This is a genomic window from Mesorhizobium sp. WSM4844 (assembly GCF_055811775.1).
Window position 1 is genome coordinate 28,262 of record NZ_JBVVQB010000008.1, and the last position, 54,699, is coordinate 82,960.

Below are 54,699 nucleotides of genomic sequence, written 5' to 3' on the forward strand. Positions count from 1 at the left end.
AACTCCCCTCAATATTTTAAACCCCCCCCTCGTTCCCCGGGGGGGTTCCATGGGGGCCCTTTATACCCCTCCCTCTTTTCGGGGGCCCCCCCCCCTCTTTTACCGGGGGCGCCCCCCCCCCCGCGGCGAAGAATTGTGACATTCCCGGGAGGCCAAAACGGGGAACTGGAGAGCCTAGATATCACCTTACCCGGTGAGGTCCTCGATGCTGAGGACGAGGAAGAGACGGTCGTTTATTTCTGGAAAGAGGCCGTACAGGTGGCTCTAGAGGTCTGGGATAAGGTAAAGGACGTTGTGCCTGGCGGAAGCGGAAGCCCCGGAAGCGGAAGTGGGAGTGGAAGCGGGAGTGGCGGCACTAAGACCAAGGTGAAGGTGGAAGTAAAAGTCGAAATCGAGACGGGACCTGCGTAGAGCGTCTAATGGCGTGGGGACAGCTCAGACCCAAGTGTCGGGACCGATTTCCGTCGGTACGCGGCAGTGAGCTTGGCTAATCCCCAATAGAGATTGTCGAAAGTACGGCAACTGCTAGTTATTCCCGCCTATTAAAGCTGGGCAGCAGATTGCCGCGCGAGAACGTTGCGCACGTTCGACACCTGCCATTGGCCATTGCGCGCTGTGCGAACGCCGCGGTTGTTTAGAGCGACTGCCAGTCCACGTAGGCTGGTGATGCCCGACCGCTGAATGGAAGCGATGATTGGCAGCACGGTCTGAGCAAACCGGTCGGCTTCTTCGATCGACATCTTCCGATCTTTCGCCGCAGCTTCGGCGGTGTTGGTCGGATTGCCGAGCTTTATGCTCGTCCTGCGTGAGGCGAGGGCGGCTTTGGTGCGCTCCGAGATCAATCGACGCTCCTTCTCGGCCAAAGCGGCGTTTGGGATTCGGCTCGGTTGCCGCTACGTTCCCGGAATTTGGCGGAGGGCGGGGTCTTGGAGGAACGTGCGCAGCCGCATCCTTACGGCTCTCGCCGTTCGTCAGGGCCCTGCATGACGACCTGATACATATGAGGAACAAGCTCTTCGCCCACAGCGACGGCGTCGAGTACGCGCTGCCCGTAGTGATGCATGACAGGGACACGAAGGACAGGTCCTTTACAACCCTGTTCCCCCCGCGGTTCAGGGAAGGCACGCTGATGGACGAGGCAGGGTTCGAGCAGGTCAGCGTCCTAGTTGAGTGCGCAACGCTGTCATGCACATGCTCCAAGCCATGCACGTGAACTTCGCCGACCGCTATCCATCGACCGATTTCGAGACGCTTTGAAGAAGTCGTGTCTCAAGTTTTGCCGCTTGCTAGCTCCAAACTGAACATCCTTCCGAAATGGCGCTCTCCGATAGATTCGTCCGGACTGCGGACGGTCAGCTTCCGGCCCAACCCGGTCATCGGCTGCGTTACCAATCACGGGAGCTATTGGGCATAGCAATAACTGTCATCGATTGCGTTAGATCAAATCCGCAGGGGAGGGAGGCTCAGTGTGAAAACCCAATTTCACACTGAGACCGTTTCTCTCCCGATCGAACTGATCGTGTTTGAACAGGGACCTCGTCAAAGTGGGTCTGCTACCATCTGTGATTTCAAAGCAACGCAAATCCGGACAATAGATTTCCGAACATGGTTTCCGGACACCGAAGGCCTCGGCCTCGCAGCTAAACTGCAACCTTTGACGGGTTGTCCAGAAACGGTCGATTTTCGGACATGGACGGCGACCGCTTCTGACCTTGGTTGTATAGGGGCGAGCGGTACCATTGGCTGAAGTCTTCAATGGGACAGATACAGATATTGCGTTGCTCGCTCTGGGCTTCGCACGCAGCGAGCTCGGGGCTCTGGCGGTTCCCTATGCAACGAGACCGGACCCCTTATGTGGCAGTTTCGGGTGAACGTTGCTCGCGCTTCGCCAAAATAGGGCCATGTTGCTGAAAGTGTTTATACAGATCTTTCTTTTTGCTCGTGATAAAATATCTGAAGCGCTGCGGCAGTCTTCAACGCTTCTCTAATCAACTCATCACTCATGCTTACAAAATCAGAGGGCGGCCTTGAAAGAGGAACCGTAATCACCCTGGTCGCCCCAAAAGTCCGCAACAGCGGCTTTCCGGACGCTAGTCCCGTTTCAAGGATCGCTAAGTCGATCGCGTCTTGTGGCGTAGTTAAAGCTCCTGGCCAGAAAGAAAGATCCACCGTCGCCTTTTTTATTTTCCAATCGATTGTGACCTTCGGCGGAAGACTCCCCTTGAAAATCACCCAGCTTGAATTGCTGCCTTTGTCATTCGGCCGCTTCATCTCCAGCGTTGGATACTCACTGCTCGCGATCTGGTAGATGCGCTGCCAAAGCGAAGTGACGGCGGGAGCTTCAACAAGCACGTAGGAACGGCGTGCTTGATCGACAGCGCGGCGCAGGAGAGTCGCACGATGGCGAGAGCGGGGTTCCTCCTGAGCCTCTATCGCAGCGGCAAGTTCCTCATATGGGACAATCGCATCAAACTGTGCAAAGTCAGCGTGCTCCTCACGAATGTAATTTTTCGGCGCAACCAATGCGCAGAAGGCGATCTCGCAGGATTCGCCGAAAGTCACTAGGTTTGCTGTCCTTTCACGATATCGCTCCGGCTGCCGAGGCTGGAACGAGGCATCGATTTTATTCTCGACAAGAAGGGCGCCCCGGCGGGATCCAAGGGAGATGGTCGCAAGAACGTCAGTTTCGCCTGACGCGTCAACCACAGAAAGCCGGCAGGCCAGAACCTGAAAAGTTTCGTCGAGCTTCAGCGCGGTCGAAAAGAGTCGCCTAACGCCCTCATTGAAGATGAGTTCCTCCTGCAACAGGACGTCAATGTCCCGCTCGTAAAGGCGAGGAAGCAAGTTGGAAGGTTCGAACTCATCCATTTCGTCATCCGAGTCGGTTGAGCATTGTGCATTACACCTGCCTAAAACTTTAGCCTGCCTAACCTCTTGGCCACCGTGACCATCTGGCCGTCGTCGCTCATTACAAGATAGGTGTTCAGCCGATCAGCAAGCTGCGCGTATTGTCTTCCAAGATCCTCCCGAGCGCGAGCGCGAGACCGGCTGTCCATAAAGTAAACATCTGCGCCATGCCGACGCTGGCGCCGGCCGTGGTCACCTCTCTCACCGGTCAAAATCGTCGATTCCTATGACCTTTACGGTGGGGCGACTTTCACGGGCGGTACGCGTTTGGCCGGAACTGTGCGGTTTAGCGTCCCACTCAGCCAGGGCACTCTCGAGCCAGTATCGTCGGCGGTGAATGTAAAGGGGGGAGGGGAAACCAAGCTCCGTATCCTGGAGCCATCGCCATAGGGTCATCGAGCTAACGCCATAGCGTACGCAGACCGTCTTGGCGGTTAGATACTTTGTCTCGGGGGATTTCATGTAGCACCTCGTTCGCAATTGATGACGAGGTATTAGCTCCGCTGAGAGCAGTTCGGATGGGGAAAACGGGGGAAACCGGGGAAAACTACTCTTCGATCAGGCGTCGATATTCCGTAAGAAACTCCGTAATGAAACGACGAACCTCCCGTTCGTCGGGCGCAATTTTCCCACCTCTTTCGAGGAGCGAGGTGAGCCCCTCTTTCGATGGCGCAGAGCCCAAAGCAACGTGGAAAGCCGCAATGTAAGCAGCAGCCGCCACCCAATCGTGTTTCGTCGGGCGCCCACCTTGATCCTTTACGATCTGAGCGGAGCTGTTTCGAGGTGCGGTGGCTGAGATCGCACGGGTCCGTGGAAACTCCTTAAAAACATCGACAACGGCCAGACGGACCTCGTATGCTTTGTACGATTTTGGAGTGTCATCGAGAATTTGGTCGATTTTTTCATCCAAATCCGGTTCACGGGAAGGTGGCAATGACGAGCGATCGTCAACAACGGCATCGTGCCAAACCATCCTTCCGTCGATAGGTTTGAACTCGCCAAGCGGTGCATGATCCACCTCGAAATCAACTTCATCCCGGTCAAAAATGGGTCTGGCATTCCTCCAAAGGGCTGCCTCAAGTGAGTAATCAGTTCGGTCCTCGTCGCTACCCTCCAGGTAGTTCATTCGCAGGATTCCAGCGACCGCGCGGATTCTGGCTTCGGCCAAGGCCGTGAGCAGCCTAGATCTTGCGACATGCCTATCTTTGAGCGCCTTTGAGATTTGCCGAAATGCCGTTCCAAGGCCGACCCATTCACCATCAGTCAAGTTGCTGCCTCCCGAGAGCCCGATTGAACATCCATGGCAGAGGGCAGGGACACTCGGCAATGCTCCGCCCTATTAAAGCTGCCGTCAGTTATACCCCCAGAATTACCCCGCACGGCTAGGCATGGGAGTTTGGCAGTCCTGAGGTGCATTAAGCAGTTGATTTAATTGGTGCCCCCGGACGGAATCGAACCGCCGACCTTCGGTTTACAAAACCGCTGCTCTACCAGCTGAGCTACAAGGGCACGGCGCTCCGGTTAGCATATTTGGTGCGCCAGTAAAGACAAAACTCTGTTTTCGGCTGCCCAGAGAGCGCCGGAGCTGCCGGCGTGGCCATCCTGAAAACGGCTAATTCGCTTCCTATTATGGCCGAAACTGCAATCGCATAGGCGGAGGGTGTCGCATGGTCAGACTTGTCGTCATTGCCCGGTCGTCGTCGTGGCCAGAGCGGACCGTAAACCCTCTTCACCGCGAGGATTCCTGTCATGGCTAGAGAAGGGTCTCTGAGAAGATCGACATCGGTGTTGACTAGGGCTCGGCGGCTCGGACGAAAGATCCTGCGCTGGCTGGAGGGAGACAGCCGATCCCAACAGCTCAGGGACGAAGTTCTGTTTTGGAGACACTGGTTCTCCACTCAGGGATCATTCTGGCCAGAGGACTACAAGGAACGTCTTGACCCCAATTTACCAATTCAGGATCACGTTGGGCGATATGTCGACAGGTTGACGACCAACCCAGTTTACATACTCGATGTGGGCGCTGGCCCGTTGACGAAGCTCGGCAAAGTGCATGCTTCGAAAGAGATCAGGATTACTGCAACTGACCTGCTGGCATCGGAATATGATCAAGTTATGAGAGATTTTGGGATCCAACCTCTTGTGCGAACAGTCTTTGGTGACGCCGAAAATCTTAGAGCGCAATTTGACGATTACAGTTTCGACATCGTGCATGGACAGAATTGTATAGATCACACCGCTAGTCCGCTCAAGGCATACAACAGATGCTCTCCGTCACGAAGCCCGATGGTTACGTCGTGCTTTATCATGCTGAAAACGAAGGCAAGACGGAATCCTACAAGCAGCTGCACAAATGGGACTTCACATGTGAGAAAGGACATTTCGTCATCAGAGGGCCTGGACCGGGTGGGGATTCGGTGGATGCCACTGATGCGCTGGCCGCGGTAGGGTCTGTTGAATGTAGCTTGGATGACGGCGCGGTGCTTGCTGCAATCCGAAAGCATCCGCAAAGACGTCAGTGATATCTGGCGAACCGCTGCTCTACCAGCTGAGCTACAAGGGCACGGCGCTCCGGTTAGCATATTTGTTGCGCCAGTAAAGATGAACTCTGTTTTGCCTACAAGCGCGCCGGAGCTGCCGGCGCGGGCATCCTGAAAACGGCCAATTGGCTTCCTATATCGTTCGAAAGGTGCAATCGCATAGGCGAGGGTGTCGCATGATCAGACTTGTCGTCATTGCCCTGATCGTCGTCGTGGCCTGGTTTCTCCTGGTGAAGCTCATCAAGGTTTTGAAGAGCGCCAATGTCGACTGGACCGGCGTCACCACCATCATCGGCTTCATCGCGCTCGCCTTCTGGCTGCGCCACATCACCGGCATGGGCTGAGGCCTCCCGCCGCCGGACTGCCAACCGGCGCTCTTCGCCGGTCGTCATTGCGCCTGGCGCAAACCCAGTTCAGAAAAATCGAAAAAAACGTCGAACCTTTTTCCTTGCTGCCACGACAGATGGTTAAGAGGCGGATGGATCGCCTCTCCAGCAAGGAGATCGTCATGTTCAAGCGCACCATCGTTTCCGGCCTCATCGCGACCACTGTCGCCGCCGCCATGCTGGCCGGCACCGTTCAGCCTTCGGCCGCCCATCACAAGCACCATCACAACAAGCACCTTGGCATCGGCATCGCCGCCGGCGTCGGTGGCTTCCTGCTCGGCACCGCGCTCGCCCAGCCGCGCACCGTCTACATCGAGGAAAATGGCGGCTCATGGCACGTCCGGCGCTGCCTCAACCGCTATCAGAGCTACGATCCGTACTCCGATACCTATGTCGGCTACGACGGCTACCGTCATCGCTGCCGGCTTTGAGGGGAGGTGAACCGTTTCAGGCAAGGCAAAAAGGGGCACCCACTGCCCCTTTTTCAGCTGTCTGGGTTGCAAAATTGAACCGGCACCGCAACCGGTTCCAGCGAGGGATGTACATGGATTTTTCGACAGCTTAGTCTGGCGGTGAAGGCACCAGAGGGAGAGGGACGCTTGGACGAGCACGAACCCAAGGAAGAGCAGATTGAGACGGATTTCCGCAACGGAACGATCACCACCGTCGGCATTCTACTGGCTTTCTCGCTGGGCTTCATCACGCATTGGGCCGCCAACCCGCTCCCTTGGGAAATCTATCACCTGGCAGCCGTCGTGCCGATTTTGATAGGCATTGCATTGCAGATACGAGCGCTGCGGTTGCTGCTCGACACAACGTCTCTACAGCGACGCGTCCATGAACGTGCCACCCGCATCTTCATCGCCGGCCTGATCTTCACCGCCTGCGGAGTTGGGCTGGCGATGCTGCTTGATTTCTACGACCTATCGACCAAGAGCGCGGTGCCCGGGGCCTAGCTCATCCTGACAAATGTCGCACCATTCGGCGCCGGTCAGCGCTGCCATGCGCTCGACGCCTATTTTCACCGCTGCATTGGTTGCGCCGGCCGCTGGCACGACCTGATCGTAGGCGCGCAGCGATACGTCGCAATAGACCGGCAACGGCGAGGCGAGGCCGAAGGGGCAGACGCCGCCAATCGGATGGCCAGTGATTTCGGCCACCTGCTCGGCATCGAGCATGCGCGGCTTGCCGCCGAATGCATCGCGCGATTTGCGATTGTCGATGCGCGCGTCGCCGCGGGCGACGACCAGCATGACCCGGTCACCGACGCGCAGGCAGATGGTCTTGGCGATCTGCCCCGGCTCGACGCCGTGCGCCTCGGCCGCGAGCGCGACGGTCGCCGAGCTTGTCGGCGTTTCGATCACCTCGATGTCGGGGGCATATTCGGCGAAGAAGGCTTTGACGGATTGGAGGCTCATGCGTCTTTCGGGCGTCGGCTGGCGGAAGGTGGACGCAAACTTGGCCGTAGCCGGGCGGCTGTCAAGGTGAGCGCGTAGCGCCAATCTCGAAGAGTGAACCCGGTTCGGCGGCGCGGCTTGGTGAAGAAGGGGGCGGCAGACCACCAATCATCCTGGTTATTTCCGTTGCGGCTTCGCGCACCAGGGGGCCGATCTCGACCAGCCGCTCCGGCGTCACCCGCACCGTCGGTCCCGAAACCGAAACCCCGCCGATCGGCTCGCCGAACTCGTTGAAGATCGCGGCGGCGACGCAGCGCATGCCGGGATGCCGCTCCTCGTCGTCGACCGACCAGCCGCGCAGCTTGATCGTCACCAGATCACGGGCCAGCGCCGAGACGTCGGAAAGCGTCTTTTCGGTGAAGCGCTCCAGCCCGGTCCGGCGCAGGACGGCGCCGACGCGCTGCGGCTCGAGATGCGCCAGCACCGCCTTGCCGATGCCCGATGCATGGAAGGAACTGCGCGTGCCCGGCCGGAAGAAGGCGCGGATCGCCTGATGCGTCTCGACCTGGCTGACGAAGACGACGCAATCGTCCTCGGCGACGCCGAGATTGGCGGTCTCGCCGGTCTTCTCCATCAATTCCTGCATGACAATGCGGGCGCGGTCGACCAGCTTGCGGCGGCGCAGGAACGCCGCGCCCATGCGATAGGTCTCGACGCCGATCGACCACAGCTGGTCGGTGCTGTCGAACTCGACCATGCCGTGGTTTTCCAGCGTCGTCAGCATGCGGTAGGCGGTGGAGGCGGGGAGGCCGCTCTGCGCGGCGATCTCGCTCAGCGACAGGCCGCTGCCGTCGGCGACGATGGCCAGGATGCGCAGCGCCCGGTCGAGCGACTGCACCGAAGCCGCCTCGGCCGGACCGTGGAAGGCGCGCGGCCGTCCGCGCTGGCGTTTTTCGGCGGTTTCCATAGTGGCATTCTTGCCGATTTCGCCAAAGGCGCAATGAAAAAGTTTTCCACAAATATGCTATGCGACTTCGTGGAAAACAGAAAACCCAATGAAATCAGTAAATAGCCGCAGTTTCTTAGAAATGAAAAAATATTCTGAAAAAATTGAAAAATAACAGGAGCGCTGGCATTCTCGGCCATCAACAATTCCGTGGAGGCTGACATGGCCAGGATGCGCGCAGTCGACGCAGCGGTTCTCGTTTTGGAAAAAGAAGGCACCTCCTGCGCCTTTGGCGTGCCGGGTGCTGCCATCAACCCGTTCTATTCGGCGCTGAAGGCGAGGGGTACGATCCGCCATATCCTGGCGCGCCATGTCGAGGCGGCCTCGCACATGGCCGAAGGTTATACCCGCGCCAGATCAGGCAATATCGGCCTGTGCATCGGCACTTCGGGTCCGGCCGGCACCGACATGATCACCGGCCTCTATTCGGCCGCGGCCGATTCCATCCCGATCCTCTGCATCACCGGCCAGGCGCCGCGGGCGCGTCTCAATAAGGAGGATTTCCAGGCCGTCGACATCGCAGCCATCGCAGCACCCGTCGCCAAATGGGCAGTCACCGTCATGGAGCCCTATCTCGTGCCGATGGCGCTGCAGAAGGCGTTTTACCTGATGCGCTCGTCGCGGCCGGGGCCGGTCCTCATCGACCTGCCGGTCGACGTGCAACTGGCCGAGATCGAGTTCGACATCGACGCCTATGAGCCGCTGGTGCCGTTCAAGCCGGCAATGTCGCGCGGCCAGGCCGAGAAAGCACTGAAAATGCTCAACGCGGCCGAAAAGCCTGTCATCGTTGCCGGCGGCGGCATCATCAACGCCGATGCCTCGGATCTGCTGATCGAGTTCGCCGAAGTCACCGGCGTGCCGGTGATCCCGACGCTGATGGGCTGGGGCGCGATCCCCGACGACCACCGGCTGATGGCCGGCATGTGCGGGCTGCAGACTTCGCATCGCTACGGCAACGCGACGATGCTCGAAGCCGATTTCGTCTTCGGCATCGGCAACCGCTGGGCCAACCGCCACACCGGCTCCGTCGACGTCTACACCAAGGGCAAAAAATTCATCCATGTCGACATCGAGCCGACCCAGATCGGCCGTGTCTTCGCGCCGGATCTCGGTGTCGTCTCGGACGCCGGTGCAGCGCTCAAAATGCTGCTCGACGTCGCCACCGAATGGAAGACGGCTGGAAAACTGCGCGACTGGTCGGGTTGGGCCAGGGAATGCCAGGACCGCAAGAAGACGATGAAGCGCAAGACGCATTTCGACCAGGTGCCGCTGAAGCCGCAGCGCGTCTACGAGGAGATGAACAAGGCATTCGGCCGCGACACCACCTATGTCACCACGATCGGCCTTTCGCAGATCGCCGGCGCGCAGTTCCTGCATGTCTACAAGCCGCGCAACTGGATCAATTGCGGCCAGGCCGGCCCGCTCGGCTGGACGCTGCCGGCCGCACTTGGGGTTCGCGCCGCCGATCCGCAACGCAATATCGTGGCGCTGTCCGGCGACTATGATTTCCAGTTCATGATCGAGGAACTGGCGGTCGGCGCGCAGCACAAATTGCCCTATATCCATGTCGTCGTGAACAATGCCTATCTCGGCCTGATCCGCCAGGCGCAGCGCGGCTTTTCGATGGATTTCGAGGTCAGCCTTGCCTTCGAGAACGTCAACCGGAAGGATGATCCCGAGGCTGGCTATGGCGTCGACCACGTCGCGGTTGCCGAGGCCATGGGCTGCAAGGCGGTCCGGGTGCGCCGGCCGGAGGAATTCGCCGGCGCCTTCAAACAGGCGCAACAACTGATGAAGGAGCACCAGGTTCCGGTGGTGCTCGAATTCATCCTTGAGCGCGTCACCAATGTTTCGATGGGCACCGAGATCGACAAGATCACCGAATTCGAGGAGCTTGCCGAACATCACGAAGACGCGCCGACGGCGATCGTCATGCTGGATTAAGCTGTGCTGATATTCAGGTGATGCCGGCCTGCAAACGGCGGTTTCCTGCGCTTCCGGTGCCCACGTACCAAAAGTACGCTCCGCTCCGGTTCTCGGAACCCACCATTTTCGGCTCGGCCTGACCTGAATCTCACCACAGCTTGGGCCGGGCGAAAACAAGGAGAAAAAGAATGCCACGGTTTTCAGCCAATCTTTCGATGCTCTTTGGCGAGCACGATTTCCTCGACCGCTTCGATGCCGCCGCCCGCGCCGGTTTCAGGGGCGTGGAATATATCGGCCCTTATGACCATGCGCCCGATGTCGTTGCGGCGAGGCTGAAGAAAAACGGTCTGACGCAGGTGCTGTTCAACCTGCCGGCCGGCGACTGGGGCAAGGGCGAGCGCGGCATTGCGGTGTTGCCGGATCGTGTACCCGAGTTCCGACAAGGCATCGCCAAGGCGATCACCTATGCGCATGCGCTGGGCTGCGAACAGGTCAACTGCCTCGCCGGCATCGCACCGCAAGGCGTCGAGCGTTCGGTGCTGGAAGATGTCTTCGCCGAAAACCTGGCTTTCGCGGCCGAGAAGCTGGAGCAGGCCGGAATCAGGCTGCTGATCGAGCCGATCAACTCCCGCGACATTCCCGGCTTCTTCCTCAGCTATTCGGACCAGGCCCTGGCGCTCATCGACCGCGTCGGCTCAAAAAACCTATTCCTGCAATACGACATCTATCACATGCAGATCATGGAGGGCGATCTCGCCCGCACCATCGAGGCAAACCTCGACCGCATTGCGCATATCCAGCTGGCGGACAATCCCGGCCGGCATGAGCCGGGGACGGGCGAGATCAATTTTCCTTTTCTGTACAGTCACATCGACCGTATCGGCTATACCGGCTGGATCGGGGCGGAATACAAGCCGAAGGGCGGGACGGAAGCCGGGCTGGGCTGGTTCCGGGAGTTTGCCGGGCAGGGGAACGCTGCGGCTTAGCGGTTTGAACTCGCGTTCCGTCGCGCCCCCCCTCTGGCCTGCCGGCCATCTCCCCCACGGGTGGGGAGATTGGATGTCACCGCCGCTTTCGCCAATTTTCGAGGTTGGAAAAGTAAAAGCCGGCGCCGAAACTGCCGATCTCCCCACCCGTGGGGGAGATGGCCGGCAGGCCAGAGGGGGGCGCCACGGAACGCGGCATCGACAAGGAAAATACCAGGGAGAACATCAATGGAAACCATCGGCTTCATCGGCCTCGGCATCATGGGCGCGCCGATGGCGGGGCATCTGCTCGACGCCGGCTATCAAGTCGTCGCCAGCGACCATCGCTCGAAACCGCCGGCCGATCTCGTCGCCAAGGGTCTAAAAACCGTCTCCGGCCATCACGCCGTGGCACGTGCCGCCGACATCATCCTCACCATGGTTCCCGACACGCCTCAGGTGGCCGACGTGCTGTTCGGCGACAGCGGCGTCGCCTCGGGTTTGACCGCGGGCAAGCTGGTCATCGACATGAGCTCGATCTCGCCGATCGAGACCAAGGAATTCGCCACAAAAGTCAATGCGCTCGGCTGCGACTATCTCGATGCGCCGGTGTCGGGTGGCGAGGTCGGCGCCAAGGCCGCGTCGCTGACCATCATGGTCGGCGGCGAGGAAAAGGCCTTTGAGCGCGCCAGGCCGGTGTTCGAGAAAATGGGCAAGAACATCACGCTGGTCGGCCCCAACGGCGTCGGCCAGACCACCAAGGTCGCCAACCAGATCGTCGTCGCGCTGACCATTGAAGCAGTCGCCGAAGCGCTTGTTTTTGCATCGAAAGCCGGCGCCGATCCGGCCAAGGTGCGGCAATCGCTGATGGGCGGGCTGGCCGCCTCGCGCATCCTCGAAGTGCATGGCGAGCGCATGATCAAGCGCAGCTTCGCGCCGGGCTTTCGCATCGAACTGCACCAGAAGGACCTTAATCTCGCTCTCGAAGGGGCGAAAGCGCTCGGCGTCGCGCTGCCCAACACCTCGACGACGCAACAATTGTTCAACTCCTGCGCGGCCAATGGCGGCGCCAAGGAGGATCATTCGGCGCTGGTCAAGGCGCTGGAGCGAATGGCCGGGCATGAGGTGGAGTGAGATCGGTCGCTTGGTTGTACTGCAGCACCGATGGAGGCATCAGTACGACGGGTTGGCCCGCCATTTCGCAACAAGATAGAGAAGCAAGATGCCAAGCATCATAATTGCTACAGACAAGAACGGCAGTGCCGCAAAGATCGACATAAGAAGCAGGCCAACGACCCCGACAATCAGCGTTTGTGTCACAAATATATTTCTGTAGAGGAGGAAAAGACAGAGTATGGCTCCTACCATTGTGAAATAAATTTGGTTTTGCTCAATTCCGAATTGTTCTCTCACGGCGCTGGGGGTCTTGGAAAACAAAATCAGTATTAAAATTAGTATGCTCGATAGCAACATCGCGAGGAAAAGGCGACGAAGCACAAGTTCTTTTGTTTTGAACTCGTTCAAACTGAGAACGAGCTTGAGGTCACGAAGCTCGGCCCTGCGCGCCTCACTCTGGCACTCGTGGAGACGCTTCCACGACAGCGATACGCGGTTGGGCAGGTACTGAAGTAAAAACAGCTTCTCGAAGTCGTCGACGATCTGCTCTCTGATCGTCATGTCTGGGCGCCACGAATGGCGGTTAAGCCACACCCAATTCTGGTCGTCATTCGCCATTTCGGATACTCTTGAGGTGCGCGTGCGCCGCATAAAGGCTCACCGCGGCGGCATTCGACACGTTGAGTGAACGGATGGCGCCGGGCATGTCGAGCCGGGCCAGCGTCGTCACCGTTTCGCGCGTCTTCTGGCGCAGGCCCTTGCCCTCGGCGCCCAGCACAAGCGCGATCTTTTCTCCCGAAAAGCTCTTTTCGAGTTCCGCCGGTCCGTCCGAATCGAGGCCGATGGTCTGGAACCCGGCCTCGTGCAATTGGCCGAGCGCGTCGGCGAGGTTCTTCACCTCGATCTGGTCGATATGCTCCAGCGCCCCGGAGGCCGACTTTGCCAGCACGCCGGATTCATGCGGACTGTGGCGCGCCGTGGTGATCAGCGCGCCGGCGCCGAAGGCGACCGCCGAGCGCAGGATCGCGCCGACATTGTGCGGATCGGTGACCTGGTCGAGGACCAGCACCAGCGTGGTATCGCCGAGCGCATCGAGGCGCTTGGGTTTTAGCGGCTCGGCTTCGATCAGCACGCCCTGATGCACGGCGTCAGAGCCGGTGACCTTGTCGATGTCTTTCGGCTCGACCATCTCTGTCTCAAAGGGCAGGGCGGTGAGGTCGGCGATCGCCAGCCGCTCGGCGGCGTTGCGCGTCACCAGCATCTTCTTGATCCGCCGGCGCGGATTGTCGAGTGCTGCTCGCACCGTGTGCAGGCCGTACAGCCGCACCAGCCCATCCGCGACGGTCTCTCCTGGTGGTACCGGCTGGCGCGGCCTGAACGCCGGCGCGCCGCCGCTCTTCTCGTCGCGATGCGCGCGGCGCAGCTTGGCGTAGTGGGTGTCTTTCGGGGTCTTGGGCTTGTTGTCGTTGCTCATGGCCGGTTCTATAGCCGTGTCGTTCGCCTATGGATACAGCCGCAAAACCCTGCTCGTCGGGTCGTCAACAAATTCAGCGCGTTTTGCCGGGATGTTGCGGTTGACAGTTTTGGGCGCTGCCGCCATAAGGCGCTTCGCGACGGGCTGCTCCTGCGGCCGCGACGCGTCGATGCCTCGTTGCATGGCTCCGGCGGCAGACTGGAGAGGTGCCCGAGTGGTTAAAGGGGACGGACTGTAAATCCGTTGGCTATGCCTACGTTGGTTCAAATCCAACCCTCTCCACCACTGCCGGCCCGGAAGCCCTGAAACGCAAGCCTCGGACCGAAAAGTGCATAGCGGTTTTCGGGTGAAATGCGCGGGTATAGCTCAGTGGTAGAGCAGCAGCCTTCCAAGCTGAATATGCGGGTTCGATTCCCGCTACCCGCTCCAAGCATGCTGTTGAAATCATTATCGAAAATAACTTCCTTGAAAATGCGCCGCGTCACTGCGTGTGCCTGAGCGGCAATGCCGTCAGCCACATCGCCAGGTCTTCAGTCGGCGCCCCCGGCGGCATGCTCTTCATATTGAGGCAGGTCGTCGGCGATCGTGAACCACTTCGCCTTGGAGCCGACAAAGATGTGCTGCGTTGGACGGATGGCCGGCTCGTCGACGAGGGTTCCCATGGTGACGTGGACGAAGGCGCCGTCGCGGACGACCGAATAGAGCAATGAGCCGCAGGTCTTGCAGTGCACGTTGTGGCCGGTCTCATCGCCAAAGATCAGCAGGTTGTCCTCGCCCTTGGTCAGGCTCAGTCTCTCACGCTCGATGCCGGCAAACGGCTTGAAGGCCGAACCGGTGGTGCGCCGGCAGTCCGAGCAGTGGCAGTTGGCGGCGTAGATGAACTCGTCGGCCACCGCGTATTGCACGGCGCCGCACAGGCATTTTCCGGCAAGCATGCGGTTGCCGACGTTCTCCTGGCTTGTCACTGGTTTCTCCATTTTTTGCGGGCAGCGGCCAAGTTGAAATTTGTGGTGTAACCGTTGTTTTGGTCACCACCGCCCAGTTTATGCGACGACGGTCAGTCGGCGCCTACGCTCGTCGAGCGACACGATGGTCAGCCCGCTGGCCACCACCAGCAGGATACCGCCGATCGCCAGTGCGTTCGGCAATTGCTGGAACACCACCAGGCCGGAAATGACCGCCCAGACGGTGAAGCAGTAGTAGAACGGCGCCACGACGCCGGTTGGCCCGGCGCGATAGGCCATGAAGATGAAGAAGTGGCCGAAGATCAGGAACAATCCGGCCCCGGCCATCAGCAGCAAATGATGCGTCTCGGGCGCCACCCACCGCTCCGACATCAGATGCGCGACGCCTGATCCGACCAGCACCACCACCACCGCGGAAATTGCGACGATCATTCCGGGCACGTCGGCGGCGACCCGGCGCCCGGCGAGATCGCGCGCGGCGGCGAATGCCGCGTTGCCGAGCGCCAGCAAGGCGTAGACCGAGATTCCCTGCATCGTCGGCTGCGCCACCATCACCGCGCCGATGAAGCCGAGCCCGATCAGCGCCATGCGCAAGCCGCCGATCCGCTCGCCGAACAGGACAGAGGAGCCAATCAGCATGAGCAGGGGTGTGATCTGTCCCAGGGCGGTCGAATCGGCGATCTGCATGTTGGCAAGCGCCACCACGTAGCAAAGGATTGCTGCCAGCTCGAGCAGGTTTCTTTGCAACACTCTCCTGTCGAGGATCAGCGGGATCTGCCTGGCGTAGCCCAGCGCAAACAGCAACGGGATTCCCCACAGCGTTGCCGCCGTCCCGCGCAAAAACAGCACTTCATAGGGCGGCAGACCAACCGTCGCGAGCTTCAACATGGTGTCGTTGGCGACATAGGACCCGGTCGACAGGATCATGAACAGCGGGCCGCGGATGGCGATCGGAATGAAATGCATCGGATCAGGAAATCAGACCGGCGTCACACCGGCAATGGGCCAGATCCGGCAGTAAATCCGGCAAGGCGGCCAGGCGGAAGCGGCAATATCCGTCGGCTGAATGCCGGCAGCCGCGGAACCTATGTCAGGCCATTCCATTTCTTCTTGCTCGTTCCTATATCCGCGCCACATCCCCGAAAACCGGATCATGGGTTCAGACCGGGTGAGAAAGCCCCCGGCCACAAGGCACTTGTGTTTTTCGGCCGCAGTCGCTAATCGCCCCGCATTCGACTGAACTAAAGGTCCAGGCCGTCCAAGGAAAGAGACTATGGCAAAAGGTAAATTCGAGCGTACAAAGCCTCATGTGAACATCGGCACGATTGGCCATGTCGATCATGGCAAGACGTCGCTGACGGCGGCGATCACCAAGTATTTTGGCGAATACAAGCGCTACGACCAGATCGATGCGGCGCCCGAAGAGAAGGCGCGCGGCATCACCATCTCGACGGCGCATGTCGAATACGAGACGGCCAACCGCCACTACGCCCATGTCGACTGCCCCGGCCACGCCGACTATGTCAAGAACATGATCACCGGTGCTGCGCAGATGGACGGCGCGATCCTGGTCGTGTCGGCCGCCGACGGCCCGATGCCGCAGACCCGCGAGCACATCCTGCTGGCCCGCCAGGTCGGCGTGCCGTCGATCGTGGTGTTCTTGAACAAGGTCGACCAGGTCGACGACGCCGAGCTGCTCGAGCTGGTCGAGCTCGAGGTGCGTGAGCTGTTGACCAAGAACGAGTTCCCCGGCGACGACATTCCGATCGTCAAGGGTTCGGCGCTTGCGGCTTTGGAAGATTCCGACAAGAAGATCGGCGAGGATTCGATCCGCGAATTGATGGCTGCGGTCGACGACTACATCCCGACGCCGGTTCGCCCGCTCGACAAGCCGTTCCTGATGCCGATCGAGGACGTGTTCTCGATCTCTGGTCGTGGCACGGTTGTGACCGGCCGCGTCGAGCGCGGCGTGGTCAAGGTCGGCGAGGAGCTTGAGATCGTCGGCATCCGTCCGACCACCAAGACGACCTGCACCGGCGTCGAGATGTTCCGCAAGCTGCTCGACCAGGGCCAGGCCGGCGACAACATCGGCGCGCTGCTGCGCGGTGTCGACCGCGAAGGTGTCGAGCGCGGCCAGGTTCTGGCCAAGCCGGGCACGGTCAAGCCGCACAAGAAGTTCGTCGCCGAGGCCTACATCCTGACCAAGGACGAGGGTGGCCGTCACACGCCGTTCTTCACCAACTACCGGCCGCAGTTCTACTTCCGCACGACCGACGTGACCGGCATCGTGTCGCTGCCGGAAGGCACCGAGATGGTGATGCCTGGCGACAACATCACCGTCGATGTCGAGCTGATCGTGCCGATCGCCATGGAAGAGAAGCTGCGCTTCGCCATCCGTGAAGGCGGCCGCACCGTCGGTGCCGGCATCGTCGTCACCATCAAAGAGTAACCGGCATTTGTCGGATCGACAGGGAAGGGCGGTCTTCGGGCCGCCCTTTCTTCGTTTACTGGCTCCACGCAGGACAATTTTGCGCGGTCGTTTCAAAGCTATTGCAAGCACCACCGCCGCCACTATTATAGGTTGCATCGAGGGGGCTTTTGCCAAGCGTGGTTTGGGGACGCCGTTTAAGCAGTATGGCCGGGTGGTGGCGCGGGCTGGTTCGCCTGGCGCCGGTAGTCGCAATGGCGATGGCTGCCTTTGCCGCGAAAGCCGAGGATGTCTTCCCGAAATGGTCCGATCCGGAGGCTTGGACCGATGGTTTCTCCGAGATGCGGTTCATCGTCGTGCGCAGCAGCGCCACCGGCTGCGAGCCAAACTGTCCGGAATGGATTTCTGCCGAAGGCGCAATCGAGGCAGGTACGCCAGCTAAACTCAAGCGTATATTGAAGACACTCGGCCGCCGCCAACTGCCGATCATCGTCAATTCCCCCGGCGGCAATGTCGGCGCGGCGCTCCAACTCGGCCGAATAATCCGAAAGAATAAGCTCGATATCGCAATTGGCACGACCAGTTTTACAGAATGCTGGCCAGGCGCAGTGGGATGCCCGGCCGACGACGGCAAGGGCGCTGCACATTTCGGCGTCGCTTCTGACGGCGGCGCCATGTGTAATTCCGCCTGTCCACTGATGTTCGCTGGAGGCGTCCGCCGGGTGGCCGGTGGCTGGGCCTATCTGGGTGTTCATCAGATCACCACCACCTATTTCCCCAGCACAAAGCACTATCGAACCACCTATCGCGTAGTGCGGGGCAAAAAATACCGGGTCACTACAGAAACCGTCACTCAAGGCGAAAGCCACAAGACCTATGAAATGAGCAAGGCGCTCGCGAGGAAGCTATCGGCCTATCTCCGGGAGATGGGAGTGGGACAGGGCGTTCTTGACGTAATGAAAGCCACGCCTGCCAGTGATATGCGGCAGATCGTCCTCAATGATATGATGGCGATGAAATTGGTCACCAGCATGGACACTGTAGATCTGCTGACCAGCTCAAGCATGTGCTCGCTCGACAAGTTGGCACCGACTTGCCGCCAACTACCGGCGAATGCCAAGCCGGCCGAGGTGGCAGCAATCGAGCCGAAGGCCGGACCTTCTCAACCGGCTCAAGTGCCACTTTCTCAGCCCGCCAAGGCGGCTCCTCAGCCGATTGAGGCAGCGCCAGGGAACGAGGCGCCGGACAAGGGCTTCATACTCGTTCGCGGCAGCAATCCGATGTGCGAGCCGCACTGTCCGGAATGGATGTGGGTTCTGCCGCTCGGGGCAGTGCCAGGGAACGGGGCACCCGAGATGAGCTTCGTCGTGGTTCGTGGCAGCAATTCGTCCTGCAATCCCGACTGTCCGGAATGGATATCGGCCCAAGGCGTAATCACGAGCCAGACCCCGCAGAAGCTGCGCCATTTCCTCGCCACGCTTGGCAACCGGCGGCTGCCCATAGTGGTTAGCTCGCGAGGTGGCGACTTATTTGGCGCCTTGGCGGCCGGGAGGATTATCCACGAGAGGAGGCTCGACGTCGCCGTTGCTCGCACCGTTTTCGTTGGCTGCGACCCGGGAGAGTGGAGTTGCCTGGCCAAAGACGGTGCATATGCCGGAGTGGCCAGCGATGCGAAAGGCGACTGCGATTCGGCCTGCGCGCTGATGCTGGCGGGCGGCGTCAGGCGGCTTGTCGGTTCATGGGCGCTGCTCAGCCTGGGCCTGATGGGACAAAACCAGCTGATCAAGACTTACCTTGACGAGATGGCAATCAACCCTGATCTGTTCATGGCGCTTCAGCGCATTCCGGTCGAGCACCAACTCGAACCTGACACGATGCTGAAGCTTGGCCTGACGACGGGTCCTCAATCCGTGGACGAACTGACCGGCGCCACCATTTGCAAGTCGCTGCCGAAGCCCGACAATTGCAGGGTCACGCCGTCAACCAACGCCGAAGCCGCGGCGCCCCCGAGGCTGTAGCTTCGCGTCGGCCAATAATCGGCGTCGGCGTTGCCGGCCGATATCCGATGCGAAGGGCGGTCCTCGGGCTGCCCTTTTTGCTTATTCGCGTACACCCGGCTTGCCTTTTTAGGTACGGCCGGCGCTTGCGCCATCGTCGCAAAACGCTGTTGCAAGCCGGCAAAGCTGAACTACTATAGGTCGCATTGCGGGGGGCTTCCCGAATGGTTTCGTGGCACCGTCTGAATGGCCAGGCATGGTGGATGGTGATCTGCCTGGCGTCGTTCCTGGTCATGGGACACGCTGCCTTTGCGGCGAATACCAAAAAATCCGCGCCGGATCTTGGTCCGACGATGCGGTTTGTCGTCGTCCGCAGCAGCGCGCCTGGTTGCGAACCGACCTGTCCGGAATGGATATCGGCTGAAGGCTCGATAATGGCCGGCACGCCGGCCCTGTTTAAACGCACGCTCAAGGCACTCGGCGGCCGAAAACTGCCCGTTGTCGTGGATTCTCCCGGCGGCAACGTCGAAGCGGCGCTGGCGCTTGGCCGGCTGCTCCGCAAGAACAAGCTCGATATCGCGGTCGGCAAAACCCGGTTCACCGGTTGCCAGCCCGATGCCAGGGACTGCAAGGAAAACGACGGCAAGGGCGCTCGCTATTTCGGCAATGCCTTTGCCGACGGCGCCATCTGCAATTCCGCCTGTCCGCTGATGTTTGCCGGCGGCATCAGGCGCGTCGTCGGGCAATGGGCCTTTCTCGGCGTCCATCAGATCACCACGACTTACATCAAGACGAAATTGCAGTACCGGACCACTTATCGCGTGGTCGGAGGCAAGAAGAAGATCCTCAGCAAGAAGATCGTCGGCCGCAAGAACGCCGGCAGCTACAAGACCTACGAGATGAGCAAGTCGGTGGAGAAAAGACTGGCTGCCTATCTGAACGAAATGGGCGTCGGCCAGGCCGTGCTCGAGACGATGAAGAACACGCCGGCCAGCAGCATCCAGCAGCTGGCTCCCTACGACATGCTGCAGGCGAAGCTGGTGACCAGCCTGGATGCCGTCGACCTGCTGACCGCGCCAACCCTGTGCAACACCGATCCGGTGGCCGCGAACTGCAGGGAAATACCGGCGCCGGCCGGCGACGTGGTGGCGTACGCCAAGCCCGCTCCCGCCGCGCCGGTCGAACCTGAAACCGGGCAGCGGGCCGATGTTGGCGATATGCGCTTCGTCCTGGTTCGCGGCAGAAGTTTTCTCTGCGATCCCAATTGTCCCGAATGGATCTCGGCGGAAGGCACGATCAGCGCTCAAACGCCGGAACGGCTGCGCCAACTGCTGGACACGATCGGTGATCGGCGACTGCCCGTGGTGATCAACTCGCCGGGAGGCGACGTGCTCGGCGCTCTGGCCGCCGGAAGGTTGATCCGAGAACGCAAGCTCGACGTGGCGGTTGCGCGGACGGACTTCATTGGATGCGAGCCGGACAAGGCGGATTGCACCGCCGAAGACGGCGTCCATGTCGGGCTGACGATCGATGCGAGCGGCGCGTGTGGCGCGGCCTGCCCGATTATGCTTGCCGGCGGTGTCAGACGCCTTGTCGGTCCTCGCGCGCAGTTGACCGTGCACCCGATCGGGTTGGAGCAGCGGGTCAAAACCTATCTCAGGGATATGGCGGTCGGATCCGGTCTGCTGGTGGCGATGCGGTCGGTGCCGGCCTCGCGCCATCGGCAGCTCGAACCCGAGACGATGCTGAAAGTCGGGCTGACGACCGGGCTCGAATCGGCCGATGAATTTACCGGTCCGACCATCTGCAAGTCGCAGCCAATGCCACAGAATTGCCGCGTCGTGTCGACGTCCGAGGTTCAGGCCGCCGCGCCGGTCAAGCTGTAAGGCGCAGTCACGCCCCAGCCCAGCGCGATAGTGCGCGGCGCGGTAGTCCTTCCTGAATGCGCCACAATCCGCCACGACGTTCGACCGATTCGGCAATGAACAAGGTTTGGCGATGCTGATCGCTCATCTTCCGGCTGGCTACATACTCGGTACTTTCGTGGGAAATCGTTGGCCCGGCAGATCGGGGATCACGGCGGCGGCAATGCTCGGCAGCGTCGTCCCGGACCTCGACATGGTCTATTTCCATTTTGTCGATGGCGGACGAACCCATCACCACGCCTACGTCACGCACTGGCCGCTCTTCTGGGCAGCGGTTGGCCTTGTGGCACTGTCGGTCGCGAAATGGCGGGATCCGCGATATCTGGCCCCGGTCGGCGCCTTCTTTGCCGCCGCAATGATACACATGATCCTGGACTCAGTGGCGTCGCCTATCATGTGGCTAATGCCATTCGACCGGCGCGCGCTCGAACTCGTCACGGTTCCGGCGATGTATCGCAACTGGGTCATGAGCTTCATGTTGCATTGGACTTTTGCCCTCGAACTTCTGATATGCGCCTGGGCGCTGGCCCTCGGATTTCGACGATTGCAGCCCGGCGCGGCCACGCCTGAAAACTCGACTTGAGTTCTTGTCCGCTTTATGAAATAGCAGCGCGCGATACGGGCATAGCTCAGTTGGTAGAGCGGCGGTCTCCAAAACCGCAGGTCGTAGGTTCGAGCCCTGCTGCCCGTGCCATTTTTCGAAATGGTCAATTCAAGAAAAAAGTCTGATCTTCCGCGCATCGACCTTTTGAAAATCGCGCGGTGGCTTGCCATATAGGCAGTCTTGAGGCATAAGAGCGCCATAGCCGGAACGGGACGACTGGATGGTTCCGAGGCGGCGTTTGGCATAAAGCGGACACTTGCCACTTGCGTGGATCAAGAATCGGTTTTATGTAGACGAAACAGACACGCGACGCGTGGAGCTGGGAAGCCGGCTTTACGCGTCCGATTTGCATGGGCGAAATGATTGCGCTGATTCGGCGCGGACACAGGCTCAGGCGGCACATCCCGGCCAGCGGGATCATCCAGGAGATCCGGTCAACGGGTCTTGCAGACAGAGCGGCACATGGCTTCGAAAACCACAAATCCATTCGTCTTTCTCCAGCAGGTTCGCGCGGAGACCGCCAAGGTGACTTGGCCGTCGCGTCGCGAAACGATGATCTCGACGGTGATGGTTCTGGCGTTCGCTGTGATCGCGATGATCTTTTTCTTTACTGCCGATCAGCTCATGGGCCTCGCGGTCGAGCAGATTCTGGGCATTGGACGCTGAGTCCGGCGATTACGGAGAAGCCTTGAAATGACTGCGCGGTGGTACATCGTCCACGCCTATTCGAACTTTGAAAAAAAGGTCGCTGAGGACATCGAGAACAAGGCCAAGCAGAAAGGCCTGTCCGCTGACATCGAGCAGATCGTGGTGCCTACCGAGAAGGTCGTCGAGATACGCCGCGGCCGCAAGGTCGATGCCGAGCGCAAGTTCTTCCCGGGCTACGTGCTGCTGAAGGCCAACCTGACCGACGCAGTGTTCTCGCTCGTGAAGAACACGCCGAAGGTCACCGGCTTCCTGGGTGACTCGAAGCCGGTGCCGATCACCGAGGCCGAGGCCCAGCGCATCCTGAACCAGGTGCAGGAAGGCGTCGAGCGGCCGAAGCCGTCGGTCACTTTCGAGATCGGCGAGGCGATCCGCGTCTCCGACGGTCCGTTCGCCTCGTTCAACGGTTTCGTCCAGGAAGTGGACGAGGAGCGGGCGCGGCTCAAGGTGGAAGTTTCGATCTTCGGGCGCGCCGTGCCGGTCGATCTCGAATTCGGACAGGTCGAAAAGGGCTGATCCGAAATCCTTGTCGCCAATTCGGCGGTGAGGGAGGCGGCGTGGAAATCGCCGCCAAAACGGGTGGGAGGCGAATGCGGCTTTAGCCCGCTGCAGGAACCGCACCACCAGACTGCAACCGCCGGTGTTGCCCAGATTTGGGGCCGGCATGAGATAAAGGCAGGAAGAGATGGCTAAGAAAATTGCAGGCCAGCTCAAGCTCCAGGTTTCCGCGGGCTCGGCGACGCCGTCGCCCCCGATCGGACCGGCGCTTGGTCAGCGCGGCATCAACATCATGGAGTTCTGCAAGGCATTCAACGCGCAGACCCAGGAAATGGAGAAGGGATCGCCGGTTCCGGTCGTGATCACCTACTACCAGGACAAGTCGTTCACCTTCGTCATGAAGACGCCGCCGGTGAGCTACTTCCTGAAGAAGGCCGCAAACCTGAAGTCGGGCTCGAAGGAGCCGGGCAAGGTCAAGGCCGGCACGATCGGCCGCGACAAGGTGCGCGCCATCGCCGAGCAGAAGATGAAGGATCTGAACGCGACCGATATCGAGGGGGCCATGCGCATGGTCGAGGGCTCCGCCCGCTCGATGGGTCTGGAAGTGGTGGGCTGAGATCATGGCAAAGATTGCAAAGCGTGTATCGAAGACCCGCGAAGGCATCGATCCCAACAAGGCCTATGCCTTGGGTGATGCGCTGAAGCTGCTCAAGGACCGGTCCTCGGTGAAGTTCGACGAGACCGTTGAAATCGCGATGAACCTGGGTGTCGACCCGCGCCATGCCGACCAGATGGTCCGTGGCGTGGTCAATCTGCCGAACGGCACCGGCCGTACCGTCCGCGTCGCGGTTTTCGCGCGTGGCGACAAGGCCGAGGAAGCCAAGGCGGCCGGCGCCGATATCGTTGGCGCCGAGGATCTGGTCGACATCGTCCAGAAGGGCACGATCGACTTCGATCGCTGCATCGCCACGCCGGACATGATGCCGCTGGTCGGCCGTCTGGGCAAGGTGCTCGGCCCGCGTGGCATGATGCCGAACCCGAAGGTCGGCACTGTCACCACCGACGTTACCGCCGCCGTCAAGGCGTCGAAGGGTGGCGCGGTCGAGTTCCGCGTCGAGAAGGCCGGCATCGTTCATGGCGGCGTCGGCAAGATCTCGTTCGACGTCAAAGCGCTGGAAGAGAACGTCCGCGCCTTCGCTGACGCCGTGACCAAGGCGAAGCCGGCTGGCGCCAAGGGCAACTACGTCAAGAAGGTGTCGGTCACCTCGACGATGGGCCCTGGTCTCAAGCTCGACGTCTCGACGCTGGCAGCGTCCTGATACGAACCATTCGGATCTGCCGCTAAAGGGCTGATCCGCAAGCAGAATTCCGGGCCTCCGATTTATCTTGGCGGCCCGGTACCGGAAGTCGGAAGGCTTCCGGACATCCTGTCCGAGATTGCGGGCGGCCCCAGGCCTTGGTTCAAGGGGGGCCTTAATTCATGTGGGCCTGCATGAGACGGGTGAAGACCGGACAACGGAGCGACTGCTCCAATGAAAGGTTCGAACCGTGTTTGCCTTTTGTCTGCGCACCATTCGGCTTGCCGGCTGGTGTGGCGAAAGGGGGCAGGATCCTCGAGCGTCGTTCGGGAGATCCGTTACTGGATGGCCCGGCCGGCAAAAGGCAACCCGACGCCTGTCCTCGTAATGGGAATGTTCCCGTTAACAGGATTGGGGTCAACTGGAGATAGGCAGTGGACAGAGCGGAAAAACGCGAACTCGTCACGGGCCTGAATGAAGCGTTTTCGGGCGCTGGTTCAGTCGTCGTGGCCCACTACGCCGGTATCACCGTCGCGCAAATGAACGACCTTCGGTCGAAAATGCGTGTCGCCGGTGGCACCGTCAAAGTCGCGAAGAACCGTCTCGCCAAAATCGCTCTTCAGGGCACGGACTCCGCATCGATCATCGACCTGTTCAAGGGACAGACGCTGATCGCCTATTCGGAGGATCCGATTGCGGCGCCGAAGGTCGCGTCCGATTTCGCCAAGGGAAATGACAAGCTCGTCATTCTCGGCGGCGCAATGGGCACCACCTCGCTCAACGCCGACGGTGTGAAGGCACTCGCCACACTTCCGTCGCTCGATGAGCTGCGCGCCAGGCTGGTTGGCATGATCGCCACGCCGGCAACCCGGATCGCCCAGATCGTCAATGCGCCTGCGGCTTCGGTCGCGCGTGTCATCGGCGCTTACGCCCGGAAGGACGAGGCGGCATGAGGCCGTTCCTCGCTATCACAAACACACGTTCGAACCTTATGAAGGAATATTGCAATGGCTGATCTGGCAAAGATCGTAGACGACCTTTCGAAGCTGACCGTCCTCGAGGCGGCCGAGCTGTCGAAGCTTCTGGAAGAAAAGTGGGGCGTTTCCGCTGCTGCTCCGGTGGCGGTTGCTGCCGCCGGCGGTGCTGCGGCTGCTGCTGCTCCGGTCGAGGAAAAGACGGAATTCGACGTCGTCCTCACCGAGGCGGGTGCTCAGAAGATCAACGTCATCAAGGAAGTTCGCGCCATCACCGGTCTTGGCCTCAAGGAAGCCAAGGACCTGGTCGAGGCGGCTCCGAAGCCGGTCAAGGAAGCTGTTTCCAAGGCCGACGCGGACAAGTTCAAGGCCCAGCTGGAAGCAGCCGGCGCCAAGGTCGAACTGAAGTAAGCGTTTGATATCGGCGGGCGGCTTCGCGCCGTCCGCCGCTCCCTTGGCGCGAAGGGAGGCTGCGTAACGCGAAGAGTACGAAAACCTCTTTCCTGAGGGCCGTAAGCCGGCCTTCAGGAAACGGGTTTTCTCCCGTTTTGGCCGGCCACCGACAGGTGGCGGGTGAACAAATAAAGGCCGCCGCCGAAGGTGGCCGAGAATGCAAGGCGAGCCGCGGCGAGGCTCGCCCCGAGAATCGAGCTAAGGAGCGACGATGGCCCAGACACAAACTTTCAATGGCCGCAGACGCGTACGCAAATTCTTCGGAAAGATTCCGGAAGTTGCGGAGATGCCGAACCTGATCGAGGTTCAGAAGGCATCCTATGACCAGTTCCTGATGGTCGAGGAGCCCAAGGGCGGGCGTCCTGACGAGGGGCTGCAGGCGGTTTTCAAATCGGTGTTCCCGATTTCCGACTTTTCCGGCTCCTCGATGCTGGAATTCGTGAAGTACGAGTTCGAAGCACCGAAATTCGACGTTGACGAATGCCGTCAGCGCGACCTGACCTATGCCGCGCCACTCAAGGTGACGCTGCGCCTCATCGTGTTCGATATCGACGAGGATACCGGCGCCAAGTCGATCAAGGACATCAAGGAGCAGGACGTCTATATGGGCGACATGCCGCTCATGACCTTGAACGGCACCTTCATCGTCAATGGCACCGAGCGCGTCATCGTCTCGCAGATGCACCGTTCGCCGGGCGTCTTCTTCGACCATGACAAGGGCAAGTCGCACTCGTCGGGCAAGCTGCTGTTTGCCGCGCGCGTCATCCCCTATCGCGGATCGTGGCTCGACATCGAGTTCGACTCGAAGGACGTCGTGCACGCCCGCATCGACCGCCGCCGCAAGATTCCGGTGACGTCGCTGCTGATGGCGCTCGGCATGGACGCCGAGGAGATCCTGTCGACCTTCTACAACAAGATCACCTACAAGCGCGCCGGCGACCACTGGCGCATCCCGTTCAACGTCGAGCGTTTCCGCGGCCTCAAGGCTGTCGGCGACCTGGTCGATGCGGACACCAACGAGGTCGTCGTCGAGGCCGGCAAGAAGATCACCGCACGCCAGGCCCGTCAGCTCGGCGAAAAAGGTCTCAAGGCGATCAAGGCGACCGACGAGGATCTGCTCGGCAACTACCTTGCCGAGGACATCGTCAACTATGCGACCGGCGAGATTTTCCTCGAAGCCGGCGACGAGATCGACGAAAAGACGCTAAAAGTGCTTCTCGCCGCCGGCGACGACGAGATCAAGGTTCTCGACATCGACCACGTCAATGTCGGCGCCTATATCCGCAACACGCTCAACGTCGACAAGAACGAGAGCCGCCAGGACGCGCTGTTCGACATCTACCGGGTCATGCGCCCCGGCGAGCCGCCGACGCTGGAAACCGCCGAAGCCATGTTCAACTCGCTGTTCTTCGACAGCGAGCGCTATGATCTGTCGGCCGTCGGCCGTGTCAAGATGAACATGCGTCTCGAGCTCAAGGCCGAGGACACCGTGCGCGTGCTGCGCAAGGACGACATCCTGGCCGTGGTCAAGACGCTGGTCGAACTGCGTGATGGCAAGGGCGAGATCGACGACATCGACAATCTCGGCAATCGCCGCGTGCGCTCGGTCGGCGAGCTGATGGAGAACCAGTACCGCGTCGGCCTCTTGCGCATGGAGCGCGCGATCAAGGAACGCATGTCCTCGATCGAGATCGATACGGTGATGCCGCAGGACCTGATCAACGCCAAGCCGGCGGCTGCCGCCGTGCGCGAGTTCTTCGGTTCCTCGCAGCTGTCGCAGTTCATGGACCAGACCAACCCGCTATCGGAGATCACCCACAAGCGCCGTCTCTCGGCGCTTGGACCGGGTGGTCTGACCCGCGAGCGCGCCGGCTTCGAGGTGCGCGACGTGCATCCGACGCATTACGGCCGCATCTGCCCGATCGAGACGCCGGAAGGCCCGAACATCGGTCTGATCAACTCGCTGGCCACATTTGCGCGCGTCAACAAGTATGGCTTCATCGAGAGCCCGTACCGCAAGATCGTCAACGGCAAGCTGACCAATGAGGTCGTCTATCTCTCCGCGATGGAAGAGGCCAAGCACCACGTCGCGCAGGCCAATGCCGAGCTCGACAAGAATGGTGGTTTCGTCGACGAATTCGTCATTTGCCGCAATGCCGGCGAAGTGATGATGGCGCCGCGCGAAAACGTCGATCTGATGGACGTGTCGCCGAAGCAGATGGTGTCGGTGGCCGCGGCGCTGATCCCGTTCCTCGAGAACGACGACGCCAACCGCGCGCTGATGGGCTCGAACATGCAGCGTCAGGCCGTGCCGCTGGTGCGCGCCGAAGCGCCGTTCGTCGGCACCGGCATGGAGCCGATCGTCGCCCGTGACTCCGGCGCCGCCATCGGCGCCCGCCGGGGCGGCATCGTCGACCAGGTCGACGCGACGCGTATCGTCATCCGCGCCACCGAAGATCTCGATCCCGGCAAGTCGGGCGTCGACATCTACCGGCTGATGAAGTTCCAGCGTTCGAACCAGAACACCTGCATCAACCAGCGTCCGCTGGTGCGCATGGGCGACCTGGTCAACAAGGGCGACATCATCGCCGACGGCCCGTCGACCGAGCTCGGCGATCTGGCGCTCGGCCGCAACGTGCTGGTCGCGTTCATGCCGTGGAACGGCTACAACTACGAGGACTCGATCCTCTTGTCCGAGCGCATCGTCGCCGACGACGTCTTCACCTCGATCCACATCGAGGAGTTCGAGGTCATGGCGCGCGATACCAAGCTCGGGCCGGAGGAAATCACCCGCGACATCCCCAACGTCTCGGAAGAAGCGCTGAAGAACCTCGACGAGGCTGGCATCGTCTATATCGGTGCCGAAGTGCAGCCGGGCGACATCCTGGTCGGCAAGATCACGCCGAAGGGCGAAAGCCCGATGACGCCGGAAGAAAAGCTTCTGCGCGCCATTTTTGGCGAAAAGGCATCGGACGTGCGTGACACCTCCATGCGCATGCCGCCCGGGACCTTCGGCACCGTCGTCGAAGTGCGCGTCTTCAACCGCCACGGCGTGGAGAAGGACGAGCGCGCCATGGCGATCGAGCGCGAGGAGATCGAACGCCTCGCCAAGGACCGCGACGACGAGCAGGCGATCCTCGACCGCAACGTCTATTCGCGCCTGTCCGACGTTCTCGTCGGCAAGGATGCGATTGCCGGGCCGAAGGGTTTCAAGAAGGGCTCGAAGCTGTCGAAGGATACGCTCGACGAGTATCCGCGTTCGCAGTGGTGGCAGTTTGCGGTGGAGAACGAAAAGCTCCAGAGCGAACTGGAAGCCCTGCGCGGCCAGTACGACGATTCCAAGAAGGCGCTCGAACAGCGCTTCATGGACAAGGTCGAGAAGGTGCAGCGCGGCGACGAGATGCCTCCCGGCGTCATGAAGATGGTCAAGGTCTTCGTGGCCGTGAAGCGCAAGATGCAGCCCGGCGACAAGATGGCCGGTCGGCACGGCAACAAGGGTGTCGTGTCGCGGATCGTTCCGGTCGAGGACATGCCGTTCCTCGAGGACGGCACGCATGCCGATATCGTGCTCAACCCGCTGGGTGTGCCGAGCCGCATGAATGTCGGCCAAATCCTGGAGACGCATCTGGGCTGGGCTTGCGCCGGAATGGGCAGGAAGATCGGCGAGTTGATCGACGCCTACAAGACAGGCGGCGACATCAAGCCGCTGCGCAAGACGCTCGAGAGCTTCATGCCGGCCAACGACCGCAACGAGCCGGTCCGCGACTATGACGACGAAAGCGTCGTTCGCCTCAGCGAGCAGATGCGCCGCGGCGTCTCCATCGCGACACCGGTGTTCGACGGCGCGCACGAGGCCGACATCAACATCATGCTGGAGCAGGCGGGCCTGCACACCAGCGGTCAGTCGCAGCTCTATGACGGACGCACCGGCGAGCCGTTCGATCGCAAAGTGACGATGGGCTACATATATATGCTCAAGCTTCACCATCTTGTGGACGACAAGATCCACGCGCGTTCGATCGGGCCGTACTCGCTCGTTACCCAGCAGCCGCTGGGCGGCAAGGCGCAGTTCGGTGGCCAGCGCTTCGGCGAGATGGAGGTCTGGGCGCTCGAAGCGTACGGCGCCGCCTACACGCTGCAGGAGATGCTGACGGTGAAGTCGGACGACGTCGCCGGCCGCACCAAGGTCTACGAGGCGATCGTCAGAGGCGACGACACCTTCGAGGCCGGCATCCCCGAGAGCTTCAACGTTCTGGTCAAGGAAATGCGCTCTCTGGGCCTCAATGTCGAGCTGGAGAACACCAAGCTCGACGACAATCCGATCCGGCTGCCCGACGCGGCCGAATAAGCAAGACGCTTGGTCGCGGGAGAGGGCTCCCGCGACCGAGCGCACCAAATTTTCGACCGATGGTCGACCAAGTCGGCGGGCGTTTGGCCCGCGCTAGATGCAAGGGGTTTTCGATGACCCCGAAAAGGAGAACGGCATGAACCAAGAGGTCATGAATCTCTTCAATCCCCAGGCGCCTGCACAGGTGTTCGATTCCATCCGGATTTCGCTCGCCAGCCCTGAGAAGATTCTGTCCTGGTCGTTCGGCGAGATCAAGAAGCCGGAGACCATCAACTACCGCACCTTCAAGCCGGAGCGCGACGGCCTGTTCTGCGCGCGCATTTTCGGTCCGATCAAGGACTACGAATGCCTGTGCGGCAAGTACAAGCGCATGAAGTACAAGGGCGTCATCTGCGAGAAGTGCGGCGTCGAAGTCACGCTGTCGCGCGTCCGTCGCGAGCGCATGGGCCATATCGAGCTGGCCGCGCCGGTCGCCCATATCTGGTTCCTGAAGTCGCTGCCGTCGCGTATCGGCACGCTGCTCGACATGACGCTGAAGGACATCGAGCGCGTTCTCTACTTCGAGAACTACATCGTCACCGAGCCCGGCCTGACCGCGCTGAAGGAGCACCAGCTTCTCAGCGAGGAAGAGTACATGATGGCCGTCGACGAATATGGCGAGGATTCGTTCACCGCCATGATCGGCGCCGAGGCCATCCACGACCTTCTGGCCGGCATGGACCTGGAGAAGATCGCCGGCGACCTGCGTTCGGAGCTGGCTTCGACCACGTCCGAGCTCAAGCAGAAGAAGTATCTGAAGCGGCTCAAGGTCGTCGAGAACTTCATGGAGTCCGGCAACCGTCCGGAATGGATGATCATGAAGGTGGTCCCGGTGATCCCGCCGGACCTGCGCCCGCTGGTTCCCCTGGACGGCGGCCGCTTCGCCACGTCCGATCTCAACGATCTCTATCGCCGCGTCATCAACCGCAACAACCGCCTGAAGCGGCTGATCGAGCTGCGCGCGCCCGGCATCATCGTGCGCAATGAAAAGCGCATGCTGCAGGAAGCCGTCGACGCGTTGTTCGACAACGGCCGTCGCGGCCGCGTCATCACCGGCGCCAACAAGCGTCCGCTGAAGTCGCTGTCCGACATGCTGAAGGGCAAGCAGGGCCGGTTCCGCCAGAACCTGCTCGGCAAGCGCGTTGACTATTCCGGCCGCTCGGTCATCGTGACCGGTCCGGAGCTCAAGCTGCACCAGTGCGGCTTGCCGAAGAAGATGGCGCTCGAACTGTTCAAGCCCTTCATCTATGCCCGTCTCGACGCCAAGGGTTATTCCTCGACCGTCAAGCAGGCGAAGAAGCTGGTCGAGAAGGAGCGTCCGGAGGTCTGGGATATCCTCGACGAGGTCATCCGCGAGCATCCGGTGCTCCTGAACCGTGCGCCGACGCTGCACCGCCTCGGCATCCAGGCGTTCGAGCCGATCCTGATCGAAGGCAAGGCGATCCAGCTTCACCCGCTGGTCTGCACGGCCTTCAACGCTGACTTCGACGGCGACCAGATGGCGGTTCACGTGCCGCTGTCGCTGGAAGCACAGCTTGAAGCCCGCGTGCTGATGATGTCGACCAACAACATCCTGCACCCGGCTTCCGGCGCGCCGATCATCGTGCCGTCGCAGGACATGGTCCTGGGTCTCTACTATCTCTCGATCGTCAACCAGAACGAGCCGGGCGAGGGCATGGTGTTTGCCGACATGGGCGAACTCCAGCACGCGCTCGAGACCAAGGCGGTGACGCTGCACTCCAAGATCAAGGGCCGCTTCCGCTCGGTCGATGCGGACGGCAAGGTCGTGTCGAAGATCTACGACACCACGCCCGGCCGCATGATCATCGGCGAGCTTCTGCCGAAGAACGTCAATGTGCCGTACGAGACCGCCAACCAGGAGATGACCAAGAAGAACATCTCCAAGATGATCGACACCGTCTACCGCCATTGCGGTCAGAAGGAGACGGTCATTTTCTGCGATCGCATCATGGCCCTCGGCTTCAGCCACGCCTGCCGCGCCGGCATTTCGTTCGGCAAGGACGACATGCTGATCCCGGATGCCAAGATCAAGCTGGTTTCCGACACCGAGGCCTTGGCCAAGGAATACGAGCAGCAGTACAATGACGGCCTGATCACGCAGGGCGAGAAGTACAACAAGGTCGTCGACGCCTGGGCCAAGTGCTCGGAAAAGGTCGCCGACGAGATGATGGCCCGCATCAAGGCGGTCGAGTTCGAGGACAATGGCCGTCAAAAGCCGATGAACTCGATCTACATGATGTCGCACTCCGGTGCGCGCGGCTCGCCCACCCAGATGCGCCAGCTTGCCGGTATGCGCGGCCTGATGGCCAAGCCGAGCGGTGAGATCATCGAGACGCCGATCATCTCCAACTTCAAGGAAGGCCTGACCGTGCTCGAGTATTTCAACTCGACCCACGGCGCCCGCAAGGGTCTGGCCGACACCGCCTTGAAGACGGCGAACTCGGGTTACCTCACCCGTCGTCTGGTCGACGTGGCGCAGGACTGCATCGTCAACTCCGTCGACTGCGGCACCGACAAGGGCCTCACCATGCAGCCGATCGTCGATGCCGGCCAGGTCGTCGCTTCCGTCGGCCAGCGGGTTCTCGGCCGCACGGCGCTCGACGACATCACGCATCCGGTGTCGGGTGAGGTTCTGGTCAAGGCCGGAACCCTGATGGACGAACGCGACGTCGAGCAGATCGAAAAGGCCGGCGTCCAGTCGGTCCGCATCCGCTCGGCGCTGACCTGCGACGTCAGGGTCGGTGTCTGCGCGGTCTGCTACGGACGCGATCTGGCCCGCGGCACCCCGGTCAACCAGGGCGAGGCTGTCGGCGTCATCGCGGCGCAGTCGATCGGCGAGCCGGGGACCCAGCTCACCATGCGTACCTTCCACATGGGCGGTACGGCGCAGGTGGTGGACTCGTCGTTCCTTGAAGCCTCGTATGAGGGCAAGGTCGAGATCCGCAACCGCAACGTGGTGCGCAACTCCGACGGCCAGCAGATGGTCATGGGCCGCAACATGGCGGTGCTGATCCTCGACGAGGCCGGCAAAGAGCGCGCCACGCACCGCCTCACCTATGGCTCGCGCATCTTCGTGGACGATGGCGACAAGGTGAAGCGCGGCCAGCGCATCGCCGAGTGGGATCCCTATACCCGCCCGGTCCTCACCGAAATCGAGGGCAAGGTGGCGTTCGAGGATCTGGTCGACGGCATTTCCGTCCAGGAAACGGCCGACGAATCGACCGGCATCACCAAGCGCGAGGTCATCGACTGGCGTTCGACGCCACGCGGCAACGACCTCAAGCCGGCGATCGTCGTCCAGGACGCCAAGGGCAAGGTCGGCAAACTGTCGAAGGGCGGCGACGCTCGCTTCCTGCTCTCGGTCGAGGCCATTCTTTCGGTCGAGCCGGGTGCACAGGTTCGCCCCGGCGACGTGCTGGCGCGTATCCCGATGGAAAGCGCCAAGACCAAGGACATCACCGGTGGTCTGCCGCGTGTTGCCGAACTGTTCGAGGCACGCCGTCCGAAGGATCACGCCATCATCGCCGAGATCGATGGCACGATCCGCTTCGGCCGCGACTACAAGAACAAGCGACGCATCATCATCGAGCCGCATGACTCGACGCTTGAGCCGGTCGAATACCTGATCCCGAAGGGCAAGCCGTTCCATCTCCAGGACGGCGACGTCATCGAGAAGGGCGACTACATCCTCGACGGCAATCCGGCGCCGCACGACATCCTGGCGATCAAGGGCGTGGAGGCGCTTGCGTCCTACCTCGTCAACGAGATCCAGGAGGTCTACCGTCTGCAGGGCGTGTCGATCAACGACAAGCACATCGAGGTGATCGTTCGCCAGATGCTGCAGAAGGTCGAGATCACCGCGCAGGGCGACTCGACCTACATTCCGGGCGACCACGTCGACGTGATCGAGCTGGAAGAGGTCAACGAGCGCCTGGTCGAAGACGGCAAGAAGCCGGCCGAAGGCCAGCCGGTACTGTTGGGCATCACCAAGGCCTCGCTGCAGACGCCGTCCTTCATCTCGGCCGCCTCCTTCCAGGAGACGACCAGGGTGCTGACCGAAGCGGCGGTTGCCGGCAAAACCGACATGCTGCAGGGGCTGAAGGAAAACGTCATCGTCGGCCGTCTGATCCCGGCCGGCACCGGCGGCACGATGAGCCAGATCCGGCGCATCGCCACCTCGCGCGACGAGCTGATCATCGACGAGCGCCGCAAGGCGTCAGGCGTCGAGGTCGCCGACCCGATGCTGACCGACATGGCTTCCGCCGCGCAGTAAGCGCGGCGGGTAAGATCTCAGGCAACGAAGCCGTCGGGGCAACCCGGCGGCTTTTTTGCATGTTGAGTTGGCGACGAACTGGAGGAGGCGTCGTCGAGTGTTGCGACTTGTTTCGATCGTCCGGCGCCGCCCCTCATTGCCCTGCCGGGCATTTCTCCCCGTAAACGGGGAGAAAGAAGCTGGCCGCAACCTTGGCGCTCTTTCTGCGACGGTGGAGATTGGCGAAATCTTTGATGACGGCGTCCTTCTCCCCGTTCACGGGGAGAAGATGGCGGCAGCCAGATGAGGGGCGGCGCGGCGATTGCAGAATGTCAGGACCGGAGAAGGCCACTCCTTGCAGCGCCGCGGCGTCAATCGAAAAACGCTTCCACCACATTGCGCTTGCCGAGCATAAAAGCGTCGGCGACATGCTGCAACGGAGCGAGATCGACGTCGGAAACGCCGGCGCGCACAATCTCGGCGAAGCGCTTGTAGAGCATCGGATATTCGGCTTCCGGCTTGTCGTGAACGACGCGGCCGTCGACCGCGAGTTTTGCGCCGCCGCCAGAAAGCACCATCGCGCCCTTGTCCGTCTCGGCCAGGATGTCCCAGCTTTGCGGGCCGGTCTGGCGCCAGTCGAGTTCCATCGCCACCGGCAAGCCGTTCGAGGTGCGGAAGGCGATGTGCGCGGCGATCGGGGCGGCGCGGTTTTCGGGAAAATCGAGGATCGCCGAGGTGATGAACATCGCCGGCAATATGTGGGTCGCGATCGACAGCGCGTTGATGCCGGGATCGAACACGCCGAAGCCGCCTGGAGCCCAGATCCAGTCCTGGTTCGGGTGCCAGCGGCGCACGTCCTCCTTCCAGTTGATGGCGGCCGACCTGATCTGGGTCGAGCCTAAAAATGCGCGCGCCGCTTCCACCGCCGGCGCATAGCGCGAATGCCAGCTGGCGAACAGCGAGACGCCGTTTGCCGCGGCCAGTGCTTTCAGGTCTTCGACCTCGCTGACCGTGGCGCCGGGTGGCTTTTCCAGAAAAACATGCTTTTTTGCTTCGAGTGCCGTCCGCGCGGCGTCGTAGCGGAACTGCGGCGGCATGCAGAGCGATACGGCCTCGAGCTCCGGCACGGCGTCGAGCATCGCCTCGATATCAGGAAAATTCGCGATGCCGTCCACCTTGCCGTGCCGGCTGGCGGCGGCGGTGAGCAGGTAGTCGCGGTCCTTGGCCAGGGCCGGCAGGTGCTGGTCGCGAACAATCTTTCCCACGCCGACGATGCCGAGCTTGATGGGACCGCTATTCAGGGACATGGGAACTCCGCAGGTTGATATTGCGCTTGGTTCTTAGCAGAGAACCGATGCCGGGCAAGCAGTGCCAGACCGCGACGGCCCCAAACCGCGACGGCCAGGGACATGGCTGGTCACAGCGGCACGTCGAAGGTGACGATCGACACTTCGCCTTCAAGCGCGCCCTGATAGGCCGACAAATGCGGCTCTTCGTCGGGCACGCCGTCCAGGTCGCCGATCTGGTCGAGCTCCGCCTCGGCGTAGCCTTCGGCCGCGAGTGATTCGAGCGCCCGGCGCACCGCCGAATCGTCGTCGGGCGCGACCAGCATGAGGTGGACGCCTTCCGGCTTGCCGCCCTTTCTTTTCCACGCCCGGCCGGTGATGATGGTGACCGGGCGCTCATCATTGTCGTTCACGGGCCGATTCCTCCGGGCGAGGGGATTTGCGCTGTTCATGTCGCTTTTTCGCATGAAGCGTGGATATGCAACAGCCGAGGGCCGGTCACTTTCTTCCTTGCTCTTGCAAAATGGCGAAAGAAAATTACATGCGCTTTTCGCATGGCTGCCAAGCCTCGGTTTCAGCGTAATATTTGGTGCTCCGGGGTTGACGGGCAACAGGCTTGCGAGTAGAAGCCGCCCAGTCAGAACCGATGTGAGGCTCTCCCTTCCGAAGCGACACGCTTTGGAGTTTGCCTCAAACAGGGTTCGTTTTACGAGCGAAAAGACATTTCCGGCGTGCATGAAGCGGTTTCCGCTTCCTCTGCCATTTGTTCGGGCAAGACCGCGAGGCGCGGTTTGTGGCCCGACTTTGCGTATGGAAATGACGCTTTGAGCGGCCCTGACCGGGCGAGACACGGAATTGAGAGACAAGAGGGTTTAATGCCTACCGTCAACCAGCTGATCCGCAAGCCGCGCATTGCGCCGGTGAAGCGCAACAAGGTCCCGGCCATGCAGCAGAACCCGCAGAAGCGGGGCGTCTGCACGCGCGTCTATACAACGACGCCGAAGAAGCCGAACTCGGCGCTGCGCAAGGTGGCCAAGATCCGCCTGACCAATGGTTTTGAAGTGATCGGCTACATCCCCGGCGAAGGCCACAACCTTCAGGAGCACTCGGTGGTGATGATCCGCGGCGGCCGCGTCAAGGATCTTCCGGGCGTCCGCTACCATATTATCCGCGGCGTGCTCGACACGCAGGGTGTGAAGAACCGCAAGCAGCGCCGTTCGAAATACGGCGCCAAGCGTCCGAAGTGACCGAAGCGTAGCCAAGGTCATCCCGGACGGCGCCAGGCGACGATCCGGGATCCAGGCCACCACGCAGAATTGAGGCAGAGAAAAAATGTCCCGTCGTCACAGTGCAGAAAAGCGTGAGATCAATCCGGACCCGAAGTTCGGCGATCTGATCGTCACCAAGTTCATGAACGCCGTCATGTATGACGGCAAGAAGTCGGTTGCCGAGACAATCGTCTACGGCGCGCTCGACCAGGTCCAGTCCAAGACCAAACAGGAGCCGGTCACCGTCTTCCATCAGGCGCTCGACAATGTCGCGCCGCATGTGGAAGTGCGTTCGCGCCGCGTCGGCGGCGCCACCTACCAGGTTCCGGTCGACGTGCGCCCCGAGCGCCGTCAGGCGCTGGCCATCCGCTGGTTGATCGCCGCCGCCCGCAACCGCAACGAGACCACGATGGTCGACCGCCTCTCCGGCGAGCTGATGGACGCGGCCAACAACCGCGGCACCGCCGTTAAGAAGCGTGAAGACACCCACAAGATGGCAGAAGCCAACCGCGCCTTCGCGCACTACCGCTGGTAAAGCGCGAACGAGACTGAAGAGGCACCTCCCATGGCCCGCGAATACAAAATCGAAGACTACCGCAATTTCGGTATCATGGCGCATATCGACGCCGGCAAGACGACGACCACCGAGCGCGTCCTCTACTACACGGGCAAGTCGCACAAGATCGGCGAAGTCCATGACGGCGCTGCCACCATGGACTGGATGGAGCAGGAGCAGGAACGCGGCATCACCATCACGTCCGCCGCGACCACGACCTTCTGGAAGGCTCGTGACGGCAAGATGCACCGCTTCAACATCATCGACACTCCCGGCCACGTCGACTTCACCATCGAGGTCGAGCGTTCGCTGCGCGTGCTCGATGGCGCCATTGCGCTGCTCGACGCCAACGCCGGTGTCGAGCCGCAGACGGAGACCGTCTGGCGCCAGGCCGACAAGTACCGCGTGCCGCGCATGATCTTCTGCAACAAGATGGACAAGATCGGCGCGGATTTCTATCGCTCGGTCGAAATGATCGGCTCGCGCCTCGGTGCGCAGGCTGTCGTCATGCAGCTGCCGATCGGCGCCGAGACCGAGTTCAAGGGTGTCGTCGATCTCGTCGAGATGAACGCGCTGGTCTGGCGCGACGAGACGCTGGGCGCCGCCTGGGACGTCGTCGAGATCCCGGACGACCTTAGGGCACGTGCCGAAGAATATCGCGAGAAGATGATCGAGGCCGCCGTCGAAATGGACGAGACGGCGCTCGAGAATTACCTCGAAGGCAAGATGCCCAGCAATGACGAGATCCGCGCCCTGATCCGCAAGGGCACCATCGCGGTGAAGTTCTACCCGATGTTCTGCGGCTCGGCCTTCAAGAACAAGGGCGTGCAGCCGCTGCTCGACGCAGTCGTCGAATATCTGCCGTCGCCGGCCGACGTTCCGGCCATCAAGGGCGTCGATGCCAAGACCGACGCCGAGATCGAGCGTCACGCCGACGACAGCGAGCCGCTGTCGATGCTCGCCTTCAAGATCATGAACGACCCGTTCGTCGGCTCGCTCACCTTTGCCCGCATCTATTCGGGCAAGCTCACCAAGGGCATCTCGGTCGACAATACGGTGAAGGGCAAGAAGGAGCGCATCGGCCGCATGCTGCAGATGCATGCGAATTCGCGCGCTGACGTCGAAGAGGCTTTCGCCGGCGACATCGTTGCTTTGGCCGGCCTCAAGGACACGACGACTGGCGACACGCTCTGCGATCCGCTGCATCCGGTCATCCTCGAGCGCATGGAATTCCCCGATCCGGTCATCCAGATCGCGATCGAGCCGAAGACCAAGAACGACCAGGAGAAGATGGGCCTTGCGCTGCATCGCCTGGCCGCCGAGGACCCGTCCTTCCGCGTCAAGACCGACGAGGAAAGCGGCCAGACCATCATCTCCGGCATGGGCGAACTCCACCTCGACATCATCGTCGACCGCATGCGTCGCGAGTTCAAGGTCGAGGCCAATGTCGGCGCGCCGCAGGTGGCCTATCGCGAGACGATCACCCGCAGGCACGAGCAGGACTACACCCACAAGAAGCAGACCGGCGGCACCGGCCAGTTCGCCCGTGTCAAGATCCTGTTCGAGCCGAATCCGGAAAGCAGCGAATTCCTGTTCGAATCCAAGATCGTCGGCGGCGCTGTGCCGAAGGAATACATCCCCGGTGTCGAAAAGGGCATCAACAGCGTCATGACCTCCGGCCCGTTCGCCGGCTTCCCGATGATCGGCGTCAAGGCGACGCTGATCGACGGCGCCTACCATGATGTCGACTCCTCGGTGCTCGCCTTCGAAATCGCCGGCCGTGCCTGCTTCCGTGAAGCGGCGCCCAAGCTTGGCGTGCAGTTGCTCGAGCCGATCATGAAGGTCGAAGTGGTGACGCCGGAAGATTACGTCGGCAGCGTCATCGGTGATCTGAACGGCCGTCGCGGCCAGATTCAGGGCCAGGAATCGCGCGGCGTGGCGGTGGTTGTCAACGCCATGGTGCCGCTCGCCAACATGTTCAAATACGTCGACAATTTGCGCTCGATGAGCCAGGGCCGCGCGGCCTACACGATGCAGTTCGATCACTACGAGCCGGTCCCCACCGCGGTCGCTCAGGAAGTCCAGAAGAAATACGCGTAACCCCAACGGGTTGCAGCGCTAACTTAATTCAAAGCCCGCACGGGCGAGCAGGAATGGAGAGATCACATGGCAAAAGGTAAATTCGAGCGTACAAAGCCTCATGTGAACATCGGCACGATTGGCCATGTCGATCATGGCAAGACGTCGCTGACGGCGGCGATCACCAAGTATTTTGGCGAATACAAGCGCTACGACCAGATCGATGCGGCGCCCGAAGAGAAGGCGCGCGGCATCACCATCTCGACGGCGCATGTCGAATACGAGACGGCCAACCGCCACTACGCCCATGTCGACTGCCCCGGCCACGCCGACTATGTCAAGAACATGATCACCGGTGCTGCGCAGATGGACGGCGCGATCCTGGTCGTGTCGGCCGCCGACGGCCCGATGCCGCAGACCCGCGAGCACATCCTGCTGGCCCGCCAGGTCGGCGTGCCGTCGATCGTGGTGTTCTTGAACAAGGTCGACCAGGTCGACGACGCCGAGCTGCTCGAGCTGGTCGAGCTCGAGGTGCGTGAGCTGTTGACCAAGAACGAGTTCCCCGGCGACGACATTCCGATCGTCAAGGGTTCGGCGCTTGCGGCTTTGGAAGATTCCGACAAGAAGATCGGCGAGGATTCGATCCGCGAATTGATGGCTGCGGTCGACGACTACATCCCGACGCCGGTTCGCCCGCTCGACAAGCCGTTCCTGATGCCGATCGAGGACGTGTTCTCGATCTCTGGTCGTGGCACGGTTGTGACCGGCCGCGTCGAGCGCGGCGTGGTCAAGGTCGGCGAGGAGCTTGAGATCGTCGGCATCCGTCCGACCACCAAGACGACCTGCACCGGCGTCGAGATGTTCCGCAAGCTGCTCGACCAGGGCCAGGCCGGCGACAACATCGGCGCGCTGCTGCGCGGTGTCGACCGCGAAGGTGTCGAGCGCGGCCAGGTTCTGGCCAAGCCGGGCACGGTCAAGCCGCACAAGAAGTTCGTCGCCGAGGCCTACATCCTGACCAAGGACGAGGGTGGCCGTCACACGCCGTTCTTCACCAACTACCGGCCGCAGTTCTACTTCCGCACGACCGACGTGACCGGCATCGTGTCGCTGCCGGAAGGCACCGAGATGGTGATGCCTGGCGACAACATCACCGTCGATGTCGAGCTGATCGTGCCGATCGCCATGGAAGAGAAGCTGCGCTTCGCCATCCGTGAAGGCGGCCGCACCGTCGGTGCCGGCATCGTCGTCACCATCAAAGAGTAATTTGGACTTAAACCGATCTGTCGCGGGCGCTGCCCGCGCCGCGCCAGAACAAGGAAGTGACGCATGAACGGACAGAATATCCGCATCCGCCTGAAGGCGTTTGATCACCGGGTGCTTGACGCCTCGACGCGGGAAATCGTGTCGACGGCCAAGCGCACCGGCGCCAACGTCCGCGGCCCCATTCCGCTGCCGACGCGGATCGAAAAGTTCACGGTCAACCGGTCGCCTCACGTCGACAAGAAGAGCCGCGAGCAGTTCGAGATGCGCACGCACAAGCGTCTGCTCGACATCGTCGATCCGACCCCGCAGACGGTCGACGCTTTGATGAAGCTCGATCTTGCCGCCGGTGTCGACGTCGAGATCAAGCTCTAAGGAACCAGAGCGGCGGGGCGACCCGGAACTCTGAAGGAACAAGAGGCGTGGAGGGGCGACAAGCCCCGACAGGGAACTCTGAAGGAACAAGAGGCGTGGAGGGGCGACAGCCCCGACAGGGAACTCTAAAGGAATGAACCGATGCGTTCAGGTGTGATTGCAAAGAAGGTGGGAATGACCCGCATCTACAACGATGCCGGGGAACATGTTCCCGTCACCGTTCTCCAGATGGAGAACTGCCAGGTCGTGGCGCAGCGCACGCAGGAGAAGAACGGCTATACCGCCGTCCAGCTCGGCGTTGGCCTTGCCAAGGTGAAGAACACGTCGAAGGCGATGCGCGGCCATTTCGCGACCGCTTCCGTCGAGCCGAAGGCCAAGGTTGCCGAATTCCGCGTCTCCGCCGACAACATGATCGATGTCGGCGCCGAGATCACCGTCGATCATTTCGTCGTCGGACAGAAGGTCGATGTGACGGGAACCACGATCGGCAAGGGTTTCCAGGGCGTCATCAAGCGGCACCACATGGGCGGCGGCCGCGCGACCCACGGCAACTCGGTCTCGCACCGTACGCACGGCTCGACCGGCCAGCGCCAGGACCCGGGCAAGGTGTTCAAGGGCAAGCATATGGCCGGCCACATGGGTGACACCCGCGTCACCACGCAGAATGTCGAGGTCGTCTCGACCGATGCCGATCGCGGTCTGATCCTGATCCGCGGCGCGGTTCCCGGTTCGAAGGGCGCCTGGATCCTGGTCCGTGACGCAGCCAAGGTTGCGCTGCCGGCCAATGCGCCGAAGCCCGCCGCAATCCGCGCCATTGCAACCAATGATGGCGCCAAGAACGATGCCCCGGCCACAGTAGATGCCCCGGCCACAGAGGGAGCGGAATAATGGACCTCAAGATCACAACGCTTGGCGGCAAGGACGCCGGCAAGGTGAAACTCTCCGAGGAGATTTTCGGCCTTGATCCGCGCGAGGACATCCTGCAGCGCGTCGTGCGCTGGCAGCTTGCCAAGAAGCAGCAGGGCACGCACAAGACCAAGGGTCGCGCCGAGATCGCCCGCACCGGCGCCAAGATGTACAAGCAGAAGGGTACGGGCCGCGCCCGTCACCATTCGGCACGCGCTCCGCAGTTCCGCGGCGGCGGCAAGGCCCACGGCCCGGTCGTCCGCAGCCACGAGCACGATTTGCCGAAGAAGGTGCGTGCGCTGGGCCTCAAGCATGCTCTCTCGGCCAAGGCCAAGAGCGCCTCGCTCATCATCATCGATGAGCTGATGCTGACCGAGGCCAAGACCAAGGCGCTGATCGCGAACTTCGCGACGCTGGGCCTGTCCAACGCCCTGCTGATCGGCGGCGCCGAGCTCGACAAGAATTTTAAGCTGGCGGCGACGAACATCCCGAACATCGACGTGCTGCCCATCCAGGGCATCAACGTCTACGACATTCTGCGCCGCGGCACGCTGGTCCTTTCGAAGGCCGCCGTCGAGGCTCTCGAGGAGCGCTTCAAATGACCGACCTTCGTCACTACGACGTGATCGTCTCGCCGGCGATCACCGAAAAGTCGACCATGGCTTCCGAGCAGAACCAGGTCGTCTTCAACGTCGCCAAGAAGGCGTCGAAGCCGGAAATCAAGGCTGCCGTCGAAGCGCTGTTCGGCGTCAAGGTGATGGCCGTGAACACGCTTGTCCGCAAGGGCAAGATCAAGCGCTTCCGCGGCACGATCGGCCGCCAGAGCGACGTCAAGAAGGCGATCGTGACGCTGGCCGACGGCCAGTCGATCGACGTCGCGACGGGTCTCTGAGCAAGACCGCGAGGACAACAGACATGGCACTGAAAAAATTCAACCCGATAACGCCGAGCACCCGCCAGCTGGTCATCGTCGACCGCTCGGGCCTCTACAAGGGCAAGCCCGTCAAGGGCCTGACCCAGGGCCTGACCAAATCGGGCGGCCGCAACAATTACGGCCGCATCACCGCCCGCTTCATCGGCGGCGGTCACAAGCGTACGTACCGGATCATCGACTTCAAGCGCCGCAAGTTCGACATTGTCGGCACGGTCGAGCGTATCGAATACGATCCGAACCGCAGCGCCTTCATCGCGCTGATCAAGTATGACGATGGCGAGCTGTCCTACATCATCGCTCCGCAGCGCCTTGCTGCCGGCGACAAGATCGTGGCCGGCGAAGCGGTTGACGTGAAGCCGGGCAATGCGATGCCGCTGGCCTCGATGCCGGTCGGCACGATCGTCCACAACATCGAGCTGAAGCCGGGCAAGGGTGCCCAGGTTGCCCGTTCGGCCGGCGGTTATGCCCAGCTCGTCGGCCGTGACCAGGGCATGGCGATCCTGCGCCTCAACTCCGGCGAGCAGCGTGTCGTCCACGGCTCGTGCATGGCCACTGTCGGCGCCGTGTCCAACCCGGACCACGGCAACATCAATGACGGCAAGGCAGGCCGCACGGTGTGGCGGGGAAAACGTCCGCACAACCGCGGCGTGACCATGAACCCGGTCGACCATCCGCACGGCGGCGGCGAAGGCCGCACCTCGGGTGGCCGCCATCCGGTTTCGCCTTGGGGCAAGCCGACCAAGGGCAAGAAGACGCGGTCCAATAAGGCGACCGACAAGTTCATCCTGCGCTCGCGCCATCAGCGCAAGAGCTAAGAAGAGGTAACGCCAAGTGACTCGTTCGATTTGGAAAGGCCCCTTCATTGACGGCTACCTTCTCAAGAAGGTGGACAAGGTTCGTGAAGGTGGTCGCAATGAGGTGATCAAGATGTGGAGCCGTCGCTCCACCATCCTGCCGCAGTTCGTCGGCTTCACCTTCGGTGTCTACAACGGCCAGAAGCACGTTCCCGTTTCGGTGAACGAGGACATGGTCGGTCACAAGTTCGGTGAATTCGCTCCGACCCGGACCTATTACGGTCACGGCGCGGATAAGAAGGCGAAGAGGAAATAATCATGGGCAAGGCCAAAGCTCCGCGCAGGCTTGCTGACAACGAAGCGCGCGCCGTGTTGCGCACGATCCGTATCAGCCCGCAGAAGCTGAACCTGGTTGCCGCGCTGATCCGCGGCAAGAAGGTCGCGACAGCGCTTTCCGATCTCGAATTCTCGGCCAAGCGGATTTCCGGCACGGTCAAGAAGACGCTGGAATCGGCGATCGCCAACGCGGAAAACAACCACGACCTCGACGTCGATGCGCTGATTGTGGCGGAAGCCTATGTCGGCAAGTCGATCGTCATGAAGCGGTTCCATGCCCGTGGCCGTGGCCGCGCCAGCCGTATCGAGAAGCCGTTCTCGCACCTCACGATCGTCGTTCGTGAAGTCGAAGAAAAAGTGGAGGCCGCATAATGGGCCAGAAAATCAATCCGATCGGTCTGCGTCTCGGCATCAACCGCACCTGGGATTCGCGCTGGTTCGCCAACACCGGCGAATACGGCAAGCTGCTGCATGAGGACATCAAGATCCGCAAGTATCTTGAAAAGGAACTCAAGCAGGCTGCGATTTCGAAGGTCGTGATCGAGCGTCCGCACAAGAAGTGCCGCGTCACCATCCATGCGGCGCGTCCGGGCCTGATCATCGGCAAGAAGGGCGCCGACATCGAGAAGCTTCGCAGGAAGCTGATGGAGATGACGAAGTCCGAGACGCATTTGAACATCGTCGAAGTGCGTAAGCCCGAGATCGACGCGACGTTGGTCGCCCAGTCGATCGCCCAGCAGCTCGAGCGCCGTATCGCGTTCCGCCGCGCCATGAAGCGCGCCGTGCAGTCGGCGATGCGCCTCGGTGCCGAAGGCATCCGCATCAACTGCGCCGGCCGTCTCGGCGGCGCCGAGATCGCGCGCATGGAATGGTATCGCGAAGGTCGCGTGCCGCTGCATACGCTGCGCGCCGACGTCGACTACGGCACGGCCGAAGCACACACCGCCTACGGCATCTGCGGTGTCAAGGTCTGGGTGTTCAAGGGCGAAATCCTCGAGCACGACCCGATGGCTTCGGAGCGCCGCGCCACCGAGGGCGATCATGCGCATGGCGGTGGTGGTGAGCGCGAACGCGGTCGCCGTCGCGAAAACGCCTGAGACAGTTGAGAATTTGGAGTTAGAACGATGCTGCAGCCAAAGCGCACAAAGTTCCGCAAGCAGTTCAAGGGTCGTATCCACGGTGCCGCCAAGGGTGGCACCAATCTGGATTTCGGCGGTTTCGGGCTGAAGGCGCTTGAGCCGAACCGCGTCACCGCGCGTGAGATCGAGGCGGCCCGCCGCGCGATCACCCGCGAGATGAAGCGCGCCGGCCGTGTCTGGATCCGTATCTTTCCGGACGTGCCGGTGACGTCGAAGCCGACCGAAGTCCGCATGGGCAAGGGCAAGGGCGCGGTCGATTACTGGGCGGCGCGCGTCAAGCCCGGCCGGATCATGTTCGAGATCGACGGCGTCAATGAGGAAACCGCCCGTGAGGCGCTGCGTCTCGGCGCGGCCAAGCTCTCGGTCAGGACGCGCTTCGTACAGCGCATCGCAGAATAAGGACGGGCTGATCATGAAAGCCGAAGACATCCGGACCAAGACCCAGGACCAGCTGACCGACGAGTTGGCCAGCCTGAAGAAGGAGCAGTTCAACCTGCGCTTCCAGAAGGCCACCGGCCAGCTCGAGAAGACCGCGCGCGTGAGGCAGGTCCGCAAGGACATTGCGCGTATCAAGACCATCGCTGCGGAAAAGTCCGCGGCTAAGAAGGCTTAAGGACGAAAACCATGCCAAAGCGCATTCTGCAGGGCACCGTCGTCAGCGACAAAAACGAGAAGACGGTTGTCGTCAAGGTCGAACGGCGCTTCACGCATCCCGTGATGAAGAAGACCGTGCGCATGACCAAGAAGTACAAGGCGCACGACGAGAACAACGCCCACAAGGTCGGCGATCAGGTGTTCATCCAGGAATCGAAGCCGATTTCCAAGGACAAACGCTGGACCGTCGTGTCTTCGGACCAGGCGTAAACAACGAATTTTGGACAGACCGGGGAGGGGCTTTGCGCCCGTCCCGCTAGAAGAGAAGAAGGCGGCCAGTCATGATTCAGATGCAAACAAACCTCGACGTCGCGGATAATTCCGGCGCCCGTCGTGTCATGTGCATCAAGGTGCTGGGCGGTTCGAAGCGGAAATACGCTTCCGTGGGCGACATCATCGTGGTGTCGATCAAGGAAGCCATCCCGCGCGGCCGCGTCAAGAAGGGCGATGTGATGAAGGCGGTCGTGGTTCGCACGGCCAAGGACATCCGCCGCCCGGACGGCAGCGTGATCCGTTTCGACAAGAACGCGGCCGTTCTCGTCGACAACAAGAAAGAGCCGATCGGCACGCGTATCTTCGGACCGGTTCCGCGCGAACTCCGCGCCAAGAACCACATGAAGATCATCTCGCTCGCGCCTGAAGTGCTGTAAGGAGCCGGACCAATGCAGAAGATTAGAAAAGGCGACAAGGTCGTCGTGCTGGCCGGCAAGGACAAGGGCCGTTCGGGCGAAGTCCTCTCGGTACAGCCGAAGGAAGACACCGCGCTGGTGCGCGGCGTCAACATGATCCGTCGTCACCAGAAGCAGTCCCAGTCCCAAGAGGGCGGGATCATCACCAAGGAAGCGCCGATCCAGCTGTCGAACATCGCGCTGGCCGACCCCAAGGATGGCAAGCCGACCCGTGTCGGCTTCATCTTCCAGAAGGACGGCAAGAAGGTGCGCGTCGCCAAGCGCTCGGGAGAAGTCATCAATGGCTAAGGCTCAAACCAAGCAGGCGACTGCCCAGAACACGCCGCGCCTCAAGCAGGTCTACAACGAGACCATCCGCAAGGCGCTGCAGGAGCAGTTCGGCTACGAGAACGAGATGCAGGTTCCGCGCATCGACAAGATCGTGCTGAACATGGGCGTCGGCGAGGCGACCGGCGATTCGAAGAAGCCTTCGATCGCGGCGGAAGATCTTGCGCTGATCGCCGGCCAGAAGGCCGTCGTCACCCATGCGCGCAACTCGATCGCCGGCTTCAAGGTCCGCGAAAAGATGCCGATCGGCGCCAAGGTCACGCTGCGCAAGGAACGCATGTACGAGTTCCTCGACCGCCTCGTGAACATCGCGCTGCCGCGCGTCCGCGACTTCCGCGGACTCAATCCGAAGAGCTTCGATGGCCGTGGCAACTATGCCATGGGCATCAAGGAACACATCGTGTTCCCGGAGATCAACTACGACAAGGTTGATCAGATCTGGGGCATGGACGTCATCGTTTGTACGACTGCGAAGACGGACGACGAAGCCAGGGCATTGCTCAAGGCCTTCAACTTCCCCTTCCGCCAGTAACGGCAGCGAGAAAAGGAAAAATCTGAAATGGCAAAGACCAGCTCAGTCGAGAAGAACAACAGGCGCCGCAAGCTTGTGGACCAGTACGCTGCCAAGCGTAAGGTCCTCAAGGCGATCATCATGGATCAGTCCAAGCCGATGGAAGAGCGCTTCCGCGCTCAGCTGAAGCTTGCGGCACTGCCGCGCAACTCGGCCAAGATCCGCATCCGCAACCGCTGCGAAGTCACCGGACGTCCGCGTGCCTATTATCGCAAGCTCAAAGTATCGCGCATCGCGCTTCGTGATCTCGGCAATAACGGCCAGATCCCGGGCCTGGTCAAGTCGAGCTGGTAAGGAGGACATAACATGTCATTGAGCGATCCTCTCGGCGATATGCTGACCCGCATCCGCAACGCCTATGGCCGCAAGAAGTCGAGCGTTTCGACGCCGGCCTCGCGCCTGCGCACCCGCGTCCTCGACGTGCTGAAGGCGGAAGGCTATATCCGCGACTACAGCCAGACCGACTTCGACAACGGCAAGTCCGAAATCGAGATCGAGCTGAAGTATTTCGACGGTGCGCCGGTGGTGCGCGAAATCGCCCGCGTCTCGAAGCCGGGCCGTCGCGTTTACGTTTCGGCGAAGTCGATCCCGCACGTCGCCAACGGCCTCGGCATCGCCATCCTTTCGACGCCGAAGGGCGTGATGGCCGACCACGAAGCGCGTGAACAGAATGTCGGCGGGGAAATCCTCTGCCAGATATTCTAAGGGTGAATGGTCAATGGTGAATAGTGAATGGTGAGACTGCACGAGACTTTGATCGCGCTATTCACCATTTTACCATTCACCATTCACAGCAGTTAAGGAAAGAGGAGACAACAATGTCTCGTATTGGAAAGAAACCCGTTTCGCTGCCGCAGGGCGTGACCGCGACCGTCGACGGCCAGACCGTCACGGCGAAGGGCCCCAAGGGTGAGCTGAAGTTCGTGGTCAACGACGAAGTGCTGGTCAAGATGGAAGGCAGCGAGATCGCTGTCCAGCCACGCGACCAGACCAAGACCGCCCGTTCCAAATGGGGCATGTCGCGCACGCAGATCGTCAACATCCTGCAGGGCGTCAAGGACGGTTTCGAAAAGAAGCTCGAGATCACCGGCGTCGGCTATCGCGCCGCCATGCAGGGCAAGAACCTGCAGCTGGCGCTCGGCTTCAGCCATGACGTCGTCTACGAAACGCCGCAGGACATCACCATCACCGTGCCGAAGCCGACGGAAATCACCGTGACCGGCATCGACAAGCAGAAGGTCGGTCAGGTCGCTGCCGAGATCCGCGAATATCGCGGTCCTGAGCCGTACAAGGGCAAGGGCGTTCGTTACGCTGGCGAGAAGATCGTCCGCAAGGAAGGCAAGAAGAAGTAATTTCGTCAATGGTGAATGGTGAATGGTAAAATGGCAGTAGGATGGGCAGGAGCCGGGCGGCACCTGGTTTCTACCTTTCACCATTTTTCCATTCACCATTCACTGCAAATCAACGCCGCGGGGAGCGGTCGCGGGAGGCTTGTCCTACCGCACAGGGTTGCCCCCGTTTTTTGAAGGCAAGGAACTGATATCATGGGCTCGAAAGACTCCACCCAACGCCGCGCTCAGCGCGTCCGCCGCCAGATCAAGAAGGTCGCTGGCGAGCGTCCGCGTCTGTCGGTCCACCGCACGTCGAAGAACATCTACGTCCAGGTCATCGACGACGCCAAGGGCCACACCATCGCTGCCGCCTCAACGCTGGAGAAGGACCTCAAGGGTTCGCTCAAGACCGGTGCCGACACTGCCGCCGCTGTGGCGATCGGCAAGCTGATTGCCGAGCGCGCTTCGAAGGCCGGCGTCAAGGAAGTCGTCTTCGACCGCGGACCGTACATCTATCACGGCCGCGTCAAGGCGCTGGCCGAGGCCGCCCGTGAAGGTGGCTTGAGCTTCTAAAGCATGATCCCGAACCGGAGGTCAGCGCAGCAATAAGTTGCAGACTTTTCGGATAAGATCATGCGAAGGGAAAAATGAGTTTCGCTCCCGGCAACCCACAGAGGGAACCGGATATCATCATCAACCGTGCTTCCGGAAAAAAACAAGGAACAGGATATGGCACAGGAACGTAGGGATGGCGGCCGCGGCCGTGATCGCGAAGAGCGCGACGACGGCATGGTGGACAAGCTCGTCCACATCAACCGCGTCGCCAAGGTCGTCAAGGGCGGCCGGCGCTTCGGCTTTGCAGCACTTGTCGTCGTCGGCGACCAGAAGGGCCGCGTCGGCTTCGGTCACGGCAAGGCGCGCGAAGTGCCAGAGGCGATCCGCAAGGCGACCGAATCGGCCAAGCGCGACATGATCTTCGTGCCGCTGCGCTCGGGCCGTACGCTGCATCACGACGTCGAAGGACGCTGGGGTGCCGGACGCGTTCTGCTGCGCGCTGCCAAGCAGGGTACCGGCATCATCGCCGGCGGCCCGATGCGCGCCGTCTTCGAGACGCTCGGCATGCATGACGTGGTCGCCAAGTCGATGGGTTCGTCGAACCCCTACAACATGGTTCGCGCCACCTTCGACGCGCTGAAGAGCCAGATGCATCCCAAGGATGTGGCTGCCGCGCGCGGCATCAAGTATTCGACCCTTCAGGCCCGCCGCGGCACCGCCGTTGCGGCCGAAGAATAGTCGCGCTGACCAGGGATATTGACCATGGCCAAGAAAGCAACCAAGACCATCACCGTCGAGCAGATCGGTTCGCCGATCCGCCGGCCGAAGGAGCAGCGCGCGACGCTGGTCGGCCTCGGCCTCAACAAGATGCACAAGCAGCGCACGCTGGAGGACACCCCCTCCGTGCGCGGCATGATCGCTGCCGTCCAGCATCTCGTCCGCGTCGTGGACGAGGGCTGAACCAGAGCGCAGGAGAACTCAGATGAAACTCAACGATCTGCGTGACAAGGACGGCGCGACGCATTCCAGGAAGCGTCTCGGCCGCGGCATCGGCTCCGGCTCGGGCAAGACCGCCGGTCGCGGCGTCAAGGGCCAGAAGGCGCGCTCCGGCGTCGCCGTCAACGGCTTCGAGGGTGGCCAGATGCCGCTCTACCGGCGCTTGCCGAAGCGTGGCTTCAACAACATCTTCGCCAAGAGCTTTGCCGTCGTGTCGCTGGCCCGCATCCAGGCTGCGCTCGATGCCAAGAAGCTCGACGCCAAGACGACCGTGACCGCCGAAGCGCTGGTCGCGGCCGGCGTCATCCGCCGCGTCAAGGACGGCGTGCGCATCCTCTCCGACGGCGAGATCAAGTCGAAGCTTGCCTTCGACGTGGCCGGCGCCTCCAAGGCTGCCATCGAGAAGATCGAAAAGGCCGGCGGGTCGGTGAAGCTGCCGGAAAAGGCAGCAGCCGAGTAACGGCGATTTGAAGCGCGATCGGCAAGAGTGGGACACGTTTCGCTTTTGATTGCACTTTGATCTGCTCAATATGGCGGCCGCGTCAACGCGGCCGCTTGCATGTTTGCAGTCCGGAGCTTATCTCGTGAGCTTCGGTGACACGCGCCGCCTGAGTTGCGGGCCATCGAGCGTGACCAAGCGGAGAATCAGGCATGGCTTCGGCTGCTGAACAACTAGCCTCGAATCTGAATTTCTCGGCCTTCGCCAAGGCGGAGGATCTGAAGAAGCGCATCTGGTTCACCGTTGGCGCGCTGCTGGTCTACCGCCTCGGCACCTATATCCCGCTGCCCGGTATCAATCCCGACGCCTTCGCCCAGGCCTTCTCGTCGCAAAGCAAGGGCGTGCTTGGCATGTTCAACATGTTCGCCGGTGGCGCCGTCGAGCGCATGGCGATCTTTGCCCTCGGCATCATGCCCTATATCTCCGCTTCCATCATCATGCAGCTGATGACCTCCGTCATCCCGTCACTGGAGTCGCTGAAGAAGGAAGGCGAGCAGGGCCGCAAGGTCATCAACCAGTATACTCGCTACGGCACCGTGCTTTTGGCGCTGGTCCAGGCCTACGGCATTGCGGTCGGACTGGAAGGCGGCAGCGGCATCGTCAGCGATCCCGGCATGTTCTTCCGCATCTCGACCGTCATCACGCTGGTCGGCGGCACCATGTTCCTGATGTGGCTCGGCGAGCAGATCACCGCCCGCGGCATTGGCAACGGCATTTCGCTGATCATCTTTGCCGGCATCGTCGCCGGCCTGCCGCAAGCCATTTCCGGTACGCTGGAACTTGGCCGCACCGGCGCGCTGTCGACCGGCCTGATCCTGGCGATCATCGTTCTCGCCGTCGTCGTCATCGCGCTGATCGTGTTCTTCGAGCGCGCCCAGCGGCGCTTGCTGATCCAGTATCCCAAGCGCCAGGTCGGCAACCGCATGTTCCAGGGCGACACCTCGCACCTGCCGCTCAAGCTCAACACCGCCGGCGTCATTCCGCCGATCTTCGCCTCTTCGCTGCTGTTGCTGCCGGCGACGGTCGCCGGCTTCTCGCAGACGACCAACATGCCAGCCTGGGCCAGCACCGTCCTGGCGGCACTCGGTCATGGCCAGCCGCTCTACATGGCGTTCTATGCGGCGATGATCGTGTTTTTCGCCTTCTTCTATACGGCGATCGTCTTCAACCCGAAGGACACCGCCGACCAGCTTAAGAAGCATTCGGGTTTCATTCCGGGCTACCGTCCGGGCGAGCGCACCGCGGATTACATCGACTATGTCCTTACCCGCATAACTGTCGTCGGCGCCATTTATCTGGTGCTGGTGTGTCTGCTGCCCGAGTTCCTGATTTCAGCGACTGGCGTACCATTCTACCTCGGTGGCACATCGCTTCTGATCGTGGTCAGTGTAACGCTCGACACGGTGGCGCAAATTCAGGGTCACCTGATCGCGCACCAGTATGAGGGCCTGATCAAGAAGTCGAAGCTGCGCGGGGGGAAGAAAGCCAGATGAGGTTGATATTGCTTGGGCCGCCAGGGGCGGGCAAGGGGACGCAAGCACAAAGACTGGTAGAAAAATACGGCATTCCCCAACTCTCGACGGGCGATATGCTGCGCGCTGCTGTCCAGGCCGGCACCGAAGTCGGCAAACGGGCCAAGGCGGTGATGGACGCTGGCGAACTGGTTTCCGACGCCATCGTCAACGCTATCGTCGCCGAGCGTATCGATCAGGCCGATTGCGCTAGGGGATTCATCCTTGACGGATATCCGCGAACCCTGGTGCAGGCGGACGCGGTTGAATCGATGCTCTCGGCTCGCCGCCTCACTCTCGACGCCGTCATCGAACTTGTCGTCGACGACAAGGCGCTGGTTGGCCGAATCGGCAAGCGCGCCGAAGAGGCCAAGGCCGCGGGTCTGCCGGTGCGCAAGGACGACAATCCGGCGGTGTTCGAAGAGCGCCTGAAGGAGTACTACAAGAAGACATCGCCGCTGATCGGCTACTACTATGCCAAGGGCAAGCTGAGAGGTGTCGACGGCATGGCCGACATCGATGCGGTGACGCGGCAGATCGAAGCGGTGCTCACGGCTGCGACCCCAGCGGCGGCGCAACGGTCTGCGAACGGAAAATAAACGATTGCGCTTGACTGGAGCGGTTCGCTGGGGTATGGCGGCCCGTCTTCCTATCAGGCATGAGGCTTGCTTGCCCGCAAGGGCAAGGCAGCCGCTTTGAACTGGAAACTCCCGCATGGGCCGGCCTCCACCGGACGCGGGGCAACTTTGACAGCGCCGGCTTGTCCGGCCCACATGGAGAAGAGAAGAACATGGCTCGTATAGCCGGCGTCAACATTCCTACCAACAAGCGCGTCGTCATTGCGCTTCAGTACATTCACGGCATTGGCAAGAGCTTCGCTCAGGAGATCGTCGACAAGGTCGGCATCCCGGCCGAGCGTCGCGTCAACCAGCTGACCGACGCGGAAGTGCTGCAGATCCGCGAGACGATCGACCGTGACTACCAGGTCGAGGGCGATCTGCGCCGCGAAGTGTCGATGAACATCAAGCGGCTCATGGACCTCGGCTGCTATCGCGGCCTGCGTCATCGCCGCTCGCTGCCGGTTCGCGGCCAGCGCACGCATACCAATGCGCGCACCCGCAAGGGCCCGGCCAAGTCGATCGCCGGCAAGAAGAAGTAATTTAGGGAATAAGGGAGTAGGGGAGTAAGGCAGTAGGGAACAGCCGCCAATTGGATTGCGCGTTTCCCTACTCCCTTACTGCCCTATTCCCCTACTCCCTTACGAAGGTGGAGCCGCTGGCATTACGGCGGTGTAGAGATCAACTGAAAGGACCATCATGGCCAAGGAAGCCACACGTGTTCGCCGTCGCGAACGCAAGAATATCTCGTCGGGCGTTGCCCACGTCAACTCGACCTTCAACAACACGATGATCACCATCACCGACGCGCAGGGCAATTCGATTGCCTGGTCGTCGGCGGGAGCCCAGGGCTTCAAGGGATCTCGCAAGTCGACCCCGTTCGCTGCCCAGATGGCTGCCGAGGACGTTGCCAAGAAGGCCCAGGAACACGGCATGCGCATGCTTGAGGTCGAGGTCTGCGGACCCGGCTCCGGTCGTGAATCGGCGCTGCGCGCATTGCAGGCAGCCGGCTTCACCATCACCTCGATCCGTGATGTGACGCCGATCCCGCACAATGGCTGCCGCCCGCGCAAGAAGCGCCGCGTCTAAAGATTGTCGCCCAAGCATTGCCTCGGGCCTGAACCGAGAGCGCAGCGGTTTGGGGCAACGACAGGCATAAGAACAGAGACCTGAAGCGCTACGCGCTTTAGGGAAAAAATTACCGAACGCCGCGCGAACGCCAGGAGCGTTCCTCCACGGCATTCCAGGTCGCCCGCCACGATTGGATGGTGGCGGGTCAACGGAAGGAAAGCATCATGATCCAGAAAAATTGGCAGGAACTGATCAAGCCGAACAAGATCGAGTTCTCTTCGAAGAAGAAGACGCTGACCACGCTGGTCGCCGAGCCGCTCGAGCGCGGCTTTGGCCTGACCCTCGGCAACGCGCTGCGTCGCGTGCTTCTGTCTTCGCTGCGTGGCGCGGCGGTGACCGCCGTGCAGATCGACGGCGTTCTGCATGAATTCTCGTCCATCGCCGGCGTGCGTGAGGACGTGACCGATATCGTCTTGAATATCAAGGAAATCGCCATCCGCATGGAAGGCGACGGCCCCAAGCGCATGGTCGTGCGCAAGCAGGGACCGGGCGCTGTTCTGGCCGGCGACATCCAGACGGTCGGCGACGTCGAGATCCTCAATCCCGACCACGTCATCTGCACGCTGGACGAGGGCGCAGAAATCCGCATGGAGTTCACCGTCGATACCGGCAAGGGCTACGTTCCGGCCGACCGCAATCGCGCCGAAGACGCGCCGATCGG

62 protein-coding genes, 4 tRNA genes and 1 pseudogene (1 of these 67 running past the window's edge) are annotated in these 54,699 nt (G+C 61.4%); 54 read left to right on the forward strand and 13 right to left on the reverse strand.

What is annotated here, in order from left to right; all coding sequences use genetic code 11:
* Nucleotides 1–135 precede the first annotated feature (135 nt).
* The gene (locus AC0L2A_RS09305; protein WP_473608488.1) at nt 136–411 is read left to right on the forward strand and encodes a hypothetical protein; all 276 of its coding nucleotides are present in this window, start codon (nt 136–138) and stop codon (nt 409–411) included.
* Nucleotides 412–542: 131 nt separating this feature from the next.
* Here AC0L2A_RS09305 and AC0L2A_RS09310 read toward each other — a convergent pair whose 3' ends face one another.
* From AC0L2A_RS09310 to AC0L2A_RS09325, 4 genes are all read right to left on the reverse strand, one after another.
* Nucleotides 543–842, reverse strand: coding sequence for a recombinase family protein (locus AC0L2A_RS09310; RefSeq protein WP_473608490.1), 300 nt, complete (start codon nt 840–842; stop codon nt 543–545).
* Between the two features lie 1,075 nt (nt 843–1,917).
* The gene (locus tag AC0L2A_RS09315; RefSeq protein WP_473608491.1) at nt 1,918–2,868 is read right to left on the reverse strand and encodes a hypothetical protein; all 951 of its coding nucleotides are present in this window, start codon (nt 2,866–2,868) and stop codon (nt 1,918–1,920) included.
* A 586-nt stretch (nt 2,869–3,454) separates the two neighbouring features.
* Entirely contained in the window at nt 3,455–4,174 is a 720-nt protein-coding gene (locus AC0L2A_RS09320) for a hypothetical protein (RefSeq protein WP_473608492.1), read from the reverse strand.
* Between the two features lie 166 nt (nt 4,175–4,340).
* Nucleotides 4,341–4,416 (reverse strand) — tRNA-Thr (locus tag AC0L2A_RS09325).
* Between the two features lie 240 nt (nt 4,417–4,656).
* On the opposite strand from AC0L2A_RS09325, the pseudogene AC0L2A_RS09330 reads away from it, so the two are divergent.
* The 5 genes and pseudogenes from AC0L2A_RS09330 to AC0L2A_RS09350 all read left to right on the forward strand — a co-directional run.
* A pseudogene (locus tag AC0L2A_RS09330) lies at nt 4,657–5,115 on the forward strand (hypothetical protein); the annotation flags it as partial.
* A 56-nt stretch (nt 5,116–5,171) separates the two neighbouring features.
* On the forward strand, nt 5,172–5,429 hold the full coding sequence (locus tag AC0L2A_RS09335; RefSeq protein WP_473608580.1) for a hypothetical protein: 258 nt from the start codon (nt 5,172–5,174) through the stop codon (nt 5,427–5,429).
* A 194-nt stretch (nt 5,430–5,623) separates the two neighbouring features.
* Nucleotides 5,624–5,791, forward strand: a complete 168-nt coding sequence (locus AC0L2A_RS09340) for a hypothetical protein (protein ID WP_023798133.1) — start codon at nt 5,624–5,626, stop codon at nt 5,789–5,791.
* A 164-nt stretch (nt 5,792–5,955) separates the two neighbouring features.
* Complete coding sequence (locus tag AC0L2A_RS09345; RefSeq protein WP_128168540.1) at nt 5,956–6,264, forward strand: BA14K family protein; 309 nt, start codon at nt 5,956–5,958, stop codon at nt 6,262–6,264.
* Nucleotides 6,265–6,432: 168 nt separating this feature from the next.
* Nucleotides 6,433–6,789, forward strand: a complete 357-nt coding sequence (locus AC0L2A_RS09350) for a hypothetical protein (protein WP_091591226.1) — start codon at nt 6,433–6,435, stop codon at nt 6,787–6,789.
* On the opposite strand, the gene AC0L2A_RS09355 is transcribed toward AC0L2A_RS09350, so the two are convergent.
* Entirely contained in the window at nt 6,757–7,251 is a 495-nt protein-coding gene (locus tag AC0L2A_RS09355; protein WP_091591224.1) for a YbaK/EbsC family protein, read from the reverse strand. The genes AC0L2A_RS09350 and AC0L2A_RS09355 overlap by 33 nt on opposite strands.
* Nucleotides 7,252–7,312: 61 nt before the next feature.
* Complete coding sequence (gene bhcR / locus AC0L2A_RS09360; protein ID WP_091591222.1) at nt 7,313–8,197, reverse strand: HTH-type transcriptional regulator BhcR; 885 nt, start codon at nt 8,195–8,197, stop codon at nt 7,313–7,315.
* Between the two features lie 201 nt (nt 8,198–8,398).
* On the opposite strand from bhcR, the gene gcl reads away from it, so the two are divergent.
* The 3 genes from gcl (at nt 8,399) to AC0L2A_RS09375 (ending at nt 12,261) form a co-directional block, all read left to right on the forward strand.
* Nucleotides 8,399–10,180 (forward strand): glyoxylate carboligase, encoded by a 1,782-nt coding sequence (gene gcl / locus AC0L2A_RS09365; RefSeq protein WP_473608494.1) that lies wholly within the window; start codon nt 8,399–8,401, stop codon nt 10,178–10,180.
* Between the two features lie 170 nt (nt 10,181–10,350).
* A complete protein-coding gene (gene hyi / locus AC0L2A_RS09370) occupies nt 10,351–11,148 on the forward strand; it encodes a hydroxypyruvate isomerase (RefSeq protein WP_473608495.1) in 798 nt (265 codons plus the stop codon).
* Between the two features lie 228 nt (nt 11,149–11,376).
* The gene (locus tag AC0L2A_RS09375; RefSeq protein WP_473608496.1) at nt 11,377–12,261 is read left to right on the forward strand and encodes a 2-hydroxy-3-oxopropionate reductase; all 885 of its coding nucleotides are present in this window, start codon (nt 11,377–11,379) and stop codon (nt 12,259–12,261) included.
* 39 nt (nt 12,262–12,300) lie between these two features.
* Here AC0L2A_RS09375 and AC0L2A_RS09380 read toward each other — a convergent pair whose 3' ends face one another.
* Nucleotides 12,301–12,861 carry a hypothetical protein gene (locus tag AC0L2A_RS09380; protein ID WP_473608498.1) on the reverse strand — a complete coding sequence of 187 codons (561 nt, stop codon included), beginning with the start codon at nt 12,859–12,861 and terminating at the stop codon, nt 12,301–12,303.
* Nucleotides 12,851–13,717 carry a TrmH family RNA methyltransferase gene (locus tag AC0L2A_RS09385; protein WP_473608500.1) on the reverse strand — a complete coding sequence of 289 codons (867 nt, stop codon included), beginning with the start codon at nt 13,715–13,717 and terminating at the stop codon, nt 12,851–12,853. Before AC0L2A_RS09385 ends, AC0L2A_RS09380 begins: the two co-directional genes overlap by 11 nt.
* Before the next feature lie 200 nt (nt 13,718–13,917).
* Here AC0L2A_RS09385 and AC0L2A_RS09390 point away from each other — a divergent pair.
* Nucleotides 13,918–14,002, forward strand: a tRNA-Tyr gene (locus AC0L2A_RS09390).
* A 70-nt stretch (nt 14,003–14,072) separates the two neighbouring features.
* Nucleotides 14,073–14,146, forward strand: a tRNA-Gly gene (locus AC0L2A_RS09395).
* A 101-nt stretch (nt 14,147–14,247) separates the two neighbouring features.
* On the opposite strand, the gene AC0L2A_RS09400 is transcribed toward AC0L2A_RS09395, so the two are convergent.
* Together AC0L2A_RS09400 and AC0L2A_RS09405 are read right to left on the reverse strand one after the other, a co-directional pair.
* Nucleotides 14,248–14,652, reverse strand: a complete 405-nt coding sequence (locus AC0L2A_RS09400) for a GFA family protein (RefSeq protein ID WP_473608572.1) — start codon at nt 14,650–14,652, stop codon at nt 14,248–14,250.
* Nucleotides 14,653–14,760: 108 nt separating this feature from the next.
* Nucleotides 14,761–15,648, reverse strand: a complete 888-nt coding sequence (locus AC0L2A_RS09405) for a DMT family transporter (protein WP_287248050.1) — start codon at nt 15,646–15,648, stop codon at nt 14,761–14,763.
* A 307-nt stretch (nt 15,649–15,955) separates the two neighbouring features.
* Between AC0L2A_RS09405 and tuf (AC0L2A_RS09410) the strand changes: the two genes are divergently transcribed.
* The 13 genes from tuf (AC0L2A_RS09410) to rpoC all read left to right on the forward strand — a co-directional run bounded on the left by tuf (AC0L2A_RS09410) (nt 15,956) and on the right by rpoC (nt 34,245).
* Entirely contained in the window at nt 15,956–17,131 is a 1,176-nt protein-coding gene (tuf, locus tag AC0L2A_RS09410; protein ID WP_091591201.1) for an elongation factor Tu, read from the forward strand.
* Nucleotides 17,132–17,364: 233 nt separating this feature from the next.
* Complete coding sequence (locus AC0L2A_RS09415; protein WP_473608501.1) at nt 17,365–19,128, forward strand: COG3904 family protein; 1,764 nt, start codon at nt 17,365–17,367, stop codon at nt 19,126–19,128.
* A 203-nt stretch (nt 19,129–19,331) separates the two neighbouring features.
* Complete coding sequence (locus tag AC0L2A_RS09420; protein WP_473608502.1) at nt 19,332–20,993, forward strand: COG3904 family protein; 1,662 nt, start codon at nt 19,332–19,334, stop codon at nt 20,991–20,993.
* A gap of 112 nt (nt 20,994–21,105) precedes the next feature.
* A complete protein-coding gene (locus tag AC0L2A_RS09425; RefSeq protein WP_473608573.1) occupies nt 21,106–21,615 on the forward strand; it encodes a metal-dependent hydrolase in 510 nt (169 codons plus the stop codon).
* Between the two features lie 35 nt (nt 21,616–21,650).
* Nucleotides 21,651–21,726: transfer RNA gene (locus AC0L2A_RS09430), tRNA-Trp, on the forward strand.
* Nucleotides 21,727–22,098: 372 nt separating this feature from the next.
* Complete coding sequence (secE, locus tag AC0L2A_RS09435; RefSeq protein ID WP_013531408.1) at nt 22,099–22,302, forward strand: preprotein translocase subunit SecE; 204 nt, start codon at nt 22,099–22,101, stop codon at nt 22,300–22,302.
* Between the two features lie 27 nt (nt 22,303–22,329).
* Nucleotides 22,330–22,857 (forward strand): transcription termination/antitermination protein NusG, encoded by a 528-nt coding sequence (gene nusG, locus AC0L2A_RS09440; protein WP_006333333.1) that lies wholly within the window; start codon nt 22,330–22,332, stop codon nt 22,855–22,857.
* Nucleotides 22,858–23,026: 169 nt separating this feature from the next.
* A complete protein-coding gene (gene rplK / locus AC0L2A_RS09445) occupies nt 23,027–23,455 on the forward strand; it encodes a 50S ribosomal protein L11 (RefSeq protein ID WP_023798121.1) in 429 nt (142 codons plus the stop codon).
* 4 nt (nt 23,456–23,459) lie between these two features.
* A complete protein-coding gene (gene rplA / locus AC0L2A_RS09450) occupies nt 23,460–24,158 on the forward strand; it encodes a 50S ribosomal protein L1 (RefSeq protein WP_027155818.1) in 699 nt (232 codons plus the stop codon).
* A 413-nt stretch (nt 24,159–24,571) separates the two neighbouring features.
* Nucleotides 24,572–25,090 (forward strand): 50S ribosomal protein L10, encoded by a 519-nt coding sequence (gene rplJ / locus AC0L2A_RS09455; protein ID WP_023798119.1) that lies wholly within the window; start codon nt 24,572–24,574, stop codon nt 25,088–25,090.
* 54 nt (nt 25,091–25,144) lie between these two features.
* The gene (gene rplL, locus AC0L2A_RS09460) at nt 25,145–25,522 is read left to right on the forward strand and encodes a 50S ribosomal protein L7/L12 (protein ID WP_023680442.1); all 378 of its coding nucleotides are present in this window, start codon (nt 25,145–25,147) and stop codon (nt 25,520–25,522) included.
* 253 nt (nt 25,523–25,775) lie between these two features.
* Complete coding sequence (rpoB, locus tag AC0L2A_RS09465; protein WP_091591204.1) at nt 25,776–29,912, forward strand: DNA-directed RNA polymerase subunit beta; 4,137 nt, start codon at nt 25,776–25,778, stop codon at nt 29,910–29,912.
* A gap of 136 nt (nt 29,913–30,048) precedes the next feature.
* On the forward strand, nt 30,049–34,245 hold the full coding sequence (rpoC, locus tag AC0L2A_RS09470) for a DNA-directed RNA polymerase subunit beta' (RefSeq protein ID WP_128177802.1): 4,197 nt from the start codon (nt 30,049–30,051) through the stop codon (nt 34,243–34,245).
* 133 nt (nt 34,246–34,378) lie between these two features.
* Here rpoC and AC0L2A_RS09475 read toward each other — a convergent pair whose 3' ends face one another.
* From AC0L2A_RS09475 to AC0L2A_RS09485, 3 genes are all read right to left on the reverse strand, one after another.
* On the reverse strand, nt 34,379–34,621 hold the full coding sequence (locus AC0L2A_RS09475; RefSeq protein WP_473536164.1) for a hypothetical protein: 243 nt from the start codon (nt 34,619–34,621) through the stop codon (nt 34,379–34,381).
* Nucleotides 34,596–35,531 carry a Gfo/Idh/MocA family protein gene (locus AC0L2A_RS09480; protein ID WP_473608504.1) on the reverse strand — a complete coding sequence of 312 codons (936 nt, stop codon included), beginning with the start codon at nt 35,529–35,531 and terminating at the stop codon, nt 34,596–34,598. The genes AC0L2A_RS09475 and AC0L2A_RS09480 overlap by 26 nt, the downstream gene beginning before the upstream one ends.
* 110 nt (nt 35,532–35,641) lie before the next feature.
* Entirely contained in the window at nt 35,642–35,923 is a 282-nt protein-coding gene (locus AC0L2A_RS09485) for a hypothetical protein (protein WP_023798115.1), read from the reverse strand.
* A 462-nt stretch (nt 35,924–36,385) separates the two neighbouring features.
* Here AC0L2A_RS09485 and rpsL point away from each other — a divergent pair, with 462 nt between their 5' ends.
* From rpsL to AC0L2A_RS09635, 30 genes are all read left to right on the forward strand, one after another.
* Complete coding sequence (gene rpsL, locus AC0L2A_RS09490; RefSeq protein ID WP_006333356.1) at nt 36,386–36,757, forward strand: 30S ribosomal protein S12; 372 nt, start codon at nt 36,386–36,388, stop codon at nt 36,755–36,757.
* Nucleotides 36,758–36,842: 85 nt separating this feature from the next.
* Nucleotides 36,843–37,313 carry a 30S ribosomal protein S7 gene (gene rpsG, locus AC0L2A_RS09495; RefSeq protein ID WP_008875664.1) on the forward strand — a complete coding sequence of 157 codons (471 nt, stop codon included), beginning with the start codon at nt 36,843–36,845 and terminating at the stop codon, nt 37,311–37,313.
* Nucleotides 37,314–37,343: 30 nt separating this feature from the next.
* Complete coding sequence (gene fusA / locus AC0L2A_RS09500) at nt 37,344–39,434, forward strand: elongation factor G (RefSeq protein ID WP_128186830.1); 2,091 nt, start codon at nt 37,344–37,346, stop codon at nt 39,432–39,434.
* A gap of 66 nt (nt 39,435–39,500) precedes the next feature.
* The gene (gene tuf / locus AC0L2A_RS09505; protein WP_091591201.1) at nt 39,501–40,676 is read left to right on the forward strand and encodes an elongation factor Tu; all 1,176 of its coding nucleotides are present in this window, start codon (nt 39,501–39,503) and stop codon (nt 40,674–40,676) included.
* 63 nt (nt 40,677–40,739) lie between these two features.
* A complete protein-coding gene (gene rpsJ, locus AC0L2A_RS09510) occupies nt 40,740–41,048 on the forward strand; it encodes a 30S ribosomal protein S10 (RefSeq protein WP_006205468.1) in 309 nt (102 codons plus the stop codon).
* Between the two features lie 141 nt (nt 41,049–41,189).
* Complete coding sequence (gene rplC, locus AC0L2A_RS09515) at nt 41,190–41,936, forward strand: 50S ribosomal protein L3 (protein WP_091591200.1); 747 nt, start codon at nt 41,190–41,192, stop codon at nt 41,934–41,936.
* Complete coding sequence (gene rplD, locus AC0L2A_RS09520) at nt 41,936–42,556, forward strand: 50S ribosomal protein L4 (protein WP_027154042.1); 621 nt, start codon at nt 41,936–41,938, stop codon at nt 42,554–42,556. Before rplC ends, rplD begins: the two co-directional genes overlap by 1 nt.
* Nucleotides 42,553–42,846, forward strand: a complete 294-nt coding sequence (locus tag AC0L2A_RS09525) for a 50S ribosomal protein L23 (protein ID WP_010909275.1) — start codon at nt 42,553–42,555, stop codon at nt 42,844–42,846. The genes rplD and AC0L2A_RS09525 overlap by 4 nt, the downstream gene beginning before the upstream one ends.
* Nucleotides 42,847–42,869: 23 nt before the next feature.
* Nucleotides 42,870–43,703: a 50S ribosomal protein L2 gene (gene rplB, locus AC0L2A_RS09530; RefSeq protein ID WP_027154041.1), complete on the forward strand. Its 834-nt coding sequence runs from the start codon at nt 42,870–42,872 to the stop codon at nt 43,701–43,703.
* Between the two features lie 16 nt (nt 43,704–43,719).
* Nucleotides 43,720–43,998 (forward strand): 30S ribosomal protein S19, encoded by a 279-nt coding sequence (gene rpsS, locus AC0L2A_RS09535; protein ID WP_006205463.1) that lies wholly within the window; start codon nt 43,720–43,722, stop codon nt 43,996–43,998.
* Between the two features lie 2 nt (nt 43,999–44,000).
* Complete coding sequence (gene rplV / locus AC0L2A_RS09540) at nt 44,001–44,390, forward strand: 50S ribosomal protein L22 (RefSeq protein ID WP_023799292.1); 390 nt, start codon at nt 44,001–44,003, stop codon at nt 44,388–44,390.
* Complete coding sequence (gene rpsC / locus AC0L2A_RS09545; RefSeq protein WP_023799291.1) at nt 44,390–45,115, forward strand: 30S ribosomal protein S3; 726 nt, start codon at nt 44,390–44,392, stop codon at nt 45,113–45,115. Before rplV ends, rpsC begins: the two co-directional genes overlap by 1 nt.
* Before the next feature lie 27 nt (nt 45,116–45,142).
* A complete protein-coding gene (gene rplP / locus AC0L2A_RS09550; protein WP_023799290.1) occupies nt 45,143–45,556 on the forward strand; it encodes a 50S ribosomal protein L16 in 414 nt (137 codons plus the stop codon).
* A 13-nt stretch (nt 45,557–45,569) separates the two neighbouring features.
* Nucleotides 45,570–45,770: a 50S ribosomal protein L29 gene (gene rpmC, locus AC0L2A_RS09555; RefSeq protein ID WP_023799289.1), complete on the forward strand. Its 201-nt coding sequence runs from the start codon at nt 45,570–45,572 to the stop codon at nt 45,768–45,770.
* An 11-nt stretch (nt 45,771–45,781) separates the two neighbouring features.
* The gene (rpsQ, locus tag AC0L2A_RS09560) at nt 45,782–46,021 is read left to right on the forward strand and encodes a 30S ribosomal protein S17 (protein ID WP_023799288.1); all 240 of its coding nucleotides are present in this window, start codon (nt 45,782–45,784) and stop codon (nt 46,019–46,021) included.
* A 71-nt stretch (nt 46,022–46,092) separates the two neighbouring features.
* Entirely contained in the window at nt 46,093–46,461 is a 369-nt protein-coding gene (gene rplN, locus AC0L2A_RS09565) for a 50S ribosomal protein L14 (RefSeq protein ID WP_006205457.1), read from the forward strand.
* A 12-nt stretch (nt 46,462–46,473) separates the two neighbouring features.
* Entirely contained in the window at nt 46,474–46,788 is a 315-nt protein-coding gene (gene rplX / locus AC0L2A_RS09570; protein ID WP_013531428.1) for a 50S ribosomal protein L24, read from the forward strand.
* Nucleotides 46,781–47,359 (forward strand): 50S ribosomal protein L5, encoded by a 579-nt coding sequence (gene rplE / locus AC0L2A_RS09575; RefSeq protein ID WP_023799287.1) that lies wholly within the window; start codon nt 46,781–46,783, stop codon nt 47,357–47,359. The genes rplX and rplE overlap by 8 nt, the downstream gene beginning before the upstream one ends.
* Before the next feature lie 27 nt (nt 47,360–47,386).
* Nucleotides 47,387–47,692, forward strand: coding sequence for a 30S ribosomal protein S14 (rpsN, locus tag AC0L2A_RS09580; protein ID WP_023799286.1), 306 nt, complete (start codon nt 47,387–47,389; stop codon nt 47,690–47,692).
* Between the two features lie 12 nt (nt 47,693–47,704).
* Nucleotides 47,705–48,103: a 30S ribosomal protein S8 gene (rpsH, locus tag AC0L2A_RS09585; protein WP_006205453.1), complete on the forward strand. Its 399-nt coding sequence runs from the start codon at nt 47,705–47,707 to the stop codon at nt 48,101–48,103.
* A gap of 113 nt (nt 48,104–48,216) precedes the next feature.
* Nucleotides 48,217–48,750 (forward strand): 50S ribosomal protein L6, encoded by a 534-nt coding sequence (rplF, locus tag AC0L2A_RS09590; RefSeq protein ID WP_023799285.1) that lies wholly within the window; start codon nt 48,217–48,219, stop codon nt 48,748–48,750.
* Nucleotides 48,751–48,942: 192 nt separating this feature from the next.
* The gene (rplR, locus tag AC0L2A_RS09595) at nt 48,943–49,302 is read left to right on the forward strand and encodes a 50S ribosomal protein L18 (protein ID WP_023799284.1); all 360 of its coding nucleotides are present in this window, start codon (nt 48,943–48,945) and stop codon (nt 49,300–49,302) included.
* A 156-nt stretch (nt 49,303–49,458) separates the two neighbouring features.
* A complete protein-coding gene (gene rpsE / locus AC0L2A_RS09600) occupies nt 49,459–50,022 on the forward strand; it encodes a 30S ribosomal protein S5 (RefSeq protein WP_006333394.1) in 564 nt (187 codons plus the stop codon).
* A 24-nt stretch (nt 50,023–50,046) separates the two neighbouring features.
* Entirely contained in the window at nt 50,047–50,244 is a 198-nt protein-coding gene (gene rpmD, locus AC0L2A_RS09605) for a 50S ribosomal protein L30 (protein WP_006205449.1), read from the forward strand.
* Nucleotides 50,245–50,266: 22 nt separating this feature from the next.
* Nucleotides 50,267–50,740: a 50S ribosomal protein L15 gene (gene rplO / locus AC0L2A_RS09610; RefSeq protein ID WP_027154037.1), complete on the forward strand. Its 474-nt coding sequence runs from the start codon at nt 50,267–50,269 to the stop codon at nt 50,738–50,740.
* 191 nt (nt 50,741–50,931) lie between these two features.
* A complete protein-coding gene (gene secY, locus AC0L2A_RS09615) occupies nt 50,932–52,272 on the forward strand; it encodes a preprotein translocase subunit SecY (RefSeq protein WP_023799282.1) in 1,341 nt (446 codons plus the stop codon).
* Nucleotides 52,269–52,889, forward strand: coding sequence for an adenylate kinase (locus tag AC0L2A_RS09620; RefSeq protein ID WP_287176086.1), 621 nt, complete (start codon nt 52,269–52,271; stop codon nt 52,887–52,889). The genes secY and AC0L2A_RS09620 overlap by 4 nt, the downstream gene beginning before the upstream one ends.
* Nucleotides 52,890–53,080: 191 nt before the next feature.
* On the forward strand, nt 53,081–53,449 hold the full coding sequence (gene rpsM, locus AC0L2A_RS09625; protein ID WP_023799280.1) for a 30S ribosomal protein S13: 369 nt from the start codon (nt 53,081–53,083) through the stop codon (nt 53,447–53,449).
* A 157-nt stretch (nt 53,450–53,606) separates the two neighbouring features.
* Nucleotides 53,607–53,996, forward strand: coding sequence for a 30S ribosomal protein S11 (gene rpsK / locus AC0L2A_RS09630; RefSeq protein ID WP_023799279.1), 390 nt, complete (start codon nt 53,607–53,609; stop codon nt 53,994–53,996).
* Nucleotides 53,997–54,202: 206 nt separating this feature from the next.
* Nucleotides 54,203–54,699, forward strand: the 5' end (the start) of a protein-coding gene (locus AC0L2A_RS09635) for a DNA-directed RNA polymerase subunit alpha (RefSeq protein ID WP_023799278.1). Its footprint extends 514 nt past the window's final position; the window shows 497 of its 1,011 coding nt (coding positions 1–497); it begins with the start codon at nt 54,203–54,205; the stop codon falls past the right edge of the window.

Excerpts from the sequence above, each read along its gene's own strand:
- rpoB (WP_091591204.1), top strand. The coding sequence starts at position 25,776 with ATGGCCCAGACACAAACTTTCAATGGCCGCAGACGCGTACGCAAATTC.
- rplF (WP_023799285.1), top strand. The coding sequence starts at position 48,217 with ATGTCTCGTATTGGAAAGAAACCCGTTTCGCTGCCGCAGGGCGTGACC.
- fusA (WP_128186830.1), top strand. The coding sequence starts at position 37,344 with ATGGCCCGCGAATACAAAATCGAAGACTACCGCAATTTCGGTATCATG.
- secE (WP_013531408.1), top strand. The coding sequence starts at position 22,099 with ATGGCTTCGAAAACCACAAATCCATTCGTCTTTCTCCAGCAGGTTCGC.
- rpsN (WP_023799286.1), top strand. The coding sequence starts at position 47,387 with ATGGCAAAGACCAGCTCAGTCGAGAAGAACAACAGGCGCCGCAAGCTT.
- rpsL (WP_006333356.1), top strand. The coding sequence starts at position 36,386 with ATGCCTACCGTCAACCAGCTGATCCGCAAGCCGCGCATTGCGCCGGTG.
- rplA (WP_027155818.1), top strand. The coding sequence starts at position 23,460 with ATGGCAAAGATTGCAAAGCGTGTATCGAAGACCCGCGAAGGCATCGAT.
- rplO (WP_027154037.1), top strand. The coding sequence starts at position 50,267 with ATGAAACTCAACGATCTGCGTGACAAGGACGGCGCGACGCATTCCAGG.
- AC0L2A_RS09385 (WP_473608500.1), bottom strand. The coding sequence starts at position 13,717 with ATGAGCAACGACAACAAGCCCAAGACCCCGAAAGACACCCACTACGCC.
- rpoC (WP_128177802.1), top strand. The coding sequence starts at position 30,049 with ATGAACCAAGAGGTCATGAATCTCTTCAATCCCCAGGCGCCTGCACAG.
- AC0L2A_RS09315 (WP_473608491.1), bottom strand. The coding sequence starts at position 2,868 with ATGGATGAGTTCGAACCTTCCAACTTGCTTCCTCGCCTTTACGAGCGG.
- gcl (WP_473608494.1), top strand. The coding sequence starts at position 8,399 with ATGGCCAGGATGCGCGCAGTCGACGCAGCGGTTCTCGTTTTGGAAAAA.
- AC0L2A_RS09620 (WP_287176086.1), top strand. The coding sequence starts at position 52,269 with ATGAGGTTGATATTGCTTGGGCCGCCAGGGGCGGGCAAGGGGACGCAA.
- AC0L2A_RS09415 (WP_473608501.1), top strand. The coding sequence starts at position 17,365 with ATGGCGATGGCTGCCTTTGCCGCGAAAGCCGAGGATGTCTTCCCGAAA.
- tuf (WP_091591201.1), top strand. The coding sequence starts at position 39,501 with ATGGCAAAAGGTAAATTCGAGCGTACAAAGCCTCATGTGAACATCGGC.
- rplP (WP_023799290.1), top strand. The coding sequence starts at position 45,143 with ATGCTGCAGCCAAAGCGCACAAAGTTCCGCAAGCAGTTCAAGGGTCGT.
- secY (WP_023799282.1), top strand. The coding sequence starts at position 50,932 with ATGGCTTCGGCTGCTGAACAACTAGCCTCGAATCTGAATTTCTCGGCC.
- AC0L2A_RS09400 (WP_473608572.1), bottom strand. The coding sequence starts at position 14,652 with ATGCTTGCCGGAAAATGCCTGTGCGGCGCCGTGCAATACGCGGTGGCC.
- AC0L2A_RS09380 (WP_473608498.1), bottom strand. The coding sequence starts at position 12,861 with ATGGCGAATGACGACCAGAATTGGGTGTGGCTTAACCGCCATTCGTGG.
- tuf (WP_091591201.1), top strand. The coding sequence starts at position 15,956 with ATGGCAAAAGGTAAATTCGAGCGTACAAAGCCTCATGTGAACATCGGC.
- AC0L2A_RS09475 (WP_473536164.1), bottom strand. The coding sequence starts at position 34,621 with ATGTGGTGGAAGCGTTTTTCGATTGACGCCGCGGCGCTGCAAGGAGTG.
- AC0L2A_RS09525 (WP_010909275.1), top strand. The coding sequence starts at position 42,553 with ATGACCGACCTTCGTCACTACGACGTGATCGTCTCGCCGGCGATCACC.
- rplR (WP_023799284.1), top strand. The coding sequence starts at position 48,943 with ATGGGCTCGAAAGACTCCACCCAACGCCGCGCTCAGCGCGTCCGCCGC.
- nusG (WP_006333333.1), top strand. The coding sequence starts at position 22,330 with ATGACTGCGCGGTGGTACATCGTCCACGCCTATTCGAACTTTGAAAAA.
- rplC (WP_091591200.1), top strand. The coding sequence starts at position 41,190 with ATGCGTTCAGGTGTGATTGCAAAGAAGGTGGGAATGACCCGCATCTAC.
- bhcR (WP_091591222.1), bottom strand. The coding sequence starts at position 8,197 with ATGGAAACCGCCGAAAAACGCCAGCGCGGACGGCCGCGCGCCTTCCAC.
- rplE (WP_023799287.1), top strand. The coding sequence starts at position 46,781 with ATGGCTAAGGCTCAAACCAAGCAGGCGACTGCCCAGAACACGCCGCGC.
- AC0L2A_RS09425 (WP_473608573.1), top strand. The coding sequence starts at position 21,106 with ATGCTGATCGCTCATCTTCCGGCTGGCTACATACTCGGTACTTTCGTG.
- rplK (WP_023798121.1), top strand. The coding sequence starts at position 23,027 with ATGGCTAAGAAAATTGCAGGCCAGCTCAAGCTCCAGGTTTCCGCGGGC.
- rplD (WP_027154042.1), top strand. The coding sequence starts at position 41,936 with ATGGACCTCAAGATCACAACGCTTGGCGGCAAGGACGCCGGCAAGGTG.
- rplB (WP_027154041.1), top strand. The coding sequence starts at position 42,870 with ATGGCACTGAAAAAATTCAACCCGATAACGCCGAGCACCCGCCAGCTG.
- rpsH (WP_006205453.1), top strand. The coding sequence starts at position 47,705 with ATGTCATTGAGCGATCCTCTCGGCGATATGCTGACCCGCATCCGCAAC.
- rpsJ (WP_006205468.1), top strand. The coding sequence starts at position 40,740 with ATGAACGGACAGAATATCCGCATCCGCCTGAAGGCGTTTGATCACCGG.
- rpmD (WP_006205449.1), top strand. The coding sequence starts at position 50,047 with ATGGCCAAGAAAGCAACCAAGACCATCACCGTCGAGCAGATCGGTTCG.
- AC0L2A_RS09335 (WP_473608580.1), top strand. The coding sequence starts at position 5,172 with ATGCTCTCCGTCACGAAGCCCGATGGTTACGTCGTGCTTTATCATGCT.
- hyi (WP_473608495.1), top strand. The coding sequence starts at position 10,351 with ATGCCACGGTTTTCAGCCAATCTTTCGATGCTCTTTGGCGAGCACGAT.
- AC0L2A_RS09420 (WP_473608502.1), top strand. The coding sequence starts at position 19,332 with ATGGTTTCGTGGCACCGTCTGAATGGCCAGGCATGGTGGATGGTGATC.
- AC0L2A_RS09405 (WP_287248050.1), bottom strand. The coding sequence starts at position 15,648 with ATGCATTTCATTCCGATCGCCATCCGCGGCCCGCTGTTCATGATCCTG.
- rpsE (WP_006333394.1), top strand. The coding sequence starts at position 49,459 with ATGGCACAGGAACGTAGGGATGGCGGCCGCGGCCGTGATCGCGAAGAG.
- AC0L2A_RS09480 (WP_473608504.1), bottom strand. The coding sequence starts at position 35,531 with ATGTCCCTGAATAGCGGTCCCATCAAGCTCGGCATCGTCGGCGTGGGA.
- rpsM (WP_023799280.1), top strand. The coding sequence starts at position 53,081 with ATGGCTCGTATAGCCGGCGTCAACATTCCTACCAACAAGCGCGTCGTC.
- rpsK (WP_023799279.1), top strand. The coding sequence starts at position 53,607 with ATGGCCAAGGAAGCCACACGTGTTCGCCGTCGCGAACGCAAGAATATC.
- rplL (WP_023680442.1), top strand. The coding sequence starts at position 25,145 with ATGGCTGATCTGGCAAAGATCGTAGACGACCTTTCGAAGCTGACCGTC.
- AC0L2A_RS09340 (WP_023798133.1), top strand. The coding sequence starts at position 5,624 with ATGATCAGACTTGTCGTCATTGCCCTGATCGTCGTCGTGGCCTGGTTT.
- rpsC (WP_023799291.1), top strand. The coding sequence starts at position 44,390 with ATGGGCCAGAAAATCAATCCGATCGGTCTGCGTCTCGGCATCAACCGC.
- AC0L2A_RS09345 (WP_128168540.1), top strand. The coding sequence starts at position 5,956 with ATGTTCAAGCGCACCATCGTTTCCGGCCTCATCGCGACCACTGTCGCC.
- rpsQ (WP_023799288.1), top strand. The coding sequence starts at position 45,782 with ATGCCAAAGCGCATTCTGCAGGGCACCGTCGTCAGCGACAAAAACGAG.
- rplN (WP_006205457.1), top strand. The coding sequence starts at position 46,093 with ATGATTCAGATGCAAACAAACCTCGACGTCGCGGATAATTCCGGCGCC.
- rplV (WP_023799292.1), top strand. The coding sequence starts at position 44,001 with ATGGGCAAGGCCAAAGCTCCGCGCAGGCTTGCTGACAACGAAGCGCGC.
- AC0L2A_RS09355 (WP_091591224.1), bottom strand. The coding sequence starts at position 7,251 with ATGAGCCTCCAATCCGTCAAAGCCTTCTTCGCCGAATATGCCCCCGAC.
- rpsG (WP_008875664.1), top strand. The coding sequence starts at position 36,843 with ATGTCCCGTCGTCACAGTGCAGAAAAGCGTGAGATCAATCCGGACCCG.
- AC0L2A_RS09375 (WP_473608496.1), top strand. The coding sequence starts at position 11,377 with ATGGAAACCATCGGCTTCATCGGCCTCGGCATCATGGGCGCGCCGATG.
- rplX (WP_013531428.1), top strand. The coding sequence starts at position 46,474 with ATGCAGAAGATTAGAAAAGGCGACAAGGTCGTCGTGCTGGCCGGCAAG.
- rpmC (WP_023799289.1), top strand. The coding sequence starts at position 45,570 with ATGAAAGCCGAAGACATCCGGACCAAGACCCAGGACCAGCTGACCGAC.